We start from the raw sequence: 51,871 nt of genomic DNA on the forward strand, positions 1-51,871 counted from the left end.
TCGCCGATGGTAGTGTGGGGTCTCCCCATGTGAGAGTAGGTCATCGTCAAGCACCTATCCCAAACCCCCGACCCGCGTAAGCGGATCGGGGGTTTGTCTTTGCGCTGCCAAGCAGCCAGATCGTCGATATGAACTGCCACCACGGCTGACACCATGCCCACGACGCCGCCCCATCACCCCCTGCAAGACCTGCCGCTCGAGCAATTGCTGGCCTGTCATGACTGCGACCTGTTGCTGCGTCGGCCGGTGCTGGGCGTCGAGCAGAAAGCGCGCTGTCCTCGCTGTGGCTGCGAGCTGTTTGCTCAACGTGCGCAGGTGCAGCGACGTAGCCTGGCACTGGTGCTGACTGCACTGCTGCTGTTCATCCCGGCCAACTTCTTGCCGATCATGCAACTGGAGTTGCTCGGTCAGCGCCGTGAAGAAACCGTCTGGAGCGGGGTCCTCGGGCTGTATTACGGTGAGATGCAGGTCGTGGCACTGGTGGTATTTCTCTGCAGCATGGTGATCCCGCTGCTCAAGCTGCTCTGTCAGCTGGCGGTCCTGCTCTGTATCCAGTGGCGCATGGCGCGAGGCTGGGGGCGCGGGCTCTATCGCGCCTACCATCACCTGCGCGAGTGGGGCATGCTCGAGGTCTACCTGATTGGCATCCTCGTCTCCATCGTCAAGCTGGTCGATATGGCTGATTTGCGTGTCGGCGTGGGACTGTTCTGTTTCATCGCTCTGCTGCTGGCCCAGATATGGCTGGAGGTCAGCATGTCGCCACAACAGATCTGGGCGGCACTGGAGGATGAGCATGCGCGCCCTTGATGCCGGTCTTTGGGTCTGTCACGAGTGTCACCAGCTCAACCGTCCATCTCCCGGCCAGGCTCCGCGTTGTCGTCGCTGCGGCGCGGTCTTGCATGCCCGGCGCCCCAACAGCATCGCCCGCACCTGGGCCTTGCTGCTGACGGCGGCGCTGCTGTACATCCCGGCGAATCTGCTGCCAATCATGAACGTCAGTCTGTTCGGTCGCGACAGTCCGGCAACCATCATGGGCGGTGTGATTGAGCTGATCCATGCCGGGATGCTGCCGATCGCGGCAGTGGTCTTTGTCGCCAGCATTCTGGTGCCGAGCTTCAAGTTGCTGGGTATCGCGTTGCTGCTCTATTCCGTACAGCGTCATCAAGTGATGTCCGCACGTCAGCGCATCATCATGTACCGCTTCATCGAGTGGATTGGCCGCTGGTCGATGCTCGACATCTTCGTGATCGCCATCCTGGTGGCGTTGGTCCGCTTCGGCAATCTGGCCAGCATCGAAGCCGGAGCCGGGGCACTGGCCTTTGCCGCGGTGGTGATCCTCACCATGTTGGCCGCCATTACCTTCGATCCCCGGCTGATCTGGGACAACACCGACGGGAACCACCCCGATGACTGAGCTGCTCACCCCCGAGATCCGCAAGACCAGCCATTGGTCCGCCATCTGGATCCTGCCCCTGCTGGCTCTGCTCATTGGGCTGTGGCTGCTCTGGCGCGCCTTCAGTGAGGCCGGCGTGGAGATTCGCGTGCAGTTTGCCGACGGCGAGGGTATCCAGGTCAACAAGACCCAGGTGATGCACAAGGGCATCGCGGTTGGCCGGGTGATTGATCTGCATGTCAGCGAGAACCTGCAAGGCGTCGAGGCCACCGTTGAGATCAACCGCGAGGCCAGGGAGTACCTGAGTCGCGACACGCGCTTCTGGCTGGTCAAGCCGCGGGTGTCACTGGCCGGAGTCACCGGTCTGGAAACCCTGGTGTCCGGCATCTATATCGCGATTGACCCGGTCAAGGGTGACCTGCACCGCGAGTTCCAGGCGCTGCGTGAGCCGCCGCCGCTCTCCGATCGCTTGCCGGGCCTGCACTTCACCCTCAAGGCGGAGCGGCTGGGCTCGCTGGAGCAGGGCAGTCCGGTCTACTACCGGCAGATTCAGGTGGGGCAGGTGAAGAACTACCGGCTGGCCGAGGATCAGCGCACCGTCGAGCTGCAGATCTACATCGAGGAGCCCTATGCGCCTCTGGTCCGCAAGCACACCCGCTTCTGGAACGCCGGCGGGCTGACCTTCAGCGGCGGCTTGTCGGGCTTCAAGCTGCGCACCGAATCGCTGGTCAGTCTGGCCACCGGCGGCATTGCCTTTGCCACGCCCGAGCACCGTGCCGACAGCCCGCCCACCGATCCGGCCTTGCCCTTTCGCCTCTACGATGATTACGAAAGCGCCGAGGCTGGCCTCAAGGTGATGCTCAAGCTGCGGGATGTGGCCGGGCTGCAGGCGGGGCGGACCCCGGTGATGTACAACGGCGTGCAGGTCGGCACCCTGAAGAAGATCGACATGGGCCGCGACTTTGCCCAGCCGGTGGCCGAGCTGACCATGGACCCGCGCACCGAAGAACTGCTGCTGGCCAGCAGCGAGTTCTGGATGGTCAAGCCGTCGATTTCCCTGGCCGGCATCAGCGGCCTCGAGGCTCTGGTGCAGGGCAACTACCTGGCCGTGCGTTTTGGCAAGCAAGGTTCGCCCGGCCGCGAGTTCAATATTCTGGCCAAAGCGCCACCGCTCAATATCGATGCGCCGGGTGTACACCTGGTGCTGAGTGCGCCGCGACTGGGCTCCCTGGAGATCGGCAGCCCGCTGCTTTATCGGCAGATGCGGGTCGGTAGCGTGCAGAGCTACGAGCTGTCCCGTGATCGCCAGCAGGTGCTGATCGGTGTCCATATCGAAGCGCAGCATGCCGGGCTGATCAACGCTTCGACTCGCTTCTGGAATGCCAGTGGCGTGCGTCTCAAGGGCGGGTTGGGCGGTATCGATCTGCACAGCGAGTCGCTGCAGACCCTGCTGCTGGGCGGTATTGCGCTCGACACCCCGGATCCACAGGCCCGCCCGCTGGCCCCAGGGCAGCGCGTGCGCCTGTTCGATGATGAGCAGCAGGCGCTGTCCCGTGGGCAGGTGCTGGAGCTTAGTCTGCCCCGCGGTGATGGGCTGCAGGAGGGCACACCGCTGCGCTACCGCGGCCTGCAGATCGGCCATGTTGAGCAGGTCGAGCTGAGTGGCGATCTGGAACAGGTGCTGCTACGGGTACGGGTCGAGCAGGCCGGCGAGCGCATTGCCCGTGTCGGCAGTCGCTTCTGGGTGGTGCGCCCGCAGCTCGGGCTGGTGCGCAGCGAGCATCTGGATACGTTGATCAGCGGACCCTATCTGGAGGTTCAGCCGGCCGTTCGTCCGGGGCCTGTACAGACCCGCTTCACGGTCGAGGAGCAGGCGCCGAATGCAGTGCAGCGCGAGGCCGGTCTGCCGCTGGTCCTCAGCACACCGCGGCGTGGTTCTCTCAAGGCTGGAGTGGCGGTGACCTACCGGGAGATGCCGGTGGGCAAGGTCACCCGTGTCGAGCTGGGGCCGCGCGCTGACCGTGTCCTGGTCCACATCCTGATCGAGCCGCGTTATGCCCCGCTGGTGCGGGGCGGCAGTCGTTTCTGGAATGCCAGCGGGATTGGTGTCGAAGTCGGCCTGCTCAAGGGTGCGCAGATTCGCACCGAGTCGCTGGAGGCCCTGCTGGAAGGCGGAATCGCCTTTGCCACCCCCGAGGAGCCGCGCCCGGTGCAGCCTGGCCAGACCTTTGCGCTGTTCGAGCAGCCAGAAGAGGAGTGGTTGCAGTGGGCGCCACACATCACGCTGAAGCCTTGAACCGATGGTCGGGCGACTTTTCCGCCACGGCAATTCGCGCCACAATCGCGGCCCTGCCCATGTGGAGCCTGCGATGAAACCTGCTGACCTGTACGGATGTCACCGGTGATCGACGAGCCGCAGCGGCGTGCATGGCTGAGTGCCATGCAGGTCGATGTCTGGCTGCCGCGCCAGACGTTGCCATTTGCCGCCCCCTCGCGCCCTGAGCTTCTGGTGCTGCCTGCGCCTGTCCCTGTACGGCCAGCGGCTGCGCCGCGGCGTCCGGTCAGTGCCACCGTGCCGCCACCGAAGCGCCCCCTCAGCGCAGTCAGCACAGCGCCACCGGCGCAGCAGGCGGCGGCCTTGAAGGCTGCGCTGCAGGCGCCGCCATCGGCGACGGCCGAGACCCAGCGCGCGGCCGCCCCCGTAGCACCGGTCGAATCCCAGGACACGCCCCCCGTCACGCCCGCGCCGGCCGCGGCGCTGATCCCGCGCTTCAGCCTGCAACTGCTGCGGGCCGGTGCCTGCCTGCTGCTGGTCAGCCTGCCCACCGGTGAAGCCTTCGCTCGCCGTGATCCGGGCTATCTGCTGCTGCGTGATCTGTTGCGGGCGGCTGGACTGCCCGACAGCCCGCAGCCGCTGGGCGAGCCGATCCGCTGGCCGATGCTGCGCGGGCGCGTCAGTCATTTCGATCAGGGCGTTGAGGCGGCGCAGCGTTATGTCTGCACGGTGCTGCAGGCGCAGCAGGAAGCCACACTGACCCGCGGCCTCTGGCTGATCGGTGCCGCGGCCCGGCAGTTTGCCGGTGCGCCGCAGGTCGCCGATGGCCAGAGCGTGCGCCTGGATGGTCTGGGCACGGCCTGGGCGCTGCCTGATCTGGAGTCACTGCTGGAGCGTCCCGCCCTCAAGGGCGAGCTCTGGCACCATATGCGCCGTGAACGGCACCGCTGGATATTCCCCGATGAGTGATGCAATCCGCTTTCGCCCGATGACCGCCGCAGACCTCGATGCGGTCCTGAAGATCGAATATGCCGCTTTCAGCCATCCCTGGACGCGCGGCATCTTTACCGATGCGCTGCAATCCTACGAGTGCTGGCTGATGTTCGAGGGCGATCAGCAGGTCGGGCACGGGGTGATCAACCTGATCCTCGATGAAGCCCACCTGCTGAACATCACGATCAAGCCGCAGAGTCAGGGGCGGGGTCTTGGGCTGCGCCTGCTCGAGCACTTGATGCAGCGCGCCCGCGCGCGCGGGGGCAACGAGTGCTTTCTCGAGGTGCGCGCTTCCAACCAGTCGGCGTACCGGCTGTACGAGCGCTTTGGCTTCAACGAGATCGGCCGGCGCCGCGACTACTACCCGCTGGCTGGTGGGCGTGAGGATGCGCTGATCATGGCGTGTCCGCTGTTCGACTGACCCCGTGCGCTGGCCCGGTTGTTCACCGGGTGCCGCCGCGGCCGTGTCCTTTTTCGCAAGAGATGATCGTGATGCCTGAATCCATTGTGAGTACCCGTACCCTGGCAATGTGGCGGGGTTGTGGGGTGGGGCGATGAACCGCGCGGCTGGATGGGCCGCAGCGGGGCTGGTGGTGGCGGTGCTGTGTTGGGCCGGCAATGCGCTGGTTGCCCGCGCGGTGGTCGACAGCCTACCGCCGCTGGCCCTGGCGTTCGGGCGCTGGAGCCTGGCACTGCTGATCCTGCTGCCCTTTGTCGGACGCAGCCTCTGGCAGCAGCGTGCCCAGCTGCGGGCGGCTGGCTGGCGTCTCTGGGGGGTGAGTGCGCTGGGCATTACCGGCTACAACTCGCTGCTCTATCTGGCCGCGCAGAGCACCACGGCCATCAATATCACCCTGCTCAATACCTGCCTGCCGCTGGCCACCTTCATCGGCGCTGGCCTGCTGCTCAATGAATGGCCGGCCCGCCGGGCCTGGCTGGGCATGGGCGTAGCGCTGTGCGGTCTGCTGCTGCTGATCGGGCGCGGTGATCCGGCGACCTTCCTGGCCCTGGATTTCTACCCCGGCGATCTGCTGATGCTGCTGGCGGTGGCGGTCTGGGCGCTGTACTCGCTGCTGATGCGCCTGTGGTCCGGGCGGTTTGCCCTGGCGCCGCTGGCGCTGCTGGGCGTGACCATCCTCTATGGCTGGATCCTGCTGCTGCCGTTCTATCTGCTCGAATGGTGGCTGGTCGGTGGCTTTGTGCCCGGCGTGGCCAGTCTGGGGGCGATGGCCTACACGGCGCTGTTCGCCTCGCTGCTGGCTTATCTCGCCTGGAACAACGGTCTGCGGGTGCTGGGGGCGGCGCGTGCCTCGCTGTTCAGCTACCTGATGCCGGTGTTTGCCGCGCTGCTCGGCTGGCTGCTGCTGGATGAGGGGCTGGCGTTCTATCACTGGCTGGGCGGTGCGCTGATCTTTGGCGGTCTGCTGCTGGCGACCCGCAGCGCCGCTGCGCCGCGTCCTGCGCCTCGCTGAGCGGCGCGCCTGCGAAGTCCCTGACCTAGCGAGTGCTCGCTGCAGCGGGCGCGCGCATGGTCAGCCCGATGCCACTTAGCACCAGCGCCATGCCGGCTAGGTGATAGCCCTGCGGGTACTCGCCGAGCAGGGCGATCGACAGCAGGGCGGCGAACACCGGCTGCAGGTGGATGAACAGCGAGCCGACCGCCGGCCCCACCACGGCCAGCGCCCGGTTGAACAGCAGCACCCCGAGAAACGCCGCCACCACCCCCGCATACAGGATGCCGGCCAGAGAGCCGGCATGGACGCGAATATAACGGCCGCTGGCCAGCTCCCAGAGATACAGCGGTGCCATCAGCAGCAGGCCGATGACGATCAGCGTGGCGAGCAGCAGCATCGGATCGACCCCCGCCGGGCGCCACTGCAGGCCCACGGTGTACAGGCTCCAGGCCAGCACCGCGCCGAGCATCCACAGATCGCCGATGTTCAGCCCCAGTGACAGCAGGCTGGCCGGCTCACCGCGGCTGATCAGCAGCGCCACACCGCTCAGCGACACCAGCACCCCGCAGGCCTCCAGTCGTCCCAGCCGGCGCCCGAACAGCACAAAGGCCAGCGCCAGAGTGGCCACCGGAATGAAGGAGTTGAGCAGGGTGGCGCTGGTCGCCGTGGTGTACTGCACGGCGACGTAAGACAGCGTGTTGTAGCAGCCGATGCCGAACACGCCGAGAAACAGCAGCGGCTTCCAGGCCTGGCGCAGCAGCGGCCACTGGCTGCGCAGGTGGGGCAGTGCCAGCGGCAGCACGCAGAGCAGGGCAATCGCCCAGCGCCAGAATGCCAGACCGACCGGCGGCAGGTCCTCACGCAGGCCGCGGCTCATCACCATGTTGCCGGCCCAGAACAGCGAGGTCAGGGTCAGCAGCAGATAGGAATTGCGGGGAAGGCGCAGCATGGCGGGAACCTAGGTGGGGGAGAGCGTGCAGTATCGGAGCAGTCCTTCGTGCAGATAAAGCGCGGCGCCCGCACTGCACTGTTCGTGCCGAGTAAATAGTGGGCGGTTATCGGGCGCCGGATGCCGGGAAGTGCTCGACCAGCCAGTCGATGAACACCCTAAGGCGCGGCGCCAGATGCTGGTGATGGGCGTACAGCACATGCATCGGCAGCGCCGGTGGCCGGTAGGCACTCAGCAGCTCCACCAGGGTGCCGGCCTGCAGCTGGCGGGCGACGTGATAGCGCGGGACCTGGATAAGACCCAGGCCGGCTTCGCAGGCGGCCACGTAGGATTCACCATGATTGACCGCCAGCCGCGCCGGCAGCGTGAAGGCCTCCAGCCGGCCCTCGACCATAAACGCCAATGGCTGCACCCGCCCGGTGGTCGAGGACAGGTACTCGACGCACTGGTGGCCGACCAGCTCCGGCAGCCCGGTCGGGAGGCCGTGTTGCGCGAGATACGCGCGGCTGGCGCAGGTGACCTGTTCCAGCGCCGCCAGTGGCCGGGCGATCAGCGTCGAATCGCCCAGCTCACCGATCCGCACCACGCAATCGACCCCCTCGCGCACCAGATCGATCATCCGGTCCCGCAGGCCGATCTCCAGGGTGATATCCGGGTAGCGGGCGTGAAAATCCGGCAGTGCCGGGATCACCTGCAGGCGACCGAACGAGGCCGGCAGATCGACCTTCAGCCGGCCACGCGGGTGCTGGGCATGCTGGGAGAGCAGCCCCTCGGCGGCCTCGAGACTGGCAAGAATCGCCAGGCAGTGCCGGTAGTAGGTCTGCCCATCAAGGGTCGGATTGACCTGACGGGTGGTGCGCTGCAGCAGGCGGGTGCCCAGATGCGCCTCCAGCTGCTTGAGCAGCGCGGTGGCCGAGGCGCGGGAAATGCCCTGCTGCTCGGCCGCCCGGCTGAAGCTGCCCAGCTCGACGATGCGCACGAACAACTGCATGGCCTGAAAGCGATCCATGGGAAATACCGGGCTGATTGTTTGAAATGGCTGAACAGTGTTGTCGGTTCTGCACAGTTTATCAATCGCCGCCCGCTGCCTAAGGTGAGGCGTCCGGCTGAGGCCGGCCTGCTTCTCTCTCAGGATGTTCTCCATGATCCATAAAGACGTTTCCGTATCGGCGCTCACGGCCGGCTTTCTCGCGGTGCTGGTCTCCTATGCCGGGCCGCTGATCATCTTCTTCCAGGCGGCGCAGAGCGCCGGGGTCTCCACCGAGATGATGAGCTCCTGGGTCTGGGGGATCTCGGTGGGGGCGGCGCTGTCGGGCATCGTGCTCAGTCTGTGGCTGAAGATGCCGGTGGTCACCGCCTGGTCGGCGCCGGGGACCGCGCTGCTGGTGACCCTGTTCCCCGGACTCAGCCTCAACGAGGCGGTGGGGGCCTACCTGACGGCGGGGGTGATCATCCTCTTGATCGGGCTGAGCGGCTATTTCGACCGTATCGTGCAGGCCATTCCGCGCGGCATTGCCAGCGCGATGATGGCCGGCATTCTCTTCCAGTTCGGCGCCGGTGCCTTCAAGGCGGTGGAGATCATGCCGGCGCTGGCCTTTGGCATGCTGGCCGCGTACCTGCTGGTCAAGCGTCTGCTGCCGCGCTATGCGCTGGTCCTGCTGCTGCTGGTCGGTGTGCTGCTGTCGGTCTTGCTGGAGGACAGCAACCTCTCGGCGGTGACCCTGAGCCTGGCGCAGCCGCAGTTCATCAGCCCGCAGTGGACCTGGAGTTCGACCCTGAGTCTGGCGATTCCGCTGGTACTGGTCAGCATGACCGGCCAGTTCCTGCCCGGTATGGCGATTCTGCGCGGCGCCGGTTACCAGACCTCGGCCAAGCCGATCATCACCATCACCAGCCTGGCCTCGCTGGCGGTGGCCTTTGTCGGGGGGATCACCATCGTGATCGCCGCGATCACCGCGGCGCTGTGCACTGGCAAGGATGCCCATGAAGATCCGGCCAAGCGCTACATTGCCGGGGTCGCCAATGGCCTGTTCTACCTGATCGGCGGCTGCTTTGCCGGCACCATCATCCTGCTGTTCAGTGCCATGCCGACCACCTTTGTGGCGGTGCTGGCGGGTCTTGCGCTGATCGGCGCAATCACCAGCAACCTGATGGGCGCGGTCGAGGATGCCGAGCACCGTGAGGCGTCGGTGATCACCTTCCTGGCCACTGCCTCGGGGATGAGCTTCTTCGGTCTGGGCTCGGCATTCTGGGGCATCGTGATCGGCACGCTGGCTTATCTGCTGCTGCACAAGAGCGACTGGTTCGCCAAGCGCGCCTGACGGGCGGGTGGGGGCTGCCGGGCGCGGCCCCTCTGCCCTGTTATTCACGGGCACGCTGTGGGGCTCAGGGTGCCTCGTCCTCGTCGCTGCCTTCTACCGCCAGATCCAGCTCCTTGATCTTGCGGGTCAGGGTGTTGCGCCCCCAGCCGAGCAGCTGGGCGGCATCGCGACGCCGGCCGGCAGTGTGCTTGAGGGCGCTCTCGATCATCACCCGCTCGAAGGCGGGCAGCGCGCTGCCGAGCAGATCCGTCTGCCCGCGGGCCAGCGCCTGCTCGGCCCACAGACGCAGGCACTGCTCCCAGCTGCCACTGACCGGTAGTTCCGGGCTGTGCTGCAACAGCTCCGGCGGCAAATCATCAATGTGCACCTCGCGCCCGGAAGCCATTACCGTGATCCAGCGGCAGGTGTTCTCCAGCTGGCGCACGTTACCCGGCCACGGCAGGTTCTGCAGGTATTCCTCGGTCTGCACCTTGAGCAGCTTGGGCTCGACCGCCAGCTCCCGGGCGGCCTGGGCGAGGAAGTGGCGGGCGAGTGCCGGGATGTCCTCACGGCGGTCGGCCAGGCGCGGGATGTGGATGCGGATCACGTTAAGGCGATGGAACAGGTCCTCGCGGAACTTGCCCTCGCGCACCAGGTTTTCGAGATTCTGGTGGGTGGCAGCGATGATCCGCACATTGACCTTGACCGGGGTGTGCCCGCCGACCCGGTAGAACTCGCCGTCAGCCAGCACCCGCAGCAGGCGGGTCTGGGTATCGGCGGGCATGTCGCCGATCTCGTCGAGGAACAGGGTGCCGCCATCGGCCTGCTCGAAGCGCCCACGGCGCTGCGCAGCTGCACCGGTGAAGGCGCCTTTCTCGTGGCCGAACAGCTCGGATTCCATCAAATCCTTGGGGATCGCCGCCATGTTCAGGGCGATGAACGGCGCATGGGCGCGCGGGCTGTGGCGGTGCAGGGCGTGTGCCACCAGCTCCTTGCCGGTCCCCGATTCGCCGTTGATCAGCACGGTGATGTGGGAGTGGCTGAGCCGGCCGATGGCGCGGAACACCTCCTGCATGGCCGCCGCCTCGCCGATGATCTCCGGGGTGGCTGCCTGCTCGGCAGGGGCCGTCAGGGCATCCTGCTCGCGGGCGTGCAGGGCGGCGCGCTTGACCAGCGAGACGGCCTCATCGACATCGAACGGCTTGGGCAGATACTCAAAGGCCCCGCCCTGATAGGAGGCCACCGCGCTCTCCAGATCGGAGTGGGCGGTCATGATGATCACCGGCAGGCGCGGATAGCGCTCGCGCAGGCGGGCGAGCAGATCCAGACCGCTGGCGCCGGGCATGCGGATGTCGGAGAGGATCACCGTGGGCTGCTCGACGCTCAGGTGCCGGAGCAGGCTGTCGGCATTCTCGAAGCTCTGGCAGGCCAGCCCCGCCTGCTGCAGGGCTTTTTCCAGCACCCAGCGGATCGAGCGATCGTCGTCGACGATCCAGATGGTTTCCGGTCGGTTCATGGGGTCGGGGCTCCTTGTTCAAGCGGCAGAAACAGCGAGAAGACCGTGCAGCCGGGCTGGCTTTCGCACTCGATCAGCCCGTGATGCTGGTTGAGGATGTTCTGCGCGATGGCCAGGCCCAGGCCGGTGCCATCGGCGCGTCCGCTGACCATCGGGTAGAAGAGGGTGTCCTTGAGTGCCGGGTCGATGCCCGGCCCGTTGTCGATGATCTCCACCCGGCAGACCAGCCGGTGGCGCTGATGGCCGATTGTGAACTGGCGCAGCGCGCGGGTGCGCAGCACGATGCGCCCCGGCTCAGTCGGGTTGCGGCGCGTGGCGATGGCCTGCATGGCATTGCGCACAATATTGAGCACCGCCTGGATCAGCTGCTCGCGATCGGCCAGCAGTTCGGGAATGCTCGGGTCGTAGTCACGCTCAAGGGTCAGGCGCCCCTGGCTCTCGGCCTCGACCAGGCTGCAGACCCGCGCCAGCACTTCATGGATGTTCACCGGCGCCAGCTGCGGCAGCTTGTTGGAGCCGAGCAGGCGATCGACCAAATTTCGCAGCCGGTCGGCTTCCTCGATGATCACCTTGGTGTAGTCCTTGAGCGCCGGATCCGGCAGCTCGCGGGCCAGCAACTGCGCGGCACCGCGGATACCGCCGAGCGGATTCTTGATTTCATGGGCCAGACCGCGCACCAGCTGGCGGGTGGTTTCCTGCTTGGAGAGCTGCGCTTCCTCCTTGGTGATGCGCAGCAGGCGATCGCGCGGGTGCAGCTCGAGCAGCAACAAGGTGCCGTGGCTACCGAGGATCGGCGTGGCGGTGTAATCGACGGTCAGGCTGGTGGGGCTGCTGCACAGCAGCTGCGCCTCGCGCTTGGTGAACGGGTGGGCGCTGGCCACCGCCTGACGCAGGGCGGACAGGCCATCGGGCACTTCCTTGAACAGTTCGCTGACAAAGAGGCCGAGGCTGCGCTGGCCGCTGACCCCCAGCAGCATTTCAGCGGCCGGATTCATGTATTCCAGGCGCAGCTCGGCATCGAGCAGCACCACGGCGGTGGTCAGGTTGTCGAGCAGCAGGCGTTGCAGGTGATCGTGAGCCATGATCGGCGGGCGCTCCGTGAGGGTGCAGTGTTTCTGCAAGAAGCGCGCCAGACTGTCGTGCCCCAGCAGCGGGCGGCCTGCGCCACTTCCCGAGGCGAGGGATGCCGGCAGTATAGGCAGTGCACCGCGAGGACGCACCAAGACGGTGCTTGGCGCCCTGTCAGGGGGCGTGCCCGAAACGACAGAGGCCTCCCGAAGGAGGCCTCTGTACGCATCACGCTACGATCAGCAGCTGTAGTACAGCTCGTACTCCAGCGGGTGCACGAAGGTGCGCACCTTGATCTCTTCAGCGGATTTGAGCTCGATGAAGGCGTCGAGGAAGTCCTTGGTGAACACGCCGCCCTTGAGCAGGAACTCGTGGTCGGCTTCCAGCGCCTCCAGCGCTTCCTTCAGGCTGCCGCACACCTGCGGGATGTTGGCAGCTTCTTCCGGCGGCAGGTCGTAGAGGTTCTTGTCGGCGGCATCGCCCGGGTGGATCTTGTTCTGGATACCGTCAAGGCCCGCCATCAGCAGCGCGGCAAAGGCCAAGTACGGGTTGGCCGACGGATCCGGGAAGCGCGCCTCGATACGGCGGCCGCGCGGGCTGGCCACGTAGGGGATGCGGATCGACGCGGAGCGGTTACGCGCCGAGTAGGCCAGCATCACCGGCGCCTCGAAGCCCGGGACCAGACGCTTGTAGGAGTTAGTCGACGGGTTGGTCAGGGCGTTCAGCGCCTTGCCGTGCTTGATGATGCCGCCGATGAAGTACAGGGCGGTATCGGAGAGGCCAGCATAGCCTTCACCGGCGAAGGTGTTCTTGCCGTCTTTGGCGATCGACATGTGCACGTGCATGCCAGAGCCGTTGTCGCCGTACAGCGGCTTGGGCATGAAGGTCACAGTCTTGCCGTAGGCGGCGGCGACGTTCTGCACGCAGTACTTGAGGTTCTGCACCTCATCAGCCTTGGCAACCAGGGTGTTGAACTTGACACCGATCTCGTTCTGGCCGGCGGCCACCTCGTGGTGGTGCACTTCGACGACCTGACCCATCTCTTCCAGGGCGTTACACATGGCGGCACGGATTTCGTGATCCGGATCAGCCGGCGGGGTCGGCAGGTAGCCGCCCTTGACCGCGATGCGATGACCGTTGTTGCCCTGGCCGCCGTTCATGTCGGCGTCGCTGTTCCAGCTGGCCTGCTCGGAGAAGATCTTGAACATCGAGCCGGACATGTCCGACTTGTACTTCACGGAATCGAAGATGAAGAACTCCGGCTCCGGGCCGGCAAATACGGTGTCACCGATGCCGGTGGTCTTGAGGTATTCCTCGGCGCGCTTGGCGATGGCGCGCGGGTCGCGCTCGTAGCCCTGCATGGTCGAGGGCTCGATCACGTCGCAGACCAGGATCAGGGTCGGCTCCTCGGTGAACGGGTCCATCACCGCGGTGCTGTCGTCCGGCAGCAGGATCATGTCGGAGGCTTCGATGCCCTTCCAGCCCTCGATGGAGGAGCCATCGAACATCTTGCCGACTTCAAAGAAGTCCTCGTCGGCATCGCGCGCCGGCATGGTGATGTGGTGCTGACGACCCTTCGGGTCGGTGAAGCGCAGGTCAATCCACTTTGCGCCATGTTCTTCGATCAGTTGCAATGCCTTTGACATGCGGTCCTCCAGGGGTACTCGTGGGCGGTGATGATGCCCGGTGAAATCGGTTGGCTCCGGGCGCAACGCCCGCGGGACAGTTTCCCGGTAACCTGACCACTAGCATGAAGCAACTAGCGTGCCAGTGCCCGTCAGCATGCGCGCCCCGCGCCGTTTCGGGGCTCGGGCCGGGCCTGCCCCTGCGCGCCGCTCAGGATCATGCACCATGCACGTGCTTTCAAGTGCCAGCCTGAAACATTTTGGTGCAGACTGGCGGTGCCTGCGAAAACTGCTCAAGAGTTGAGCAGTTTTCCGTTATACTCCGCGTCCTTTTTTCCCGCCGCGCCGCTGCCACACCCCTGCATGAAACTTATCGTCAAGCCCTTCGCCGAGATCACCATCAAGAGCCGTCCGGTACGCCGGCAGTTCATCCGGCAGCTGGGCAAGAACATCCGCAGCGTGCTCAAGGATCTGGATCCGGCCATCGATGTGCAGGGCGAGTGGGACAACATCGAGGTAATCAGCCAGCAGGATGCGCCGGCGGTGCGCGAGGCGATCATCGAGCGTTTGTGCTGCACGCCGGGCATCGCCCACAGTCTTGAGGTCATCGAGTACCCGCTGGGCGACTTCGATGCGGTGTTCGAGCACTGTCGCGAGCACTTTGCCGAGCGGCTGGCCGGGCGCACCTTTGCCGTGCGCTGCAAGCGCTCCGGCAAGCACCCGTTCTCCTCGGTGGAGCTGGCCACCTATGTGGGCGGTCGTCTGCGCAGCGAGTGCGGGGCGGCCGGGATCGACCTCAAGCACCCGGAAATTGAGGTGCGCCTTGAGGTGCGCTTCGACCGCCTGCTGCTGATCCGCGCCCAGCACGAAGGGCTGGGCGGTTATCCGCTGGGGGTGCTAGAGCAGACCCTGGTGCTGATGAGCGGCGGTTTCGATTCCTCGGTGGCGGCCTGGCAGATCATGCGCCGCGGGCTGCTCAGCCACTTCTGCTTCTTCAACCTCGGCGGGCGTGCCCATGAGCTGGGTGTGATGGAAGTGGCCCATCACCTGTGGCAGAAGTACGGCCGCTCGCACCGTGTCATGTTCATCAGCGTGCCCTTCGAGGAAGTGGTCGCCGAGATCCTCGGCAAGGTCGATGACAGCCACATGGGCGTGGTGCTCAAGCGCATGATGCTGCGCGCCGCCAGCCGGCTGGCCGAGGAGCTGCAGATTTCGGCACTGGTCACCGGCGAGGCGATCTCCCAGGTGGCCAGCCAGACCCTCAGCAACCTGTCGGTGATCGATGCCGCCACCGAGGCCCTAGTACTGCGGCCGCTGATTGCCACCCACAAGCAGGACATCATCGCCACCGCTGAGCAGATCGGCACCGCCGCCTTTGCCCGGCACATGCCCGAATACTGCGGGGTGATCTCGGTCAACCCGACCACCCGCGCCAAGCGCCTGCGGGTCGACTATGAGGAAAGCCACTTCGACATGGCGGTGCTGGATCGCGCCCTGGCGCGGGCCACGCGCACCACGGTCGATCGGGTGCTCGACGAGCTGGGCCAGGCGGTCGAGGTCGAAAGCGTGAGCGCAGCATTGCCCGGGCAGATCGTTCTCGACATCCGCCACCCCGATGCGGCCGAGGATCAGCCACTGGTGCTGCCCGGCATCGAGGTGCAGTGCCTGCCGTTCTATGCCATCAACCAGCGTTTCCAGACGCTGGACACCAACCGTCAGTACCTTCTGTACTGCGAGCGCGGCGTGATGAGCCGCCTGCATGCCCACCATCTGCTCAGCGAGGGGCATGTCAATGTGCGCGTCTATCGCCCGGCCTGAGCACCCGGTGCGTCAGGCGGGCCTTCTGGGCGGCAGCATCCGCCACCGCCCCCCCGACGGCGCCCGGCGGGCCTCCCGTTAATCAGATTGTCGCCGGTCCTGCGCCATGCTGGCGCCCGGCATCCGTATTCAAGCGTCACCTATCGAGAAGACACCCCTGTGATCGAAAATCTGCGCAATATCGCCATCATCGCCCACGTTGACCACGGCAAGACCACCCTGGTCGACAAGCTCCTGCGCCTGTCCGGCACCCTTGACCGCAAGGAGCTGGAAAACGAGCGCGTGATGGACTCCAACGACCAGGAAAAGGAACGTGGCATCACCATCCTGGCCAAGAACACCGCGCTGAAGTGGAAGGACTACAGCATCAACATCGTCGACACCCCCGGCCACGCCGACTTCGGCGGTGAGGTCGAGCGCGTGATGTCGATGGTCGACTCCGTGCTGCTGGTGGTCGACGCCCAGGACGGCCCGATGCCGCAGACCCGCTTCGTGACCCAGAAGGCCTTCAAAGCCGGCCTGCGTCCGATCGTGGTGGTCAACAAGATCGACCGTCCGGGCGCGCGTCCGGACTGGGTGATCGACCAGATCTTCGACCTGTTCGACAACCTCGGCGCCACCGACGAGCAGCTCGACTTCCCGATCGTCTACGCCAGCGCCCTGAACGGCATCGCCGGTCTCGACCACGAGGCCATGGACGACAACATGGATGCGCTGTTCCAGGCGATCATCGACCACGTGCCGGCGCCGACCGTCGACACCGAAGGTCCGTTCCAGATGCAGATCTCGCAGCTGGACTACAACAGCTTCCTCGGCGTGATCGGCATTGGCCGCATCGCCCGTGGCAAGGTCAAGACCAACACCCCGGTCACCGCCATCGGTGCCGACGGCAAGAAGCGCAACGGCCGCATCCTGAAGATCATGGGCCACTCCGGCCTGCAGCGCGTCGAGGTGGAAGAAGCCACCGCTGGTGACATCGTCTGCGTCTCCGGCATGGACGAGCTGTACATCTCCGACACCCTGTGCGACCAGCAGAACGTCGAGGCGCTACCGCCGCTGACTGTCGACCAGCCGACCGTGAGCATGACCTTCCAGGTCAACGACTCGCCGTTCGCCGGCAAGGAAGGCAAGTTCGTCACCAGCCGCAACATCAAGGATCGTCTGGAGAAGGAACTGCTGCACAACGTGGCGCTGCGCGTCGAGCAGGGCGACTCCCCGGAGAAGTTCAAGGTCTCCGGCCGTGGTGAGCTGCACCTGTCGGTGCTGATCGAGACCATGCGCCGCGAAGGCTTCGAGCTGGCCGTCGGCCGTCCGGAAGTGGTGATCATCGAGAACGAGGCCGGCGAGAAGCAGGAGCCTTACGAGAGCGTCACCATCGACATCGAGGAGCAGCACCAGGGTCCGGTGATGGAGCAGATGGGCCTGCGCAAGGGCGATCTGACCAACATGATCCCCGATGGCAAGGGCCGTATCCGCCTGGAATACACCATCCCGGCGCGCGGTCTGATCGGCTTCCGTAACAACTTCCTGACCCTGACCTCGGGCACCGGCATCCTGACCTCGACCTTCAGCCACTACGGCCCGATCAAGGCCGGCGAAGTCACCAACCGTCTCAACGGCGTGCTGGTCTCGATGGCCACCGGCACCGCACTGACCTACTCGCTGGAAACCCTGCAGGCGCGCGGCAAGCTGTTCCTTGAGCCCGGCCAGGAGATCTATGAAGGCCAGCTGTGCGGCATCAACAGCCGTGACAACGACCTGGTGATCAACCCGACCAAGGGCAAAAAGCTCGACAACATGCGCGCGTCCGGCAAGGACGAGGTCATCGCCCTGGTGCCGCCGATCAAGTTCACCCTTGAGCAGGCGCTGGAGTTCATCGATGACGACGAACTGGTGGAAGTGACGCCGAAGTCGATTCGTCTGCGCAAGAAGATGCTCAACGAGAACGACCGCAAGCGTTACGAGCGCAGCAAGGTCTGATCCGCGCTGAGTAAGCGGTAACGAGAAGCCCCGCCCGGTCTGCGCCTGGCGGGGCTTTTTGCGCTCTGGGCTGGCTGCGGCTAACGCCCTGTCGGCAGCGGTGGGCGCAACGGTGTAGCATGCGCACGTGATCCAAAAAGACTTTCTCGGGATGGAGGAGTGGGGATGGACTTCCCGAACAGGCAGATCGCCACGCACCGTGCGCCGGTGCAGGACAGGGAGGCCGCGCTGCCGGATTCGCTGCTGGCCAGTGCGCTGGAGCAGTGCAGCTACGCGGCGTTGATCACCGATGCCACGCTGGATGGGGCGGGGCCTTCCATCTGCTATGTGAATGCCGCCTTCTGCCGGATGAGCGGTTACGCCCCAGAGGAGCTGCTCGGCCAGAGTCCGCGCCGGCTGCAGGGTCCCTTGACCAATCGTGACGTGCTCCAGCAGCTGCGCGCACAGCTACGCGCCGGGGAGAGCTTCCGGGGTTCCACCATCAACTACCGCAAGGACGGTACGCCCTACGCGGTGGAGTGGAATATTTCGCCGGTGCGCGATGCCCAGGGGCGAATCACGCATTTCATGGCTCTGCAGCAGATGCTGTGCGGCGACGCGGCGCGTCCCCTGCACCTGCTGGCCCGCGCGCTGGATGTGGCCGGGGATGCGGTGCTTATCGCCAATGCCCGCGGGGTGATCGAGTTCGTCAATCAGGGCTTCCAGCGCCTGACAGGCTACCCGGCAGACGAGGTGCAGGGCCGCACGCTGGTGCTGCTGCGCCCGGGACTGGATGTGCCGCGCTTCTGCCGCACCCTGTGGCAGAACATTGCCGGCGGGCAGACGTATCAGTGCGTGGTCACCCACCGGCACCGTGCCGGCCATGAGCTGCACTGCGAGGAGACCATCACGCCGATCTTTGATGCCAACGGGGTGGCCAGCCACTTCATCAGCATCACCCGCGATATCAGCGAACGGCTCAAACGCGAGCGAGAGCTGCAGCAGCAGGCAACCCGCGATGCGCTGACCGGGCTGTTCAACCGGCGCGGCGGTGAGCGGCATCTGGAGCGCGCCTATCAGGCGACTCAGGAGCTTGGCCAGATGCTCTGCGTGATGCTGGCCGATGTCGATCACTTCAAGCGCATCAACGATCGCTGGGGGCATGCCGCCGGTGATCGGGTGCTGCGTGAAGTGGCGGACCTGCTACAGGGCAATGTGCGCAGCAGTGACCGGGTGGTGCGCTGGGGCGGTGAGGAGTTTCTGCTGATTCTGCCCAGCTGCCCGCTGAAGGCGGCGCTGGCGCAGGCGGATCGGCTGCGTGAGCTGATCGGCCATAACGAGCGCTTTGAAATCGGCCCGATCACCCTGTCGATCGGCGTGGCCGAGCTGCAGGTGGGCGAGAGTCTGGCCAGCCTGATCGACCGCGCCGACAAGGCCCTGTACCGGGCCAAGAACAGCGGGCGCAATCAGGTGCGCCCGGGCTAGGTCAGCGGCTGGCCGGCTTGGGGCGGAAGGCGCAGAAGCCCGGTCGCGGGCCGATCTGCGGATGGTTGCGGCAGGTGTCCGGACGGTTGGCGTAGACCGTGCACAGGCGGGTCTTCTGATCCAGATACAGGCAGTCGCCGCTGCTGTGCTGCTCCAGGGTGAAAATGCCGGTCTTCTGATGAAAGCGCGCCACCACCCCCTCGCGGATCAGGCGCTTGGCAATGTTGCGCGGCGGCTCGCTTACCTCGAACTCATCAATCAGCCCCAGGCGCAGCAGGTCCTTGAGGCGCACCTCCACCGGCAGGCTGCAGCAGGTGGCGCGGCATTCACGGCACAGGCTGTTGCCGGTGAACTTGATCCAGGTGTCCAGGCGCTCGGGGTCGGCGCCGACGATCAGGTGAGGGTTGGGCATGGCAGGTGGGGTCATGGTCAGGACGGGGCGCGATGATAAGGGCTGCAGGGGCGGCGTGCAGCGCTTTTTCACGCCCGGCAGACGCTGCATGCCTGCAGCGCGGTGCGGCAACTCGGGTTAAAATGGCGCGCTTTCTCCCCAGCCCCCCGGAGCTTCGCCACCATGTCCCGTGTGACCCTCAGTCGCTACCTGATCGAAGAAACCCGCAGTAACCACACCCCGGCCGATCTGCGCTTCCTCATCGAGGTAGTGGCGCGTGCCTGCAAGGCCATCAGCCATCAGGTCTCCAAGGGCGCGCTGGGCGGTGTGCTCGGCAGTGCCGACAGCGAGAACGTGCAGGGCGAGGTGCAGAAGAAGCTCGATGTGCTGTCCAACGAAATCCTGCTGGAAGCCAACGAGTGGGGCGGTCACCTGGCGGGCATGGCGTCTGAAGAGATGGATCACGCCTACCAGATCCCCGGCCAGTACCCCAAGGGTGCTTACCTGCTGGTGTTCGATCCGCTGGATGGTTCCTCCAACATCGATGTGAACGTCTCGGTCGGCACCATCTTCTCGGTGCTGCGCTGCCCGGACGACTACGACGGCGATGGCCATCTGGGCGATGACGCCTTCCTGCAGTCGGGCACCCGGCAGGTGGCGGCTGGCTATGCGATCTACGGTCCGCAGACCATGCTGGTGCTGACCCTGGGTTATGGCGTCAAGGGCTTCACCCTGGATCGCGAGCTGGGCAGCTTCGTGCTGACCCACGAGGACATGCAGGTGCCGGCCAGCACCGCGGAATTTGCCATCAACATGTCCAACCAGCGCCACTGGGAAGCCCCGGTCAAGCGCTACGTCGATGAGCTGCTGGCCGGCAAGCAAGGTCCGCTGGGCAAGAACTACAACATGCGCTGGATTGCTTCGATGGTTGCCGATGTGCACCGCATCCTCACCCGGGGCGGGCTGTTCATGTACCCGCGCGATGGCCGCGACCCGTCGATGCCCGGCAAGCTGCGCCTGATGTACGAGGCCAACCCGATGGCGATGATCATCGAGCAGGCCGGTGGCGCGGCTACCGATGGCGTGCAGCGTATTCTCGACATCGAGCCGACCAGCCTGCACCAGCGGGTACCGGTGTTCCTCGGCTCCCGTGAGGAAGTCGAGCGCGTCACCTCCTACCATCGCGCCGACTGATGCCATCTGGCGGCCGCCCGGCCGCCGTCTGCGGCCCGCCGGTGCCTGGCGGGCACTTTGCCGAGGAGTTTCGTGATGTCGCTGCGCCCCCTTGCGCTGCTGGCCTGTGCGCTGCTGCTGAGCGCCTGCAGCAAGGTCACCCAGGAAAACTTTGCCCAGCTGCGGACCGGCATGAGCAAGGCCGAAGTCGAAGCCCTGCTCGGCGCCCCCAGCGAGTGTGCCGGCGCGCTGGGCTTTACCAGCTGCAACTGGGCCGACGAGCGCGCGCTGATCAGCGTGCAGTTCGGCAATGACAAGGTGCTGGTGTTCTCCGGCTCCGGGCTCAAGTAGTACCTGCCTGACCTTCGTGCGGTCTGGGCACGTCCAGCGGTGACCGAATGCCTGTGGAGGTGCTACAAGTGCAGTACTGTCCACCGGAGAGATCAGGATGAGAACCACGCTGTCGCTGCTGAGCCGTTATGCCGTTTTTGCCGGGTGTGCGCTGTTATTCCTGCTCAGCCTGCCCTGGCTGTCCGAGTGGTGGCTGCTGACCCTGCTGACCGGCGCACTGACCCTGCTTGGCATCCGTGACCTGCGCCAGTCGCGCCATGCGCTGCTGCGCAACTACCCGGTCATCGGTCATATCCGTTACCTGATCGAGCAGGTGCGCCCGGAAATCCGCCAGTACCTGGTCGAGGGCGACAACGAGCAGCTGCCGTTCTCTCGCGCGCAGCGCTCGCTGGTCTATGCCCGGGCCAAGAACGAGGGGGCCGACAAGCCGTTTGGTACCCTCAGTGATGTCAGCGAACCGGGCTTTGAGTTCATCGGCCACTCGATGCTACCGGCCGATCACGTCGATCCGGCGACCTTTCGCATCGAGATCGGCGGCCCGCAGTGCAGCCAGCCTTATTCGGCGTCGATCTTCAATATCTCGGCGATGAGCTTTGGCTCGCTGAGCGCCAACGCGATCCGCGCCCTCAACCAGGGCGCAGCGCAGGGCGGCTTTGCCCATGACACCGGTGAGGGCAGCATCAGCCCTTACCACCGCGAGCACCGCGGGGATCTGATCTGGGAGATCGGCAGCGGCTACTTTGGCTGCCGTGACGGCGCTGGGCAGTTCGATGAGCAGCGCTTTGCCGTGCAGGCCAACGACCCGCAGGTGAAGATGATCGAGATCAAGCTCAGTCAGGGTGCCAAGCCCGGGCATGGCGGCATCCTGCCCCGGCACAAGATCACCGCCGAGATCGCCGCTACCCGCGGCATTCCGATGGATCAGGACTGCATTTCACCGGCCCGGCACAGTGCCTTCTCCACTCCCATCGAGCTCTTGCAGTTCATCGCCCGGCTGCGCGAGCTGTGCGGCGGCAAGCCGGTCGGCTTCAAGTTCTGCCTGGGGCATCCGTGGGAGTTCATGGCCATCGTCAAGGCGATGCTGGCGACCGGCATCCTGCCGGACTTCATCGTGGTGGACGGCAAGGAGGGCGGCACCGGCGCCGCGCCGTTGGAGTTCACCGACCACATGGGCGTGCCGCTGCGCGAGGGGCTGCTGTTCGTGCACAACACGCTGGTCGGCGCCAACCTGCGCAGCCAGATCCGTATCGGCGCGAGTGGCAAGATCATCAGCGCCTTCGACATTGCCAGCGTGCTGGCGATCGGTGCCGACTGGGCCAACTCGGCGCGCGGCTTCATGTTTGCCATCGGCTGCATCCAGAGCCAGTCCTGCCATACCAACCGCTGCCCGACTGGTGTCGCCACCCAGGACCCGCTGCGCCAGCAGGCGCTGGTGGTGCCGGACAAGGCCGAGCGCGTCTACAACTTCCACCGCAACACCCTCAAGGCGCTGGCCGAGCTGGTGGCGGCGGCCGGGCTGCGCCATCCCGGCGAGCTGGGCCCGCAGCACCTGGCCCAGCGCATCCCCTCCAGCGCCATCAACCTGTTCTCCCAGCAGCACGCCTATCTGGCTCCGGGGGCGTTGCTGGAGAGCGCGGGCGCCGAGGATTTCTACACGCGGATGTGGCAGCTGGCGCAGGCGGAGAGTTTCGCCCCGGTGCGCGCCGTGACCGCCGCCGATGCCCGCCTCTGAGGAGTTGGCCATGCTCAGTCTGTATCCCGACATCAAGCCCTATGCCCGCCACAGCCTGGCGGTGGATGGGCAGCACACGCTGTACGTCGATGAAAGCGGCTCGCCGGACGGCCTGCCGGTGCTATTCGTGCACGGTGGCCCGGGGGCTGGCTGTGATGCGAGCAGCCGGCGCTGGTTCGATCCCAGCCTGTACCGCATCGTCACCTTCGATCAGCGCGGCTGCGGGCGCTCCACCCCGCATGCCAGCCTTGAGAACAACACCACGGCGCACCTGATCGCCGATATCGAGCAGATCCGCGCGCAGTTAGATATCGAGCGCTGGGTGCTGTTTGGCGGCTCCTGGGGCTCGACGCTGTCCTTGGCCTATGCCCAGGCCCATCCCGAGCGGGTGCTGGCGCTGATCCTGCGTGGCATCTTCCTTTGTCGCCCGCAGGAGATTCACTGGTTCTACCAGAGCGGTGCCAGCCGGCTGTTTCCCGATTACTGGGAGGACTACCTCGCGCCGATCCCGCCCGAGGAGCAGGACGATCTGCTTGGCGCCTATTACCGCCGCCTGACCGGCAGCGACCAGATTGCCCAGATGCAGGCTGCCAAGGCCTGGTCGGTGTGGGAGGGGCGCACGGCGACCCTGCGCCCCAATCACGAGGTGGTCGAGCGTTTTGCCGACCCGCATCGTGCACTGTCGATTGCCCGCATCGAGTGTCATTACTTCACGCATCAGGCCTTCCTCGCCCCCGACCAGCTGCTGCAGCACATGCCACGGATCGCCCATCTGCCTGGAGTGATCGTGCATGGCCGCTATGATGTGGTCTGCCCGCTGGACAACGCCTGGGCGCTGCACAAGGCCTGGCCGGGCAGCGAGCTGCTGATCATCCGCGATGCCGGACACGCCGCCGCCGAGGCCGGGATCACCGATGCGCTGATACGCGCCAGCGACCGCATCGCCCGTCAGCTGCTCGGCCTGCCGGAAGAGCAGGCCTGAGGGCCTCTGCCACGAGCGGGGAATTTATCGCCCGCTCACGGCTCTAACCCATCACTTGCTTCACACCCTGAAGCGCATTGCTCTGCAAGGAGAACGTCCATGAAACTGTCCCGCCGTCTGATCCTGTCCGCCACGGCCCTCACGCTGCTCGCCGGTTGCGCGCAGAGCCCCTACCAGCAACAGGGCGGTGCGCCCGCCGACAGCAACAAGACGGCTATTTATGGTGGGCTGGGTGCCTTGGCCGGCGCAGTAGCCGGCGCGGCCATCAACCATGACAACCGCGGCAAGGGCGCGCTGATTGGCGCGGCCGTGGCGGGTGCCGCGGGTGCGGGTTATGGCTACTACGTCGACAAGCAGGAAGCCCAGCTGCGCCAGCAGATGCAGGGCACCGGGGTGGAGATCCAGCGTCAGGGCGATGACCTGCAGCTGATCATGCCGGGCAACATCACCTTCGCCACCAACTCGGCCGACATCGCCAGCAACTTCTATGGCCCGCTGAGCAACCTGGCCAACTCCTTCAAGCAGTTCGACCAGAACAGCATCGAGATCGTCGGCCACACCGACAGCACCGGTGGCTATCAGTACAACGTCGGGCTGTCCCAGCGCCGTGCGCAGAGCGTGGCCAATTACCTGGTCTCCCAGGGCGTCAACCCGGCGCGTGTCACCACCCGTGGCGCTGGCCCGGATCAGCCGGTGGCCAGCAACAACACCGAAGCCGGTCGCCAGCAGAACCGCCGCGTGGAGGTCACCCTGCGTCCGCTGCCGGGCGCTCAGTACTGAGTCGGCCTTTGCCGGGACAAGGAGGGGACGCTGCGGCAGCGTCCCCTTTTTTGTGGCGTTGCGGCGGGTCTGGCGTTTCAGACATCCAGCAGCATCAGCAGCAGGCTGATGCTGAAGAACGACAGCGCTGTGGCGCTGACCAGGGCCGCGGTGCAGCGGTTCTCCAGGCCATACTGCTGACCGATCAGCGGGTAGATGCTCATCATCGGCGCACTGGCAAACAGCAGGGCGGTCAGCAGCTGGGTCTGGCTCAGCGAGGGGCTGAGGCTGAAGGCGATCCACACCGCCAGTGGATGCAGCAGCAGCTTGCCGACGGTGATCTGCCCCACATCCAGCCACAACCCGCCGGGCTTGAGGCCATGCAGCGTGGCGCCGATGACGAACAGCGCCAGCGGCGCCGAGGCGCGTGCCAGCAGCTCCAGGCTATGGGCCAGCACGCCGGGCAGCGGCAGTTGTAGCAATGACAGGCTCAGGCCCGCGGCAATGCCCAGCAGCATCGGATTGCCGGCCAGACGCCGGCCGATCTGAGCCGCGAGCTGCAGGCGCGAGCCGCCGCCCTCCTTGCCGATCTCGCAGAGAATCAGGGTCAGCGGCACCATGATCACCGACTCGACCATCATGCCCAGCGCCATGGCCAGCGCCGCCGGGGTGCCGACCACCATCACCGCCACCGGATAGCCGATAAAGCCGCTGTTGGAGCCGGACATGCCCAGCCCGTTGAGCGCCGCGCCAGCCAGACTGTCACCGCGCCCATAGCGCGAGAAGCCGGCGCCCAGCGCGAACACCGCCAGCGAGGCCAGGGCATAGGCCAGCAGGTAGTCGAGCTGCAGGATCTCGCTGATCGGCCGGCTGCCCAGCTCGCGCACCAGCAGGGCCGGCAGGGCGAAGCGGATGACGAAGTTGCCCATGCCGCGTGCCTGGTCGCGGCTGACCAGCCCGCGACGCGCCGAGACAAAGCCTAAAAGGATGATCAGAAAGATCGGCAGGGTGATGCCGAGCACATCGCGCATGGCAGGGGATCCATCAGCAGGGAGGCCGCCGCCGCGGCCCCGTTACGCGGCATTATCGACGGCCCCCGGGCCGTGCGGCACGGAGACCGGCGATAGTGGGCGCTGATCGAACAGGGCCGCGCCTCAGCGATCGGAGAAGCGCTGCACCACCTGCACCACCTGCTCGGCCCCCTGATGGATCTGCTGGATCGAGGCGCCAGCCTGATTGACCAGACTGACGCTCGACTCCACCTGACTCAGGCTGCCGGACATGCTTTCCACCACCCGGTTGGTTTCCTCGCGGATCGCCTCGATCAGCGAGGTGATGCCGCTGGTGGCCTGCGCGGTACTGACCGCCAGCTTGCGCACCTCACCGGCCACCACCGCAAAGCCCTGGCCGCTTTCACCGGCCCGCGCCGCTTCGATCGCCGCGTTGAGTGACAGCAGGTTGGTCTGCTGGGCGATGGTCTGGATGCTGTCCACGATCGTGGTGATCTGGCGGATCTGCCGATCGAGCTGGCCGACCTGCGCCGCCGCGGCCTGCACTTGACGGGCCAGCGCCTGCATGTCTTGGGTGGCGTGACGGATGATCGCCTCGCCCTCGCGGGACAGCTGCTCGGTTTCCTGGGCGGTCTGGTAGGCGATACGTGCCCCTTCGCGCTCGACCTCCTGACGCTTGACCTGCTCGCTGATGTCAGAAGCCAGCTTGATTACCCGCACCACCTGCCCCTGATCGTCGAGAATCGGGTTGTAGGTGGCATCCAGCAGCACCGTCTGCCCCGACTTGGTGACCCGTTCACACTGCCCGGCATAGAACTGCCCACTCTGCAGCTGCTCCCAGAAGCGCTGATAGTCGTGGCTGGAGCGGTAGGCCTGGGTGCAGAACTGGCTGTGGTTGCGGCCCTCGATCTCTTCCAGGCGATAGCCCATGGCGCGCAGAAAGTTGTCGTTGGCGGTAATGACCGTGCCATCCGGCTCGAACTCGATCACCGCCATCGAGCGGTCAAGGGCGCTGACCAGGCTGTTGGTGTGCATGGCATCGGCGGCACGGCGGGTGATGTCGTTGGCCAGCTTGAGGATCTTGCTGACCTGCCCCTGACGGTTGCGCACCGGGATGTAGGTGGCTTCCAGCCAGAGGATCGAGCCATCGCGGTGGCGGCGCTTGAACTTGCCACCGAACGACTCACCGCCCGCCAGCCGCTGCCAGAACTGCGCATACTCACTGCTCTGCACCACATCGGATGGGCAGAGCAGGCGGTGATGAGCGCCTTGCAGCTCGCTGCGCGGGTAGCCGACGGTGTCACAGAACAGGTCGTTGGCATCGATGATCTGCCCGTCCGGGCGGAACTCGATGGTGGCGACCGAGGCTTTGATGGCGGCGAATTCATCCTGACCGCGGGAGCTGCGTTGCAACCATTGACGCATCATCGTGCATCCTCATTGTTTTGGTACGGCAATACCCTGCCGCGTGGGTCGATTCCTGGCGCCCGCAGGCCCGCTCAGAACAGGCGGGCGAGCAGGGCGGTGACAGCGGTTTCCACTCTCAGGATACGCTCGCCCAGCTGCACCGGCGCAAGTCCTGCGCGCTGCAGCTGTTCCACCTCGTAGGGGATCCAGCCACCTTCCGGGCCGATCGCCAGGGTGAGCGGCGTGTTCAGCGCACGCGGGCAGGGCGGATAGTCGCCGGGGTGGGCAATCAGGCCCTGGGTGCCCTGCGCCAGCGCCGGCAGACGATCCTCGACGAACGGCTTGAAGTAGCGCTCGATGCGCACCTCGGGCAGCACGGTATCGCGGGCCTGCTCAAGGCCGAGGATCAGCTGTTCGCGGATGGCCTCGGGGCTGAGGAACGGGGTCTGCCAGAAGCTCTTCTCCACCCGGTAGCTGCCCATCAACACCAGGCGCGGCACGCCCATGCTGGCCACGGTCTGCAGCACGCGCTTGAGCATCTTCGGCCGTGGCAGGGCCAGCAGCAGGGTGATCGGCAGCTTGGCCGGCGGCGGCTGATCGAGCGGCTGCAGAACCAGTTCGGCGCAGGTTTCGTCCAGATGCACGATCTGCGCCAGGCCCATCCGCCCCTCCAGCAGACCGACCCGCAAGCTGTCACCGACGCCGGCGCGGTGCACCTCATGCAGGTGGCGCAGGCGCCGGCCTTGCAGCCGGGCACGGTCGCTGGCGATCAGGTCCGCAGCTTCGAGCAGCAACAGGTTCATGGCAGGGGCGCCGGCGGGCCGGGCTGCTCGGCCGGGGGCGGCGGACTGCGCCGCACCAGGCGACCAAACAGCAGGCCGGCCTCGAACAGCAGCCACATCGGCACGGCCAGCAGGGTCTGCGAGAACACATCCGGCGGGGTGAGCAGCATGCCGATCACAAAGCAGGCGAGGACTACGTAGGGTCGGCTGCGGCTGAGGGTTTCGACCGGGGCGATGCCGGTCCAGATCAGCAGGAAGGTGGCAATCGGGATCTCGAAGGCGACGCCAAAGGCGAAGAACAAGGTCAGCACGAAGTCCAGGTACTGGCCGATGTCGGTCATCATCGCCACGCCTTCAGGCGTCACGCTGGCGAAGAAGCCGAACATGATCGGGAAGACCACGAAGTAGGCGAAGGCCATGCCGGCATAGAAGAGCAGGATGCTGGCGACCAGCAGCGGGATGGCAATACGCTTCTCGTGCTGGTACAGCCCCGGCGCGATGAAGCCCCAGGCCTGCTGGAGGATCACCGGGATGGCCAGAAAGAGCGAGACCATCAGGGTCAGCTTGAACGGGGTGAGAAACGGCGAGGCGACCCCGGTGGCGATCATGGTTGCGCCTTCGGGCAGGTAGACTCGCAGCGGCGCGGCGACCAGCGCGTAGATGTCCTGGGAGAAGTAGAACAGTCCGGCAAACAGCAGCAGGACGATGACCACGCAGCGCAGCAGGCGGTTACGCAGTTCGGTGAGGTGGGCAACCAGGGGCATTTCCTGATCGCTGGCAGGGGTCTGATCGGTCATGGCGTGCGCGGCGGCTCACTGGGGGCGACGGGTTGGTCGGCAACGGCGTGGCTGGCGGCGCCGGTGGCGGACGGACCTGGCGAGGCCGGGCTGGGCGGCATGGAGCCGGGCGGGACAGCCTCTGCCTGGGCGCCGTCCGGCATGGCAGTGCCTGGCGGCGCCGCGCTCGGCGTGGCCGGCGGGTTGCTCGCCTGGGTTGCCTGCTGCTGGCGCTCCAGGGCGAGGATGTTCTCGTTGTGCAGCTGGCGGCGGATCTCGTCGGCGCCGATCTCGCGCTCCACCTCGCTCCTGATCGCCGCAAAGCTGCGCCGGATCCGGCCGATCCACAGGCCGGCGGTGCGCGCCGCACCCGGCAGGCGCTCGGGACCCAGCACCAGCAGCGCCACCAGGGCGACCAGCAGCAGTTCGCTAAAGCCTATGTCGAACATGATTGCGCCACGCTCCGCGAGAGGCTCAGGGCTTTCGCGCCGGATCGTCGACCTTGCGCGATTCGCCCTGCAGGGTCTGGGTCTTGTCCTCAACCGTGGGCTTGCCGGCGTCTTCCTCGGTGTTCACCGACTTGCGAAAGCCCTTGATGGCATCACCCAGGTCCGAGCCCAGCGACTTGAGCCGCTTGGTGCCGAACAGCATGACCACGATGAGCAGGATGATCAGAAGTTGCCAGATGCTGATGCCGCCGAATCCCATGATGGAATCTCCGAGTAGGTTGAAATCAGGAGTGCGAACGGGCGGCCTTTTCGGCGTGCCCGGAGAGGCCGAAGCGGCGGTCCAGCTCGTCGAGCACCGCCTGCGGGTGCTGGCCGAGGGCGGCGAGCATCACCAGCGAGTGGAACCACAGGTCGGCGGTCTCATAGATCAGCTCGCTGCAGTCGCCGCTCACGGCAGCGTCCTTGGCGGCGAGGATGGTTTCCACCGACTCCTCACCGACTTTCTCGAGGATCTTGTTCAGGCCCTTGTGGTACAGGCTGGCGACATAGGAGCTGTCGGCTGCGGCGCCCTTGCGCGCTTCCAGCACTGCGGCCAGGCGGGCGAGGGTGTCGTGGCTGGTGGCTTCACTCATGGCTGTGACCCTTTTCATAGATGGCGTGCGGATCCTTGAGCACCGCATCGACGGTCTGCCAGGCGCCGTTTTCGTAGACCCGGTAGAAGCAGCTCTCACGCCCGGTGTGGCAGGCAATGCCACCGAGCTGCTCGACTTGCAGGACGATCACGTCGGCGTCGCAGTCCAGGCGCAGCTCGTGCAGCTTCTGCACGTGGCCGGATTCCTCGCCCTTGCGCCACAGCTTGCCGCGCGAGCGCGACCAGTAGATGGCGCGGCCCTCGTCAACGGTCAGTTGCAGGGATTCGCGGTTCATCCAGGCCATCATCAGGATGCGCCCGGTCTTGTGGTCCTGGGCAATCGCCGGGACCAGTCCGTCGGCGTTCCAGTGAATTTCGTCCAGCCAGTTGCTCATCGGTCGTTCTTCATTGTCAGGGGGCGCTGCGCAGTGTGCCAGCGCCGGGCGTTGGTGGCTATCGGCGCAGGATCAGGTACAGACCGCCGGCCAGCATGCTCCAGGCCGGCCAAGTCTGCGGATCAGGATGCACGCCCAGACTGGCCGCGCCCAGTAGCAGCACGGCACCCAGCAGGCGCTCCGGCCAAGGATGACGTTTTGCCGCAGGCTGCGCGCCGCCCTGGGCGATGCGCTCCAGGGCGCGCTCGGCCTTGCGGGTCAGCTGCGGCACCTGCTCGGCCTGCTGGTGCAGGTTGCGCAAGAGGCGCAGCGGGCTGATCCGCTCGCGCATCCAGCGCTCGAGAAACGGCTTGGCGGTGACCCACAGATCCAGATCGGGGTAGAGCTGGCGGCCCAGCCCTTCGATGTTCAGCAGGGTCTTTTGCAGCAGCACCAATTGCGGCTGCACCTCCATGTTGAAGCGCCGCGCGGTCTGGAACAGACGCAGCAACACCTGGCCGAAGGAGATGTCCTTGAGGGGCTTCTCGAAGATCGGCTCACAGACGGTGCGGATCGCTGCCTCGAAGTCATTGAGCGGGGTATCCGGCGGCACCCAGCCGGAGTCGATGTGCAGCTGGGCGACCTTGCGGTAGTCGCGCTTGAAGAAGGCCAGCAGGTTGCGGGCCAGGTAGTCCTGATCCTCGGCGGTCAGGCTGCCGATGATCCCGCAGTCGATGCCGATGTACTGCGGATCATGGGGCGTGCGAGTGCTGACGAACACGTTGCCGGGGTGCATGTCGGCATGGAAGAAGCTGTCGCGAAACACCTGGGTGAAGAAGATTTCCACCCCGCGCTCGGCGAGCTTCCTGAGATCGGTGCCCTGATCGCGCAGCGCCGCCAGGTCGGTGACCGGAATGCCGTAGATGCGCTCCATGACCATCACCTGCGGGCGGCACCAGTCCCAGTAGACCTGCGGGACGTAGAGCAGCGTCGAGCCCTCGAAGTTGCGCCGCAGCTGGGTGGCGTTGGCCGCCTCGCGCAGCAGATCCAGCTCGTCGAGGATGGTCTTCTGGTAGTCGCTGACCACCTCGACCGGGCGCAGGCGGCGGGCATCGCGGGACAGCCGCTCGGCCAGCCGCGCCAAGAGGAACAGCCAGGCCATGTCCTGACGGATCACCGGCTCAAGCCCCGGACGTACCACCTTGACCACCACATCCTCGCCGCTTTTCAGCTGCGCGGCGTGTACCTGGGCCACCGAGGCACTGGCCAGCGGCTGCGGGTCGAAGCGGGTGAACAGGCGGGCGAGCGGTGCGCCGAGCTGCTGCTCGATCAGCGCGATCGCCTGCGCGGCGGGGAAGGGCGGGACCCGGTCCTGCAGGCGGGCCAGCTCGTCGGCGATATCGCCGGGCAAGAGATCACGCCGGGTGGAGAGGATCTGCCCGAACTTGATGAACACCGGGCCGAGTTCCTCAAGGCTGCGGCGCAGGCGCTCGCCGCGCGGCATCTCCAGCGTGCGGCGCGGCAGCCAGCGCCAGGGCAGCAGGCGCAGCAGCAGGCGCAGGCCCCAGGGCAGCGGCAGGGCGAGCAGCAGATCGTCGAGCCGGTAGCGGACGATGACGCGCTGGATGCGAAACAGGCGGCGCAGGGCAAGCAGCTTCATGGGCTCAGTCGGTGTCCGGCAGGCGGCGGGCAAGGCGCGCACAGCGGGCCTCGAGGCGCTCAAGATCGAGTTTCAGGGCATCGAGTTCGGCAAAGCGTGCCTCGGCCTCGCGCTGGCCGATCAGGCTGTGCAGCTCCTCGCTGAGCCAGTCGGCCAGATCCTCGCCAAGCCTTGTGCGGGTTTCGCGCTGCCAGCGCCACAGCTGCTGCAGCGGACGCGCCAGCGCCAGCGCACCGAGCGGGCCGAGCCGCTCGGCCAGGGCGCCTTCCCAGTCCAGCTCCAGATCCTGGAGGATGGCCGCCAGTTCCAGCAGGGCGCTGCTCTGACCCTCAAGCTGGACATCCGGGGCGTGCAGCACGCGGGTCTTGTCGCGGCTGGCGAGTAGCTGCAGCAGGCGGCTGGCCGGTGCCTTCAGGGTGCAGGTGGCGGGTGCGGCCCAGTGGGCCGCCAGGCGCAGGCCATCGGCCCCGGGCAACAGATACAGCGCGCCGCGTGGTGCGCTGTAGTGCAGCGCGACCACGTGGCCCTGCAGGCGGGCCAGACGGGGCAGGGCGGTGCTGTCCAGACGCAGGGCCTGTGTCAGGACGGCCTCGGCGGCAGCCAGCACGGCGTGCGGCAGCAGCGGCGCTTCCATCAGGGCTTGATACCGCGATGCAGGGCGACAATACCGCCGGTCATGTTGTGGTAGGTGACCTGCTCGAAGCCGGCATCCGCCATCATGCCCTTGAGGGTTTCCTGATCGGGGTGCATGCGGATCGACTCCGCCAGGTAGCGGTAGCTGTCGGCATCGTTGGTGATCAGCTTGCCGGCCAGCGGCATGAAGGCGAACGAGTAGGCGTCATAGGCCTTGGCCAGCAGCGGGTTGCCGGGCTTGGAAAACTCCAGGACCAGCAGCCGGCCGCCGGGCTTGAGTACTCGCAGCATCGAGCGCAGGGCGTCTTCCTTGTGGGTGACGTTGCGCAGACCGAAGGCGATGGTCACCACATCGAAGTGGTTGTCGGGGAAGGGCAGCTTTTCGGCATCCGCCTGGACGAAGCTGATATTGCCGGCCACGCCGCAGTCGAGCAGCTTGTCGCGACCGACCTTGAGCATCGAGTCGTTGATATCGGCCAGCACCACCTCGCCGCTCGGGCCGACCAGACGCGAGAAGGCGCGGGCCAGATCGCCGGTGCCACCGGCAATGTCCAGCACCCGGTTGCCGGGACGCACACCGGACAGCTCGAGGGTGAAGCGCTTCCACAAGCGATGCAGACCACCGGAGAGCACGTCGTTCATCAGGTCATACTTGGCGGCCACCGAGTGGAATACTTCGGCGACCTTCTGCGCCTTCTGGCTCTGCGGCACGCTCTGGTAACCGAAGTGGGTGGTGGGCTCGGCAGAATCGGGCTTGCGCGGGTCGCTCATGTCGCTGTCACCTGAAAAAATGTGCCGGCCATTCTAATCGCCAGCCCGGGCTTTGTCTTGACGCGCGCGGCCGCGGGGGCCGCTTAGAGCAGCAGGCGCACCACCGATTCATCCGGATCGCGCGACTTGCCGGCGGCGGCCAGGGCGGCGAGATACTCGGCCCACAGCGCGTCCTGGGTGGTGGCCAGCTGGTAGAGGTAATCCCAGCTGTACAGGCCGCTGTCGTGGCCGTCATCAAAGATCAGCTTGAGCGCGTACTGCCCGGCCGGCTCGACCCCGACCAGCGCGACCGCCTGCTTGCCGTGCTGCAGCACCGGCCGGCCGTGGCCGCGCACCTCGGCCGAGGGAGAATGCACGCGCAGGAACTCGGCGCTGAGCTGATAATGCGCGTCACCATACTGCAGTTCGAGGGTGCGAGAGGCCTTGTGCAGCCGGATAGCGGTCGGGATGGACATGGGAAAACGGGCTCGGCGAGGGATCAAAACACGGGGCGGGGAGTGCCCGGGGCAGGCCGCGAAGACGGGCGCCGCCCCCGCTCGGGGTGCGGCGCCGCCAGGCGTTACAGGATGTAGCGCGACAGGTCTTCGTCCTCGGCCAGCTCGCCCAGCTGGGTGTTGACGTAAGCGGCATCAATGACGATGGCGCTTTCACCGCGCTCCAGCGCCAGATCGGCGGCGGCAAAGGAGACCTCCTCCAGCAGGCGCTCGAGCAGGGTGTGCAGGCGGCGCGCACCGATGTTCTCGGTCTTCTCGTTGACCTGCCAGGCGACCTCGGCGAGGCGCTGGATACCATCAGCGGCGAACTGGATGTTCAGCCCCTCGGTCTTCATCAGCGCACTGTACTGCTCGGTCAGCGAGGCATGCGGCTCGCTGAGGATGCGCTGGAAGTCCTGTGGGCTCAGCGCCTTGAGCTCGACGCGGATCGGCAGACGGCCCTGCAGCTCCGGCACCAGATCGCTCGGCTTACTCAGATGGAAGGCGCCGGAGGCGATGAACAGAATGTGGTCGGTCTTGACCATGCCGAGCTTGGTGTTGACCGTGCAGCCCTCGATCAGCGGCAGCAGGTCACGCTGCACGCCCTCGCGGGACACATCGGCGCCACCAACGTTACCGCGCTTGGCGATCTTGTCGATCTCGTCGATGAACACGATGCCGTTCTGCTCGACCGCTTCCAGGGCGCGGGCCTTGAGATCCTCCTCGTTGACCAGCCGCGCGGCTTCCTCGTCGCGGATCATCTTCAGCGCATCGGCGACCTTGAGCTTGCGGGTCTTCTTCTTGCCCTTGGCGAGACCGGCGAACAGATTCTGCAGCTGGCTGGTCATCTCCTCCATGCCCGGCGGAGTCATAATCTCCACGCCGGCCGGCAGATCGGCGACTTCGATGTCGATTTCCTTGTCGTCCAGCTGGCCCTCGCGCAGGCGCTTGCGGAACAGCTGGCGGGTGCTGGAGTCCTCGCGCGGCGCCGGCTCATCGCCAAAGCCGGTGCGCGCCGGTGGCAGCAGGGCGTCGAGGATGCGCTCCTCGGCAGCGTCCTCGGCGCGAAAACGCATCTTCTCGACTTCCTGCTCGCGCAGCATCTTCAGTGCGGCATCGGCCAGATCACGGATGATCGACTCGACATCGCGGCCAACGTAGCCGACTTCGGTGAACTTGGTCGCTTCGACCTTGATGAACGGCGCGTTGGCCAGCTTGGCCAGGCGGCGGGCGATTTCGGTCTTGCCGACGCCGGTCGGGCCGATCATCAGGATGTTCTTCGGGGTGACTTCCTGGCGCAGCTCAGCGGGCAGCTGCATGCGCCGCCAGCGGTTGCGCAGGGCGATGGCCACGGCGCGTTTGGCGTCGTCCTGGCCGATGATGTGGCGGTTGAGTTCGGAGACGATCTCGCGGGGTGTCATGGACATGTCGGGCTAACTCCGGGCGACCCCGCGCTTACTGCGCGCAGTCCTGTTCTTCGAGGGTCAGGTTCTGGTTGGTGAACACGCAGATGGAGCCGGCGATGTTCAGCGCCGTTTCGGTGATTTCGCGGGCCGAGAGGTTCGGGTCGCCCTTTTGCAGCAGCGCCAGCGCCGCGGCCTGGGCGAAGCCGCCCCCCGAACCCATGGCGATCAGCCCGTGTTCGGGCTCCACCACATCGCCGTTGCCGGTGATGATCAGCGAGGCGTCCTTGTTAGCCACCGCCAGCATGGCCTCCAGACGGCTGAGGCTGCGGTCGGTACGCCAGTCCTTGGCCAGCTCGACGGCGGCGCGGATCAAATGGCCCTGGTGTTTTTCCAGCTGGCCTTCAAAGCGCTCGAACAGGGTGAAGGCATCGGCGGTGGCACCGGCAAAACCGGCCAGCACCTGGCCGTGATAGAGGCGGCGGACCTTCTTGGCGTTGCCTTTCATCACGGTGTTGCCGAGGGACACCTGGCCGTCACCGCCCATGACGACTTTGCCGTTGCGGCGTACTGAAACGATGGTGGTCAAGGGGGCGATCTCCTGCTGGGAACGAATAAAAGCAATGATGCAGGACGATATGGGGAATGTGGCGCAGCTTTTCAACCGCCGCCCGACCAAGGTCGCAGGCGGCGGTGGGCGCTTAGCGGCGCTGCTGGACCACGCCGTTCAGGCCATTGGTCCCCAGCTGGCGCTGGGCGCTGTCGGCCTGCTGGCGGTTGCCGAACGGGCCGACCACCACGCGGTGCCAGGTCCGGCCATTGACCTGCCCGGATTCGATGCGGGCATCCTGACCGATCAAGAGCAGCCGTGCGCGGGTACTTTCCGCCTGCTCGCGGGTACTGAACGCGCCGGCCTGCACCACAAAGCGCTGATTGCTGCTGGCGGGGGCGGCCGCTGGGGCGGGCGGCGGTGCCGCTGGGCGTGCCGGTGGCGGAGCCGGGGGTGGTGGTGCCGGGCGCGCGGGCGGCGGGCTGACCGGGACCGGTGGCGGGCGCACCGCTGCCACGCTCGGCGCGGGGCTTGCCGGCGGGGCGGTTGTGATGCTCGGCGCCGGTGCGGGTGTCACCGGCAGCGGTGCGGCGGCCGGGGCGGCTGGCGCGGCCGCGGGCAGTGGTGGCGGGGTGCGGCCTTCGAGCAGCGCCTGGGCACGTGCGGCATCCAGCGCGCGCAACTGTTCGGGTGTCGGTGCCGGCGTGCTGGGCGGTTGCTGGCGCTGCGGCGGGTTGTTGACCTGCGACTCCTGCAGCAGCTTGTAGAAATCGTAGCGGGCCGCAGGCGGCTCGCTGGCGGTCTGCGCCGCCGGGGCACTTGCGCGCTTGGCCGCGCTCGGCTCCTCGCGGCCCGGCTCCAGCTGATAGAGGAAGGACGCGAAGGCGGTGATCACCGAGCCGATCCCCAGCCAAGCCCAGGGCGGCAGCGTGCGGCGTTGCGGCGCCGCCGGCTGGGGTCGGCTGGCGCCCCGCGGGCGTGACTTGTGCTTGCGGTTCGCCATGGGCTTACATGCGCTCCAGCGGGCTCAGGCCGAGCAGTTCCAGACCCTGCTTGAGGGTGCGACCGGTCAGCGCAGCGAGGCGCAGGCGGCTCTGCTGCACGGCGGCCTCTTCGGCGGCGAGGATCGGGCAATGCTCGTAGAAGCTGGAGAACAGCCCGGCCAGCTCGTACAGGTAGCTGCACAGCACATGGGGCGTGCCCTTGGCGGCCACGGCGTTGACCACCTCGGCGAACTGAGCGAGCTTGGCGGCCAGCGCCTGCTCGTGTTCGGCTTGGATGGTGATCCGTCCTGGGAGTGCGTCGCTGATCTGTTTGTTCAGTTTGCGGAATATGCTGTGGATTCGGGTAAGTGCGTACAGGAGATAGGGTGCAGTGTTGCCTTCAAAGCTGAGCATCTGCTCGTAGTTGAATATGTAGTCACTGGTGCGGTGCTTGGATAGATCTGCGTACTTAACTGCTCCAATACCTACCGCTTTTGCAATTTCCTTAATGTCACTTTTTCCCATGACGGCAGGTGGAGGGGACTTTTCACGAGAGTGTTCGTGACCAAGTTGCCCGTTTTGAACAACCGTTTTGGGGTTTTTGGTTCTAAGTACTGCTTCTGCCTTTGCCTCGGCCTCGTCGAGCAGGTCGATCAGCTTGACGGTGCCGCCGTCGCGGGTCTTGAACGGCCGGCCATCGGCGCCGTTCATGGTGCCGAAGCCCATGTGCTCCAGCTCCATGCCGGCGTGGACGAAGCCGGCGCGGCGCGCCACCTCGAAGGCCATCTGGAAGTGCAGGGCCTGGCGCTGGTCGACGAAGTACAGCACCCGGTCGGCCTTGAGGGTCTGGCTGCGATAGCGCATCGCCGCCAGGTCGGTGGTGGCGTACAGGTAGCCGCCATCGGCCTTCTGCACGATCACCGGCAGCGGCTTGCCCTCGGCGTTCTGGTACTCGTCCATGAACACGCACTGCGCGCCATCGCTCTCGCTGAGCAGACCTTTGGCCTCCAGCGCGGCAACGATCTGCGGCAGATCGGCGTTGTAGGCGCTTTCGCCGCGCACATCCGCCGGGCCGAGCTGCACGCCCAGACGGTCATAGACCTCCTGGCAGTGGGAGAGGGAAATCTCGTTGAAGCGCTGCCACAGGCGCCGGCATTCGGGATCGCCAGCCTGCAGCTTGACCACCAGGCCGCGGGCGCGGTCGGCGAAGCCTGCGGATTCGTCAAAGCGTTTCTTGGCGGCGCGGTAAAAATGTTCCAGATCGCCGAGGTCCGCGGCGCTGTCCACTGGCTGATCCTGCAGGAAGGCCAGCAGCATGCCGAACTGGGTGCCCCAGTCGCCGACATGGTTCTGGCGGATCACCTCATCGCCGAGAAAGTCCAGTGTGCGGGCCACGGCGTCACCGATGATGGTCGAGCGCAGGTGACCGACGTGCATTTCCTTGGCGAGGTTTGGCGAGGACAGATCGACCACCACGCGCTGCGGCGCTTCCGCTTTGGTGACCCCGAGTTTGGAATCAGCCAGCGCCGCTTCCAGACGCTCGGCCAGGGCGTCGCTGTTCTGGAAGAAGTTGAGAAAACCGGGGCCGGCAATCTCCACCTTGCTCACCGACGGATCGGCGGGCAGCGCGGCGATCAGCTGCTCGGCCAGCTCGCGCGGCTTGCGCCCAGCGGGCTTGGCCAGCATCAGGGCGATGTTGCTGGCGAAGTCGCCGTGGCTCTTGTCCTTGGTGTTTTCCACCTGGATCGCCGGCGTCAGTCCCTCGGGCAGCACCCCCTCGGCGGTCAGGCGGGTCAGGGCTTGCTGGATCAGGTGGCGAATGCTGTCTTTCATCGGTGAGCTCTTGGCGGGCACTGCGTGAAAAACCGCAGATTATCCGCGCCGGGCGGGCCCCGCTTCAAGGGCTGTGGTGATCAAGCGGCGCGCTTGAGCCCATCCGCTGCGCGTACGCACCGGCTGGGTGAGCTATTTGCCGATCACCGCGCGGTCGATCACAGCACCGGCGTGTAGGGCGTTGGATCGACGATCGGCGCTTGCCCGAGCAGCAGGTCGCAGAGGAGCTGGCAGGAAGCCGGGGCCAGTACCAGGCCGTTGCGAAAATGCCCGCAGTTCAGCCACAGCCCGGGGATCGACGCGACCTTGCCAATGAACGGAATGCCCTCGGGGGAGCCCGGCCGTAACCCCGCCCAGTGACCGACCACCTCAGCCTCTGCCAGCGCCGGCAGCAGCGTGGCGGCCGAGGCGCGCAGGCTGTCCAGCGCCTCGGGGGTGGGGGTCTTGTCGAAGCCGGCGTGCTCCAGGGTGCTGCCGATCAGCACATGGCCGTCGCGGCGCGGAATGGCGTAGCGCCCGCCGGCCAGCACCATGGCCGGCAGGAAATTCGGAGCGCACTTGAACAGGATCATCTGGCCCTTGACCGGCACCACCGGCAGGGCAAGGTCTAGCTGTGCCAGCAGCTCCCCGCTCCAGGCGCCGGCAGCGATCACCACTGCGTCGGCGCGCAGCTCGCCCTGGGGGGTGCGCACACCGACCAGACGGCCCTGCTCCAGCACAAAGTCCTCGACCGGGCAGTGCTCTAGCAGTTGTACGTTGTCCAAACGCTGCAGCGCGGCGCGCAGTGCCTTGACCAGCCGCGGATTGCGCACGTTGGCGACATCGGCCAGATGCAGGGCGCGCGCAAAGCCGCCTCCCAGCGCGGGCAGGCGCTCTGCCACCTCGCGGATCGGTACCGGCTGCAGGGGGCGGTGCTGTGCACGGGCCCAGTCCAGCGCCTCGGCCTCATCGTCGAGATCCAGCCAGTACAGGCCGGTGACCTGCACCTCGGGGTCGATGCCGCCTTCCTCGATCAGCTGCTTGCCGAGTGTGGGGTAATAGTCCTGCGACCAGTGCGCCAGCGCTGTCACGGCCGGGCTGTAGCGCCACGGATAGAGCGGCGAGACGATGCCGCCGCCCGCCCAGGACGACTCGCTGCCCAGCGCACCGCGCTCGACCAGGGTCACCCGGCAGCCGGCGCGCGCGAGCAGGCGGGCAGACTGCAGGCCGATGGCACCACCACCGACGATAAGGATATTGCGCATGGACAGACCTCTGCGGGGATCGACTCAGGGGGCTGCAGAGTCTAGCGCGCTTGTCGCGGCATCGGCGGTCGATGGCGCAGAAGAGGGCGCTTCATCCGGCAGTGGGCAGAGGCGCTGACGGAGGGCGCTTGGCAGCCGGCGCCGCTGGATCAGCTGGACCTCGGCGCGGGCTTGCTGGTGCAGGTCGTGGGCGCTGGCCTGCAGCTGCCAGAGGGTCAGCCAGTGGTCGGGAGGGTGGGGGGCGAGTGTGAGCGGCGTGGTGCTGCCCGGTGTGTCTGGCTGATCAGATGCCGGGGGCTCCGACGGTGCGGGGTCGGGATCGGCTCGCAGGCAGAGCGGGGCGGCGAGGGTGATCTGATGGTCAGGCTGGTCATCGCCGTCCAGATCCAGAGTCAGCGCTTGTGGCGGCTGGCCCGGCCAGTCTGTGGCGAGCTGCTGCATCAGGGCCAGCCAGGCGGCGCTCTCGGCCTGCTGGTGCTGCTGCAGATGCTGGACGATCCGCGTCTGGGTGTCGCTGGTGCGCAGGCTGGCGCTGACCGCCAGTGCCATGACCGGCAGCAGCGGCAGGATCAGCAGCATCAGGGTACCGCGCTGCTGGCGCGCGTTCATGGGGCCTGGCGGCGCAGGGCGACGTGCGGCAGCAGCACGCTCAGGCTGTGCAGCTCGCGCAGGCGCGCCCCCGTGCGCTCATCGACCGGGTAGCTGCTGCCGCCCATCTGGTAGCGGCGCTGGCTGCCCGGCAGCGACTCGCGCTGCGCCGCGCGCGCCAACACATGCAGGCGTACGACCACCACCGCCAGCAGCTGATCCGCCGTGCAGCCCTGCAGCGGGCAGCGCACGAACGGGCCTTCGGCGCGGCCATCGCCGCGATAGCGAGCCTGTGAGCGGCCGGCCAGTGGCTGTGGCGCACGCTGATAATCGACGGGTGACCCCTCGGCATCGCGCTGGTCCAGCCCCAGCTCCACCACCAGTTGCTCGATGCCATCGACCAGCGGTTGCAGGTTCCATTCGCTGCCCTCGTTGCCGATGCGCTCGGCGCGCATCAGGGTGTGATCCTGACGCACGAAGTACAGTCGCTCCAGATAGCGATGCAGTGGCGCGGGCGTCTGGCAATCGCGCTGCAGAGCGTCGAAACCGCTGGCGGCGAGCCGGTAATGCCCCCGGGGCTGGCGATGGCAGAGGGCGACCTGCAGGTGCAGGCGTGCATTGCCGACGCCGCTGCTGGGCTGCGCCTCGACATGCCGCACCAGCAGGATATCGCTGCCGGCCTTGTGCTGGCGCAGCAGACTCTCGCAACCGGCCGGCACGGCGGCAAAGCTCTGCAGCGGCATGCGCAGGCGGTTGTCCTGCTCATCGGCGGACCACTGAGCAAACGGCAGGCAGGGCGTGGGCGGCTGGAGGCGCTGTGGGTAGCCGGTCAATGGCTGACGTGCGTAGGGGTTGTCATGCTCGGGCAGAAAACTCGCCCAGAAACCGGCCTGCCGGCTGCTGGAGGCCAGGCTGTGCAGGGCAAAGCGAGCGCTTTCACTGACCAGCGCGCTGCGCTCCAGGGCGGCCTGGTTGCGACGCACCTCGAGCAGCAGTTGCAGCGCCGCCGCGCCCAATAGCAGGCCGAGGGTGGTGGCCAGCAGCAGCTCGAGGAGGCTCAGGCCATGCTGGCGCCTTTGCAGTGGGTGAGGGCGGCGCATTCAGGTTGGCCCCGGCAGGCGCCGGCTGATCACCCGCCGGCAGCGATCAGCGCTGCAATGCGCCGGTCCATCGTACTGGCCAAGGCCGCAACTCAGACTGACGGCAGGGGCCTCCAGCGCCAGCCCGCTCTGCCAAGCGATGCTGATCCGGTAAGCGCCCTCCGCCAGCCGCTCGATGCAGCCCCGTGCGCCATTCAGGCCGGCCAGCGGCTGCCAGTGATTGTCCTGCTGCTGCAGGACAGCATGGCCCTGTAGCCGCCGGCACCAGTCATATAAGTCGTGAGAAGCCGCGCTGATGCCGGGGGCCGGGCAGTCGCCGCTGCCAAGGCCTGCGGTCGGCGTCAGGTAGGCGGATAGGGGCGATGAGGTGGCAAGCAAACGCTGCTGTAGGTCATCCAGCAGACGCAGGGCGTGGGCGTGCTGGCTGGACTCCAGCTCAGCCTGGCGGGCGTGCGCCTGCAGCAGCGCCAGGCCGACGATGCTCAGGGTCATCAGACTGCTGGCCACCAACAGCTCGATCAAGGCCACGCCCCGCTGGCGGTGTGGCTTACCACCGATCGGGTGGCGTGCGCTGGCCATCACTGCCAAGGCTCAGGGGGGCATCGGCAAACTGGGCACTGCCGGGGCGAGGGGTGAAGTACAGCGTGTAGGCGGGCGGTGTGCTGCTCAGGCTCAGGCGGTAGGCATAGAGCGGCTGCAGGGCATCCGGCAGCTGGTAGCCGCTGGCCTCGAGCTGCTCCTGGGAGGCATAGCGGCCCTGGGTGAGCAGAAACTGCTGCTGGCGGCTGGCGATTTCCAGCATCTGGGCCTGGGCGCTCAGGCGGTGACTGCGTACCCGGTGCTCCTGATAGCTCGGCCAGCCGAGGACGGCCAGCAGGCTGGTCACGGTCAGGACCACGACCAGCTCGATCAGGGTGAAACCATCCATCCGCTGCAGCATCGCGATTTGCCCTCCCGGCAAAAGTTCCCTCTGCCGGTGCAGTGTGCCTGCGATGCGCGTGGTGAAACGGGGCGTGGTCGAGCAACCGGTCGCGATCCAGGTCGCAGTTTTGCGGTTTGCGCGGGCCGTCGACTGGCCGCTGTGCCGGCAGCCACTAGGCTGCCCAGAGGCCAGAATGCCTCACGGGAGTCTGATGATGGGATTCAAGGGACAGTGCGCCGGGTTTACCTTGCTGGAGACCCTGCTGGTGATGGCGGTGCTGGGGCTGCTGGTGACGCTGGGCGCGCCCCAGCTGCAGCACCTCTGGCACACCCAGCAGATGTACAGCGCCTTCTGGCAACTGCAGCAGGATCTGAATCTAGCCCGTCACGCGGCGGTCAGCGAGCGGCGTCCGGTGCTGCTGGGGGCGCATGCCGAGGGCTGGCAGGCCGGCTGGGTGATGTTCGTCGATCACAATCGCAACGGCCGCTGGGATGACGGCGAGCGCCAGCTCGGCCACGGTGCAGCGCTGCGTGGTGTGCTGCTGCGCGGGAATGCGCCGGTCAGCCAGTATGTGCGCTTCATGCCGCATGGCGGCACGGAACTGCTGGGCGGTGGCTTTCAGGCCGGCACCCTGACCCTCTGCCATGCCAGCGGCCGGCAGCCGATCCGCCGGCTGGTAATCAGCGCCAGTGGCCGCCTGCGCAGCGAGCAGGGCGAGGCCGGCCACTGCTGAGGCTCAGTCGCGGGCGATCAGGCGCAGCTCGCGGGGCATTGAGAAGGTGATGTTCTCCTCGCGGCCTGCCAGTTCCTGCACATCGCTCACCCCCCATTCGCGCAGCTGGCGGATCACCGCCTGCACCAGCACTTCCGGAGCTGAGGCACCGGCGGTGATGCCGATGCGCTGCACACCGTCCAGCCAGGGGCGCTGCAGGTCCTCGGCGCCATCGATCAGGTAAGCCCGGCAGCCCATGCGCTCGGCCAGCTCGCGCAGGCGGTTGGAGTTGGAGCTGTTCGGGCTGCCGACCACCAGCAGCAGGTCGCAGCCTTCGGCCAGCTGTTTGACCGCGTCCTGGCGGTTTTGCGTGGCGTAGCAGATGTCGCTCTTGCGCGGACCCTGAATGGCCGGGAAGCGCGCGCGCAGGGCGTCGATCACCCGCGCGGTGTCATCCATCGACAGGGTGGTCTGAGTCACGTAGGAGAGCGCCTGCGGGTTGCGCACCTCAAGGCGCGCGACATCTGCTTCGTCTTCGACCAGATAGATCGCCCCACCGTTGCCGGTGTGGTACTGGCCCATGGTGCCTTCCACCTCGGGGTGGCCGGCATGGCCGATCAGGATGCACTCCTGGCCATCCTGGCTGTAACGGGCCACCTCCAGATGCACCTTGGTGACCAGCGGGCAGGTGGCGTCGAAGACCTTGAGGCCGCGCCGCTCGGCTTCCTCGCGTACCGCCAGCGAGACACCGTGGGCGCTGAAGATGACGATGCTGCCATCGGGCACCTGGTCGAGCTCCTCGACAAACACCGCGCCACGCTGGCGCAGGTCCTCGACGACGAACTTGTTGTGCACCACTTCATGGCGGACGTGGATCGGTGGGCCGAACACCTCAAGGGCGCGGTTGACGATCTCGATGGCACGGTCGACGCCGGCGCAGAAGCCGCGGGGATTGGCGAGGGTGATTTGCATGGCTGTTCTCGACACGCGCAAGAAAATGAAACATCAGCGGAAGGCCTGGCGGCCCTCCGCGCGGGCGGTGGATAACGCGGATGCGGTTATCCACCAGCGCCGAAATCGCCAATCAGGCCGGCTGCACGTCGACGATATCCACCTCGAAGGTCAGCAGCTTGCCGGCCAGCGGGTGGTTGAAGTCGATGGTCACCTGGGCGTCATCGAAGGCCTTGACCACCCCGGGCAGTTCGGTGTTGGCCGCATCGTTGAAGATGATCAGCAGGCCTTCGGACAGCTCCATGCCTTCGAAATTGCTGCGTGGCATCACCTGTACGTTCTGCGGGTTGGGCTGGCCGAAGCCCTGCTCGGGAGCAATCGCCAGCGCGCGCTTGTCACCGGCCTTCAGGCCATAGAGGGCCTGCTCGAAGCCCGGCAGCAGGTTGCCATCGCCCACGGTGAAGGTGGCCGGTGCCTTGCCTTCGGTGCTGTCGACCACCTCGCCCGATTCCAGCTTGATGGCGAAGTGCAGGGTTACCTGACGGTCAGGGCCGATACGCTGTGCTTCAGTCATTGCGCTCTCCGCTTTGCTCGGTTTTCTCGGATTTGAACATGTCCACCGCCAGCAGCAGCGCCCCGACACTGATCGCGCAGTCGGCGATGTTGAAGGCCGGGAAGTACCAGCGATGCTGCCAGTGGACCAGGATGAAATCGATCACATGGCCATAAGCCACGCGATCGAACAGGTTGCCCAGCGCACCGCCCAGCACCAGTGCCAGCCCGAGGGCCAGCCAGCTCTGGCCGCGGCGCGGCAGACGCTTGAGCCAGACCAGCAGCACGGCGCTGACACCGACCGCGACCAGGGCGAAGAACCAGCGCTGCCAGCCGCCGTGCTCGGCGAGGAAGCTGAACGCGGCGCCGGTGTTGTAGGTCAGCGTCCAGGCGAAGTAGCCGGGAATCACCTCGATCTGCTGATAGAGGCTGAGCCAGCCCTCAAAGTGCAGCTTGCTGAGCTGATCGAGGACAAAGACCAGCACGCTCAGCCACAGCCAGGGCAGGGCAGAGGGGCGGGCGCTCATCTCACGCCCCCGCAGGGCAGGCCGTGACGGCGATCAGGCATAGTGACGCACCTCGCCTTCGCCCTCGACGTTGTCCACGCAGCGCCCGCACAGCTCGGGGTGTTCGGCGTGGCTGCCGACATCCTCGCGCAGGTGCCAGCAACGCGCGCACTTGGCGTGTGCCGACTTGACCACCCGCAGCTTGAGGCCGGGCAGCTCGCTGTCCACCGCATCGGCAGGCGCTGTGCTGAGTGGCGCCAGGGTGGCGGCGGAGGTGATCAGCACAAAGCGCAGCTCATCACCGAGGCGCGCCAGCTTGTCGGTCAGCGCCTCTTCGGCGTACAGGGTGATTTCGGCCTGCAGGCTGCCGCCGAGGGTCTTGGCGTTGCGCTGGTTCTCCAGTTCCTTGTTGACCGCGGCCTTGACCGCCATCGCTTCGGCCCAGAATTCGCGGCCCAGCGGTTCGGCGGCATCCAGTTCGAACAGGCCGTCGTACCAGGTGTTGAGGAACACCGATTCGTTGCGCTCGCCCGGCAGGTACTGCCAGATTTCCTCGGCGGTGAAGGCGAGGATCGGCGCGATCCAGCGCACCAGCGCCTCGGCGATGTGGAACAGCGCGCTCTGGCAGGAGCGCCGCGCCACGCTGTCGGCGGCGGTGGTGTACTGGCGGTCCTTGATGATGTCGAGGTAGAAGCCGCCCAGCTCCTGCACGCAGAAGTTGTGCACCCGCGAGTAGACGTTCCAGAAGCGGTACTGCTCGTAGGCCTCGGTCAGTTCGTTCTGCAGCTGCGCGGCGGCGTCTACCGCCCAGCGGTCCAGCGCCAGCATCTCGCTGGGCGGCAGCAGGTCGGTGGCCGGGTTGAAGCCGCTGAGGTTGGAGAGCAGGAAGCGCATGGTGTTACGGATCCGCCGGTAGGCGTCGGCGCTGCGCTGCAGGATCTGCTTGGAGACCGCCATCTCGCCGGAGTAATCGGTGGCCGAGACCCACAGGCGCAGGATGTCGGCGCCCATGCTGTCGGTGACTTCCTGCGGCATGATCACGTTGCCCAGCGACTTGGACATCTTGCGGCCGTTCTCATCGACCACAAAACCGTGGGTCAGCAAGCCGCGGTACGGCGCGTGGCCGTCGATCGCCGCACCGGTCAGCAAGGAGGAGTGGAACCAGCCGCGGTGCTGGTCGGAGCCTTCCAGGTACAGGTCGGCGCGCGGACCCTGCTCGTGACCCATCGGGTGCGAGCCGCGCATCACGTGCCAGTGGGTGGTGCCGGAGTCGAACCACACATCCAGGGTGTCGCTGATCTTCTCGTAGTCGACTGCTTCGGCGCCGAGCAGCTCGGCGGCGTCCAGCTTGAACCAAGCCTCGATGCCTTCCTGCTCGACACGCTGGGCGACCAGCTCCATCAGCTCGGCCGTGCGCGGGTGCAGCTCGCCGCTTTCCTTGTGCAGGAAGAACGGGATCGGCACACCCCAGTTGCGCTGGCGCGAGATGCACCAGTCCGGGCGATTGGCGATCATCGCGTGCAGGCGCGGCTTGCCCCAGCCGGGGAAAAATTCGGTCTGCTCGATGGCGGCCAGCGCGCGCTCGCGCAGGGTGGCGCCCTGCTCAGGCTGCGTGTCCATGCCGACGAACCACTGCGCGGTGGCGCGGTAGATCAGTGGGGTCTTGTGCCGCCAGCAGTGCATGTAGCTGTGCTGGATGCCTTCGTGCTTGAGCAGCGCACCGGCGGCTTCCAGCGCGGTGACGATCTGCGCATTGGCTTTCCAGATGAATTGGCCGCCGAACAGCGGCAGATCCTTCACATAGACGCCGTTGCTCTGCACCGGGTTGAGGATCTCGTCGTTCTGCATGCCGTGCTGCTTGCAGGAGCGGAAGTCGTCCTCGCCATAGGCCGGCGCCGAGTGGACGATGCCGGTACCGGCGCCCAGTTCGACGTACTCGGCCAGGTACACCGGCGACAGGCGGCGGTAGCTGTAGGGGCTGTCCAGACCTTCGGCGCTGTCATGCAGTGGGTGACGGAAGCGGATCAGCTCCAGCGCCGCGCCCTTGGTGGTGGCGAGCACTTCACCTTCCAGGCCATAGCGCTGCAGGCAGGACTCGACCAGCTCGGCGGCCAGCACCAGCAGGCGCGCGCCGGTGTCGACCAGCGCGTAGTCGAATTCGGGGTGGACGTTGAGCGCCTGGTTGGCCGGGATGGTCCAGGGTGTGGTGGTCCAGATCACGATGGCCGCTGGTTTGGTCAGCAACTCCAGGCCGAAGGCGGCGGCCAGCTTGTCAGCGTCCTCGATGGCGAAGGCCACATCAATGGCGTCGGACTTCTTGTCCTGATACTCCACCTCGGCCTCGGCCAGCGCCGAGCCGCAGTCGAAGCACCAGTTGACCGGCTTGAGGCCCTTGAACACGAAGCCAGCCTTGACCATCTCGGCCAGCGCGCGAATCTCGCCGGCTTCGTTGGCAAAGCTCATGGTCTTGTAGGGATTATCCCAGTCGCCCAGCACGCCGAGGCGGATGAAGTCGGCCTTCTGGCCCTCGACCTGCTCGCCGGCGTAGTCGCGGCACAGTTCGCGGGTCTTGTCGGCCGGCAGGTTCTTGCCGTGGGTGACTTCAACCTTGTGCTCGATCGGCAGGCCATGGCAGTCCCAGCCCGGCACATAGGGCGCATCAAAACCCGCCAGGGTGCGCGAGCGGATGATGATGTCCTTGAGGATCTTGTTGACCGCGTGACCAATGTGGATGTTGCCGTTGGCGTAGGGCGGGCCATCGTGCAGGACGAACTTCGGCCGGTTCTCGCCCAGGGCGCGCAGCTTGGCGTACAGGTCGATGTCCTGCCAGTACTGGAGGGTTTGCGGCTCGCGCTGCGGCAGCCCGGCTTTCATCGGGAATGCCGTGTCCGGCAGATTCAGGGTCGCTTTGTAGTCGGTCATCTCGGGTTCTCTAACGGTTGACCCTGCCAGTGGGCACGGGCGGCGGCGATGTCGGCAGTGATCGCCGTCTTCAGTGCCTCCAGGGAGGCGAATCGTTGTTCGTCGCGCAGCTTGCGGTGGAACTGCACGCACAGGCGGCGACCGTAAAGATCGCCGGCAAAATCCAGTAGGTGAACTTCCAGATGGGCGCGGCCATCGCCTTTTACGCTCGGGCGGGTGCCGATGTTGGCCACCCCTGGCCAGTGCCGCCCGGCCAGTTCGACGCTGACCAGATACACGCCCTGCAGCGCCGGGAGCAGGCGATTGAGCTGTACGTTGGCGGTCGGTGCGCCCAGGGTGCGGCCGAGCTTCTGTCCGTGCAGGATGCGACCCTGAATGGCGTAGGGGCGTCCGAGCAGCACCTTGGCGGCGGCAAAGTCGCCCGCGGCCAGGCATTCGCGCACCCGCGTGCTGCTGATGCGCCGGCCATCCAGCAGGATGGTGCTGGCCGACTCGACGCTGAAACCGGCCTGGCGACCGGCCTCGACCAGCAGGCGAAAGTCGCCGCGCCGGTCGCAGCCAAAGCGAAAGTCATCGCCGACTTCCAGATGCGCCACGCCCAGCCCCTCGATCAGCACCTGCTGGATGAACTGATCGGCCGACAGCTCGCGCAGGCGAGGGTTGAAGCTCAGGCACAGCACCCGGTCGATGCCCAAGGCCCGCAGCAGTTCGAGCTTCTCGCGCAGGCTGCTGAGCCGCGCCGGCGCTTGCGCCGGGGTGAAGAACTCGCGAGGTTGCGGCTCGAACAGCACCACACAGCTGGGCAGGCCCGCCTGTTGCGCGCGCTCGCGCAGGCGCGCCAGCACGCCCTGGTGGCCGCGATGTACACCGTCGAAATTGCCAATGGTGGCAACACAGCCCCGGTGACAGGGCCGCAGGTTATGGAGACCTCGGACCAGTTGCATAGCACGCATCTTGCTCGAAAGGGCGCCGATTATACCCATGCGCAGGCAGCAGGCGTAGGGCTGTTTGGCCCGGCCTCAGCGGCGCAGGTGGCGCAGCCGCAGGCCCAGCAGCAGCAGGGTGGCGACGAAAACCGCGATCCCCGCGCCGACCAGCACAGCCAGCTGCTGGGCGCGTTGCTGCCAGTCCCAGGCGAACCACTCGGCTGAGGGCGCATTCAGCCAGAAGATCAGCGCGGCCATCGCCGCACAGGCCAGCCCCAGACGCAGACTGAACAGTGCCCAACCGGCCGCCGGGGTGTAGATGCCCAGCCGGTACAGACCCCAGAACAGCAGCGCGGTGTTGAGCATCGAGGACAGCGAGGTGGCCAGCGCCAGGCCGGCGTGTTCGAGCGGCCAGATCAGCAGCAGGTTGAGCGCCATGTTGGCGATCATGCACTGAATGGCGATGCGCACCGGGGTCTTCATGTCCTGACGGGCAAAGTAGCCGGGCGCCAGTACCTTGATCAGCATGAAGGTCAGCACCCCCAGCGCGTAAGCCTCCAGCGCCTTGGCCGCCTGCAGCACATCGCGCTCGGTCATCGCGCCGTAGTGGAACAGGCTGGCAATCAGCGGCTCGGACAGGATCGCCAACGCCAGCGCCGCCGGCACGCCGACCAGCAGCACCATGCGCAGTGCCCAGTCGAGGGTCGCCGAGAAGGCCTTGGGGTCATCGCTGGCATGCTGGCGCGACAGGCTGGGCAGGATCACCGTGCCGATGGCGATGCCGAAGGCGCCCAGCGGCAGCTCGGAGAGGCGGTCGGCGTAATACAGCCAGGACACGCTGCCGGTCTGCAGGAAGGAGGCCAGCACCGTGTCCAGCAGCAGGTTGATCTGGCTGACCGACACCCCGAACAGCGCCGGGACCATCAGGGTCAGGATGCGCTTGACCCCCTCATCGCCCCGCCGTACACGCGGCACCGGCAGCAGGCGCATGCGGGCCAGGAAGGGCAGCTGGAACAGCAGCTGGGCGAGACCGGCGATGAATACGCCCCAGGCCAGTGCCATGACCGGCTGCTCCAGGTAGGGGCTGAGCAGCACGGCCGAGCCGATCATGCAGACATTCAGTAGCACCGGGGTGAACGCTGGTACCGCAAAGCGTCCATAACTGTTGAGGATCGCCCCGCAGAAGGCGGTCAGCGAGATCAGCAGCAGGTAGGGAAAGGTGATGCGCAGCAGGTCACCGGCCAGCGCGAGCTTTTCGGTATCACCATGAAAGCCCGGCGCGAACAGCATGACCAGATACGGCGAGGCGATCACGCCAAGGGCCGTGAGCGCGGTCAGCACCAGCCCGAGCGTGCCGGCGACGTGGTCGACCAGCTGCTTGACCTCGGCCAGTGAGCGCCGCGTGCGGTACTCCGACAGCACCGGCACGAAGGCCTGGGCGAAGGCGCCCTCGGCAAACAGGCGACGCAGGAAGTTGGGAATCTTGAAGGCCACGAAAAAGGCATCGGCCGCGGATCCTGAGCCAAAGTAGCCGGCCACCACCATATCGCGCACCATGCCCAGCACCCGCGAGAGCAGGGTCATCACGCTGACGACTGCACTGGAACGCAACAGACCGCCTTTGCTCGACTCGCCAGACATGCTTTAATCCCCGCCCCTGAAAGGCCGGCGAGTGTAAGCCAGTGCCCACCTGGCCGGCCAGCGATCCCCCCATGCTGCATCAGCGCTTGACAACCGGAGTCGGTGTCGGCAAGATTCGCGGCCTTATTTATTTGGTATTCCCAGTTTCCGAGGAGCTCGACGGTGGCCAACTCCCCCTCCGCCAAAAAACGTGCCAGACAGGCTGAGAAGCGTCGCAGCCACAATGCCAGCCTGCGCTCGATGGTGCGTACCTACATCAAGAACGTAGTCAAGGCCATCGACGCCAAAGACGTCGCCAAGGCCCAGGCTGCTTACACTGCAGCTGTCCCGGTCATCGACCGTATGGCTGACAAGGGCATCATCCACAAGAACAAGGCTGCTCGTCACAAGAGCCGTCTGAACGCGCACATCAAGGCGCTGGTTCAGGCTTAATCCTGTTCTGTGCAAAAGACCGGCTTCGGCCGGTTTTTTGTTGCCTGCAGGAAAGGGACGAGCGGTTGCTGTATGTCTGTACAAGTCATTTGACTTGTCCGGGCATTGGCGTAAACTGCGCGCCAAGCCAAACAAGCTGCTGATTCTGGGGCCGATCAGGATTCGACGCCGGTAACAAAACTTGAGGGGCATGCCGAGTGGGTAACAGAACTCGTAAATCCACTGTTACAACTTTATAGTTGCCAACGACGACAACTACGCTCTGGCGGCTTAATGCCCCAGCAGTCTCTAGGGGATGCCTGTAAACCCAAAAAGACTGTCAGATAGAACAGGATCGTCGCCAAGTTCGCTGTAGACGTAACGACTAAAACTTATACAGCTCGCCCAAAGCACCCTGCCCGTCGGGCGGCAATGGGTTAACTCAATAGACTGGGATAAGCATGTAGAACCGATAGCGGAGAGCTGGCGGACGGGGGTTCAAATCCCCCCGGCTCCACCATCACAAGCGCAGAGCCCCGGATTCCGGGGCTTTGTGCTATCTGGACCTGCCATTTTCGGCAGGTGCGCCACTGACAGGTCACACCGACGTGGGGCATCGACAGGTGCCCAGTATGAAACCTGCCCCTTCCTACCTGACCCGGAACCGCCACGGAACCTTCTACTTCCGCATGGTGATCCCTGCCCCGTTGCGCCCGCTGGTCAACGGCAAGCGAGAGGTCCGGCGCTCCCTGAAAACTGATAGCCAAAGGCTGGCACTCAAGCGTGCCCGGTTGCATGCTGTGCGGTTCGAATCAGTCTTTGACAGGGTGTTGGCTGTGGTTTCGCGAGACGATGATGTAGAGCTGTCCCTTAAGTATGCGGATGACCTGGACCTGCTGGAGCTGCAGACCTCGGGAGGCTACGGCAGCCCGCCAGAGTCGAAAGCAGAGCCGGAGCCAGCGCTTACCGATGCCGAGCTAGAGGAGCGCCAGCGCCAGCACTGCATTGCCGAGCTACTGGAAGGCAGGTACGACCGCCCAATTCGGCCAGAGCTTGACCCGCTCGCACAGAAGCTGCTGGAGCTTTCGCGCTCCTACCAGCCGACCGAGCTGCGGCAGGTGTTGCCCAGACTACGGGATGAACTGGTGAAGGCCAGCCTTGTACCTGCTGGGGCTGTAGCCGTAGCGGAGCAAGCGGCAGCTGCGAAGCCCAGCTATGACCCGGAGATGGCGGGGTGGACGCTGTACCAGGTGTGGGAGCACAGGTTGGCAGGCTTAAGGGCTGACCCATCCCAAGAGGGCGGGGAAGCGGATCATGCCGGCTCTTGGGAGCGGGCGGAGCGCGCTGCCCGTGCCGCCACAGTGAACCGCCCCGGCTTTCCCGGAGGCTCCAACCTTTGAGAGGATGGAGCCATGAAGAAATCCACCAAGTACTCCCC

51 protein-coding genes, 1 other RNA gene and 1 pseudogene are annotated in these 51,871 nt (G+C 66.2%); 19 read left to right on the forward strand and 34 right to left on the reverse strand.

The genetic code is table 11. The features are described from left to right. Nucleotides 1-153: 153 nt before the first annotated feature. The 6 genes from MXC11_RS08555 (at nucleotide 154) to MXC11_RS08580 (ending at nucleotide 6,133) form a co-directional block, all read left to right on the forward strand. Complete coding sequence (locus tag MXC11_RS08555) at nucleotides 154-807, forward strand: paraquat-inducible protein A (RefSeq protein WP_250008315.1); 654 nt, start codon at nucleotides 154-156, stop codon at nucleotides 805-807. After that, the gene (locus tag MXC11_RS08560) at nucleotides 794-1,414 is read left to right on the forward strand and encodes a paraquat-inducible protein A (RefSeq protein WP_250008320.1); all 621 of its coding nucleotides are present in this window, start codon (nucleotides 794-796) and stop codon (nucleotides 1,412-1,414) included. The genes MXC11_RS08555 and MXC11_RS08560 overlap by 14 nt, the downstream gene beginning before the upstream one ends. Then, entirely contained in the window at nucleotides 1,407-3,689 is a 2,283-nt protein-coding gene (locus MXC11_RS08565) for a PqiB family protein (RefSeq protein ID WP_250008331.1), read from the forward strand. The genes MXC11_RS08560 and MXC11_RS08565 overlap by 8 nt, the downstream gene beginning before the upstream one ends. Nucleotides 3,690-3,794: 105 nt before the next feature. Continuing rightward, nucleotides 3,795-4,637, forward strand: coding sequence for a protein TonB (locus tag MXC11_RS08570; RefSeq protein WP_250008340.1), 843 nt, complete (start codon nucleotides 3,795-3,797; stop codon nucleotides 4,635-4,637). Further along, a complete protein-coding gene (gene rimI / locus MXC11_RS08575) occupies nucleotides 4,630-5,082 on the forward strand; it encodes a ribosomal protein S18-alanine N-acetyltransferase (RefSeq protein WP_250008350.1) in 453 nt (150 codons plus the stop codon). The genes MXC11_RS08570 and rimI overlap by 8 nt, the downstream gene beginning before the upstream one ends. A gap of 133 nt (nucleotides 5,083-5,215) precedes the next feature. Then, nucleotides 5,216-6,133: a DMT family transporter gene (locus MXC11_RS08580; RefSeq protein WP_250008353.1), complete on the forward strand. Its 918-nt coding sequence runs from the start codon at nucleotides 5,216-5,218 to the stop codon at nucleotides 6,131-6,133. 25 nt (nucleotides 6,134-6,158) lie between these two features. Here MXC11_RS08580 and MXC11_RS08585 read toward each other — a convergent pair whose 3' ends face one another. Together MXC11_RS08585 and MXC11_RS08590 are read right to left on the reverse strand one after the other, a co-directional pair. Further along, complete coding sequence (locus tag MXC11_RS08585; protein ID WP_250008366.1) at nucleotides 6,159-7,064, reverse strand: DMT family transporter; 906 nt, start codon at nucleotides 7,062-7,064, stop codon at nucleotides 6,159-6,161. A 106-nt stretch (nucleotides 7,065-7,170) separates the two neighbouring features. Next, nucleotides 7,171-8,073 carry a LysR family transcriptional regulator gene (locus MXC11_RS08590; protein ID WP_250008373.1) on the reverse strand — a complete coding sequence of 301 codons (903 nt, stop codon included), beginning with the start codon at nucleotides 8,071-8,073 and terminating at the stop codon, nucleotides 7,171-7,173. A gap of 133 nt (nucleotides 8,074-8,206) precedes the next feature. Between MXC11_RS08590 and MXC11_RS08595 the strand changes: the two genes are divergently transcribed. Next, nucleotides 8,207-9,385: a benzoate/H(+) symporter BenE family transporter gene (locus MXC11_RS08595; protein ID WP_284060456.1), complete on the forward strand. Its 1,179-nt coding sequence runs from the start codon at nucleotides 8,207-8,209 to the stop codon at nucleotides 9,383-9,385. Between the two features lie 64 nt (nucleotides 9,386-9,449). Here MXC11_RS08595 and ntrC read toward each other — a convergent pair whose 3' ends face one another. From ntrC to glnA, 3 genes are all read right to left on the reverse strand, one after another. Next, a complete protein-coding gene (ntrC, locus tag MXC11_RS08600) occupies nucleotides 9,450-10,880 on the reverse strand; it encodes a nitrogen regulation protein NR(I) (protein WP_250008381.1) in 1,431 nt (476 codons plus the stop codon). Then, entirely contained in the window at nucleotides 10,877-11,962 is a 1,086-nt protein-coding gene (gene glnL / locus MXC11_RS08605; RefSeq protein WP_250008385.1) for a nitrogen regulation protein NR(II), read from the reverse strand. The genes ntrC and glnL overlap by 4 nt, the downstream gene beginning before the upstream one ends. A gap of 225 nt (nucleotides 11,963-12,187) precedes the next feature. After that, a complete protein-coding gene (glnA, locus tag MXC11_RS08610; RefSeq protein WP_250008399.1) occupies nucleotides 12,188-13,594 on the reverse strand; it encodes a type I glutamate--ammonia ligase in 1,407 nt (468 codons plus the stop codon). A 342-nt stretch (nucleotides 13,595-13,936) separates the two neighbouring features. On the opposite strand from glnA, the gene thiI reads away from it, so the two are divergent. The 3 genes from thiI (at nucleotide 13,937) to MXC11_RS08625 (ending at nucleotide 18,835) form a co-directional block, all read left to right on the forward strand. Continuing rightward, nucleotides 13,937-15,391: a tRNA uracil 4-sulfurtransferase ThiI gene (gene thiI, locus MXC11_RS08615; RefSeq protein ID WP_250008408.1), complete on the forward strand. Its 1,455-nt coding sequence runs from the start codon at nucleotides 13,937-13,939 to the stop codon at nucleotides 15,389-15,391. A gap of 159 nt (nucleotides 15,392-15,550) precedes the next feature. Next, the gene (typA, locus tag MXC11_RS08620; RefSeq protein ID WP_250008422.1) at nucleotides 15,551-17,371 is read left to right on the forward strand and encodes a translational GTPase TypA; all 1,821 of its coding nucleotides are present in this window, start codon (nucleotides 15,551-15,553) and stop codon (nucleotides 17,369-17,371) included. A 165-nt stretch (nucleotides 17,372-17,536) separates the two neighbouring features. Further along, nucleotides 17,537-18,835, forward strand: coding sequence for a sensor domain-containing diguanylate cyclase (locus tag MXC11_RS08625; RefSeq protein WP_250008430.1), 1,299 nt, complete (start codon nucleotides 17,537-17,539; stop codon nucleotides 18,833-18,835). Between the two features lies 1 nt (nucleotide 18,836). Here the strand turns inward: MXC11_RS08625 and MXC11_RS08630 are convergent, their stop codons facing one another. Beyond that, nucleotides 18,837-19,247 (reverse strand): YkgJ family cysteine cluster protein, encoded by a 411-nt coding sequence (locus MXC11_RS08630; protein WP_250008437.1) that lies wholly within the window; start codon nucleotides 19,245-19,247, stop codon nucleotides 18,837-18,839. Between the two features lie 162 nt (nucleotides 19,248-19,409). Between MXC11_RS08630 and MXC11_RS08635 the strand changes: the two genes are divergently transcribed. The 5 genes from MXC11_RS08635 (at nucleotide 19,410) to MXC11_RS08655 (ending at nucleotide 24,244) form a co-directional block, all read left to right on the forward strand. Then, nucleotides 19,410-20,420, forward strand: coding sequence for a class 1 fructose-bisphosphatase (locus MXC11_RS08635; RefSeq protein ID WP_250008445.1), 1,011 nt, complete (start codon nucleotides 19,410-19,412; stop codon nucleotides 20,418-20,420). 75 nt (nucleotides 20,421-20,495) lie between these two features. After that, nucleotides 20,496-20,750, forward strand: coding sequence for an outer membrane protein assembly factor BamE domain-containing protein (bamE, locus tag MXC11_RS08640; protein ID WP_250008452.1), 255 nt, complete (start codon nucleotides 20,496-20,498; stop codon nucleotides 20,748-20,750). A gap of 97 nt (nucleotides 20,751-20,847) precedes the next feature. Continuing rightward, nucleotides 20,848-22,482, forward strand: coding sequence for an FMN-binding glutamate synthase family protein (locus tag MXC11_RS08645; protein ID WP_250008458.1), 1,635 nt, complete (start codon nucleotides 20,848-20,850; stop codon nucleotides 22,480-22,482). A gap of 10 nt (nucleotides 22,483-22,492) precedes the next feature. Next, a complete protein-coding gene (gene pip / locus MXC11_RS08650; protein ID WP_250008465.1) occupies nucleotides 22,493-23,464 on the forward strand; it encodes a prolyl aminopeptidase in 972 nt (323 codons plus the stop codon). Nucleotides 23,465-23,563: 99 nt separating this feature from the next. Beyond that, complete coding sequence (locus MXC11_RS08655; protein ID WP_250008472.1) at nucleotides 23,564-24,244, forward strand: OmpA family protein; 681 nt, start codon at nucleotides 23,564-23,566, stop codon at nucleotides 24,242-24,244. A gap of 77 nt (nucleotides 24,245-24,321) precedes the next feature. Here MXC11_RS08655 and MXC11_RS08660 read toward each other — a convergent pair whose 3' ends face one another. From MXC11_RS08660 to MXC11_RS08760, 22 genes and pseudogenes are all read right to left on the reverse strand, one after another. Further along, nucleotides 24,322-25,254, reverse strand: a complete 933-nt coding sequence (locus MXC11_RS08660) for an AEC family transporter (protein ID WP_250008480.1) — start codon at nucleotides 25,252-25,254, stop codon at nucleotides 24,322-24,324. 123 nt (nucleotides 25,255-25,377) lie between these two features. Then, nucleotides 25,378-25,800 carry a methyl-accepting chemotaxis protein gene (locus tag MXC11_RS12255; protein WP_462938114.1) on the reverse strand — a complete coding sequence of 141 codons (423 nt, stop codon included), beginning with the start codon at nucleotides 25,798-25,800 and terminating at the stop codon, nucleotides 25,378-25,380. 111 nt (nucleotides 25,801-25,911) lie between these two features. Further along, nucleotides 25,912-26,661, reverse strand: a pseudogene (locus MXC11_RS12260) (PAS domain-containing protein); the annotation flags it as partial. Nucleotides 26,662-26,732: 71 nt separating this feature from the next. Then, on the reverse strand, nucleotides 26,733-27,443 hold the full coding sequence (locus MXC11_RS08670; RefSeq protein WP_250008493.1) for a 16S rRNA (uracil(1498)-N(3))-methyltransferase: 711 nt from the start codon (nucleotides 27,441-27,443) through the stop codon (nucleotides 26,733-26,735). Further along, nucleotides 27,440-28,219, reverse strand: coding sequence for a twin-arginine translocase subunit TatC (tatC, locus tag MXC11_RS08675; RefSeq protein WP_250008510.1), 780 nt, complete (start codon nucleotides 28,217-28,219; stop codon nucleotides 27,440-27,442). The genes MXC11_RS08670 and tatC overlap by 4 nt, the downstream gene beginning before the upstream one ends. Next, on the reverse strand, nucleotides 28,216-28,647 hold the full coding sequence (tatB, locus tag MXC11_RS08680) for a Sec-independent protein translocase protein TatB (RefSeq protein WP_250008534.1): 432 nt from the start codon (nucleotides 28,645-28,647) through the stop codon (nucleotides 28,216-28,218). The genes tatC and tatB overlap by 4 nt, the downstream gene beginning before the upstream one ends. Nucleotides 28,648-28,672: 25 nt before the next feature. Beyond that, entirely contained in the window at nucleotides 28,673-28,906 is a 234-nt protein-coding gene (gene tatA, locus MXC11_RS08685; RefSeq protein WP_250008541.1) for a twin-arginine translocase TatA/TatE family subunit, read from the reverse strand. A gap of 25 nt (nucleotides 28,907-28,931) precedes the next feature. Then, nucleotides 28,932-29,279 (reverse strand): phosphoribosyl-ATP diphosphatase, encoded by a 348-nt coding sequence (locus MXC11_RS08690; RefSeq protein ID WP_250008548.1) that lies wholly within the window; start codon nucleotides 29,277-29,279, stop codon nucleotides 28,932-28,934. Next, nucleotides 29,272-29,673, reverse strand: coding sequence for a phosphoribosyl-AMP cyclohydrolase (gene hisI / locus MXC11_RS08695; RefSeq protein ID WP_250008557.1), 402 nt, complete (start codon nucleotides 29,671-29,673; stop codon nucleotides 29,272-29,274). Before hisI ends, MXC11_RS08690 begins: the two co-directional genes overlap by 8 nt. 58 nt (nucleotides 29,674-29,731) lie before the next feature. Further along, the gene (gene ubiB / locus MXC11_RS08700) at nucleotides 29,732-31,312 is read right to left on the reverse strand and encodes a ubiquinone biosynthesis regulatory protein kinase UbiB (protein WP_250008574.1); all 1,581 of its coding nucleotides are present in this window, start codon (nucleotides 31,310-31,312) and stop codon (nucleotides 29,732-29,734) included. Nucleotides 31,313-31,316: 4 nt separating this feature from the next. Continuing rightward, a complete protein-coding gene (locus MXC11_RS08705) occupies nucleotides 31,317-31,934 on the reverse strand; it encodes a ubiquinone biosynthesis accessory factor UbiJ (protein ID WP_250008712.1) in 618 nt (205 codons plus the stop codon). A gap of 11 nt (nucleotides 31,935-31,945) precedes the next feature. Further along, nucleotides 31,946-32,716 (reverse strand): bifunctional demethylmenaquinone methyltransferase/2-methoxy-6-polyprenyl-1,4-benzoquinol methylase UbiE, encoded by a 771-nt coding sequence (ubiE, locus tag MXC11_RS08710; protein WP_250008579.1) that lies wholly within the window; start codon nucleotides 32,714-32,716, stop codon nucleotides 31,946-31,948. Nucleotides 32,717-32,799: 83 nt separating this feature from the next. Continuing rightward, nucleotides 32,800-33,171, reverse strand: coding sequence for a gamma-butyrobetaine hydroxylase family protein (locus MXC11_RS08715; RefSeq protein ID WP_250008585.1), 372 nt, complete (start codon nucleotides 33,169-33,171; stop codon nucleotides 32,800-32,802). A 104-nt stretch (nucleotides 33,172-33,275) separates the two neighbouring features. Beyond that, on the reverse strand, nucleotides 33,276-34,616 hold the full coding sequence (gene hslU / locus MXC11_RS08720) for an HslU--HslV peptidase ATPase subunit (protein ID WP_250008592.1): 1,341 nt from the start codon (nucleotides 34,614-34,616) through the stop codon (nucleotides 33,276-33,278). Between the two features lie 28 nt (nucleotides 34,617-34,644). Next, nucleotides 34,645-35,181, reverse strand: coding sequence for an ATP-dependent protease subunit HslV (gene hslV / locus MXC11_RS08725; protein ID WP_250008597.1), 537 nt, complete (start codon nucleotides 35,179-35,181; stop codon nucleotides 34,645-34,647). Nucleotides 35,182-35,293: 112 nt separating this feature from the next. Further along, nucleotides 35,294-36,145, reverse strand: a complete 852-nt coding sequence (locus MXC11_RS08730) for an SPOR domain-containing protein (protein WP_250008608.1) — start codon at nucleotides 36,143-36,145, stop codon at nucleotides 35,294-35,296. Between the two features lie 4 nt (nucleotides 36,146-36,149). Then, a complete protein-coding gene (gene argS / locus MXC11_RS08735) occupies nucleotides 36,150-37,958 on the reverse strand; it encodes an arginine--tRNA ligase (RefSeq protein WP_250008613.1) in 1,809 nt (602 codons plus the stop codon). 158 nt (nucleotides 37,959-38,116) lie between these two features. Further along, nucleotides 38,117-39,202: a glycine oxidase ThiO gene (gene thiO / locus MXC11_RS08740; protein ID WP_250008620.1), complete on the reverse strand. Its 1,086-nt coding sequence runs from the start codon at nucleotides 39,200-39,202 to the stop codon at nucleotides 38,117-38,119. A 24-nt stretch (nucleotides 39,203-39,226) separates the two neighbouring features. Beyond that, the gene (locus tag MXC11_RS08745; RefSeq protein WP_250008628.1) at nucleotides 39,227-39,811 is read right to left on the reverse strand and encodes a hypothetical protein; all 585 of its coding nucleotides are present in this window, start codon (nucleotides 39,809-39,811) and stop codon (nucleotides 39,227-39,229) included. Continuing rightward, nucleotides 39,808-40,890, reverse strand: a complete 1,083-nt coding sequence (locus tag MXC11_RS08750; protein WP_250008631.1) for a PilW family protein — start codon at nucleotides 40,888-40,890, stop codon at nucleotides 39,808-39,810. Before MXC11_RS08750 ends, MXC11_RS08745 begins: the two co-directional genes overlap by 4 nt. Further along, nucleotides 40,891-41,469, reverse strand: a complete 579-nt coding sequence (locus MXC11_RS08755) for a PilV family protein (RefSeq protein WP_250008637.1) — start codon at nucleotides 41,467-41,469, stop codon at nucleotides 40,891-40,893. Next, nucleotides 41,438-41,830: a type IV pilin protein gene (locus MXC11_RS08760; protein WP_250008643.1), complete on the reverse strand. Its 393-nt coding sequence runs from the start codon at nucleotides 41,828-41,830 to the stop codon at nucleotides 41,438-41,440. Before MXC11_RS08760 ends, MXC11_RS08755 begins: the two co-directional genes overlap by 32 nt. A 193-nt stretch (nucleotides 41,831-42,023) precedes the next feature. Between MXC11_RS08760 and MXC11_RS08765 the strand changes: the two genes are divergently transcribed. Further along, nucleotides 42,024-42,545: a GspH/FimT family pseudopilin gene (locus tag MXC11_RS08765; RefSeq protein ID WP_250008653.1), complete on the forward strand. Its 522-nt coding sequence runs from the start codon at nucleotides 42,024-42,026 to the stop codon at nucleotides 42,543-42,545. A gap of 3 nt (nucleotides 42,546-42,548) precedes the next feature. Here the strand turns inward: MXC11_RS08765 and ispH are convergent, their stop codons facing one another. The 6 genes from ispH to murJ all read right to left on the reverse strand — a co-directional run bounded on the left by ispH (nucleotide 42,549) and on the right by murJ (nucleotide 50,022). Further along, nucleotides 42,549-43,496, reverse strand: coding sequence for a 4-hydroxy-3-methylbut-2-enyl diphosphate reductase (ispH, locus tag MXC11_RS08770; protein WP_250008659.1), 948 nt, complete (start codon nucleotides 43,494-43,496; stop codon nucleotides 42,549-42,551). Nucleotides 43,497-43,608: 112 nt separating this feature from the next. Beyond that, nucleotides 43,609-44,049, reverse strand: coding sequence for an FKBP-type peptidyl-prolyl cis-trans isomerase (locus MXC11_RS08775; protein ID WP_250008666.1), 441 nt, complete (start codon nucleotides 44,047-44,049; stop codon nucleotides 43,609-43,611). Beyond that, complete coding sequence (lspA, locus tag MXC11_RS08780; RefSeq protein WP_250008676.1) at nucleotides 44,042-44,554, reverse strand: signal peptidase II; 513 nt, start codon at nucleotides 44,552-44,554, stop codon at nucleotides 44,042-44,044. Before lspA ends, MXC11_RS08775 begins: the two co-directional genes overlap by 8 nt. A gap of 33 nt (nucleotides 44,555-44,587) precedes the next feature. After that, nucleotides 44,588-47,455, reverse strand: coding sequence for an isoleucine--tRNA ligase (gene ileS, locus MXC11_RS08785; RefSeq protein ID WP_250008683.1), 2,868 nt, complete (start codon nucleotides 47,453-47,455; stop codon nucleotides 44,588-44,590). Continuing rightward, complete coding sequence (gene ribF, locus MXC11_RS08790) at nucleotides 47,452-48,399, reverse strand: bifunctional riboflavin kinase/FAD synthetase (protein ID WP_250008691.1); 948 nt, start codon at nucleotides 48,397-48,399, stop codon at nucleotides 47,452-47,454. The genes ileS and ribF overlap by 4 nt, the downstream gene beginning before the upstream one ends. A gap of 75 nt (nucleotides 48,400-48,474) precedes the next feature. Further along, complete coding sequence (gene murJ, locus MXC11_RS08795; protein WP_250008692.1) at nucleotides 48,475-50,022, reverse strand: murein biosynthesis integral membrane protein MurJ; 1,548 nt, start codon at nucleotides 50,020-50,022, stop codon at nucleotides 48,475-48,477. A 162-nt stretch (nucleotides 50,023-50,184) separates the two neighbouring features. Here murJ and rpsT point away from each other — a divergent pair, with 162 nt between their 5' ends. The 3 genes from rpsT (at nucleotide 50,185) to MXC11_RS08810 (ending at nucleotide 51,833) form a co-directional block, all read left to right on the forward strand. Further along, the gene (gene rpsT, locus MXC11_RS08800; RefSeq protein WP_250008698.1) at nucleotides 50,185-50,454 is read left to right on the forward strand and encodes a 30S ribosomal protein S20; all 270 of its coding nucleotides are present in this window, start codon (nucleotides 50,185-50,187) and stop codon (nucleotides 50,452-50,454) included. Between the two features lie 147 nt (nucleotides 50,455-50,601). Continuing rightward, nucleotides 50,602-50,953: a transfer-messenger RNA gene (gene ssrA, locus MXC11_RS08805) on the forward strand. A gap of 112 nt (nucleotides 50,954-51,065) precedes the next feature. Then, entirely contained in the window at nucleotides 51,066-51,833 is a 768-nt protein-coding gene (locus MXC11_RS08810) for a DUF6538 domain-containing protein (RefSeq protein ID WP_250008705.1), read from the forward strand. The last annotated feature ends 38 nt before the right edge of the window (nucleotides 51,834-51,871 follow it).

The sequence above is a fragment of the Pseudomonas eutrophicaquae genome (assembly GCF_023544715.1).
Lineage (GTDB): Bacteria > Pseudomonadota > Gammaproteobacteria > Pseudomonadales > Pseudomonadaceae > Geopseudomonas.

Coding starts and splice junctions, on each gene's coding strand:
- MXC11_RS08555 (WP_250008315.1), top strand. CDS start 154: ATGCCCACGACGCCGCCCCATCACCCCCTGCAAGACCTGCCGCTCGAG.
- MXC11_RS08560 (WP_250008320.1), top strand. CDS start 794: ATGCGCGCCCTTGATGCCGGTCTTTGGGTCTGTCACGAGTGTCACCAG.
- MXC11_RS08565 (WP_250008331.1), top strand. CDS start 1,407: ATGACTGAGCTGCTCACCCCCGAGATCCGCAAGACCAGCCATTGGTCC.
- rimI (WP_250008350.1), top strand. CDS start 4,630: ATGAGTGATGCAATCCGCTTTCGCCCGATGACCGCCGCAGACCTCGAT.
- MXC11_RS08580 (WP_250008353.1), top strand. CDS start 5,216: ATGAACCGCGCGGCTGGATGGGCCGCAGCGGGGCTGGTGGTGGCGGTG.
- MXC11_RS08585 (WP_250008366.1), bottom strand. CDS start 7,064: ATGCTGCGCCTTCCCCGCAATTCCTATCTGCTGCTGACCCTGACCTCG.
- MXC11_RS08590 (WP_250008373.1), bottom strand. CDS start 8,073: ATGGATCGCTTTCAGGCCATGCAGTTGTTCGTGCGCATCGTCGAGCTG.
- MXC11_RS08595 (WP_284060456.1), top strand. CDS start 8,207: ATGATCCATAAAGACGTTTCCGTATCGGCGCTCACGGCCGGCTTTCTC.
- ntrC (WP_250008381.1), bottom strand. CDS start 10,880: ATGAACCGACCGGAAACCATCTGGATCGTCGACGACGATCGCTCGATC.
- glnL (WP_250008385.1), bottom strand. CDS start 11,962: ATGGCTCACGATCACCTGCAACGCCTGCTGCTCGACAACCTGACCACC.
- glnA (WP_250008399.1), bottom strand. CDS start 13,594: ATGTCAAAGGCATTGCAACTGATCGAAGAACATGGCGCAAAGTGGATT.
- thiI (WP_250008408.1), top strand. CDS start 13,937: ATGAAACTTATCGTCAAGCCCTTCGCCGAGATCACCATCAAGAGCCGT.
- MXC11_RS08625 (WP_250008430.1), top strand. CDS start 17,537: ATGGACTTCCCGAACAGGCAGATCGCCACGCACCGTGCGCCGGTGCAG.
- MXC11_RS08630 (WP_250008437.1), bottom strand. CDS start 19,247: ATGCCCAACCCTCACCTGATCGTCGGCGCCGACCCCGAGCGCCTGGAC.
- MXC11_RS08635 (WP_250008445.1), top strand. CDS start 19,410: ATGTCCCGTGTGACCCTCAGTCGCTACCTGATCGAAGAAACCCGCAGT.
- bamE (WP_250008452.1), top strand. CDS start 20,496: ATGTCGCTGCGCCCCCTTGCGCTGCTGGCCTGTGCGCTGCTGCTGAGC.
- MXC11_RS08645 (WP_250008458.1), top strand. CDS start 20,848: ATGAGAACCACGCTGTCGCTGCTGAGCCGTTATGCCGTTTTTGCCGGG.
- pip (WP_250008465.1), top strand. CDS start 22,493: ATGCTCAGTCTGTATCCCGACATCAAGCCCTATGCCCGCCACAGCCTG.
- MXC11_RS08655 (WP_250008472.1), top strand. CDS start 23,564: ATGAAACTGTCCCGCCGTCTGATCCTGTCCGCCACGGCCCTCACGCTG.
- MXC11_RS08660 (WP_250008480.1), bottom strand. CDS start 25,254: ATGCGCGATGTGCTCGGCATCACCCTGCCGATCTTTCTGATCATCCTT.
- MXC11_RS12255 (WP_462938114.1), bottom strand. CDS start 25,800: ATGCAGGCGCTGGCCCGTCAAGTGCAGGCCGCGGCGGCGCAGGTCGGC.
- MXC11_RS08670 (WP_250008493.1), bottom strand. CDS start 27,443: ATGAACCTGTTGCTGCTCGAAGCTGCGGACCTGATCGCCAGCGACCGT.
- tatC (WP_250008510.1), bottom strand. CDS start 28,219: ATGACCGATCAGACCCCTGCCAGCGATCAGGAAATGCCCCTGGTTGCC.
- tatB (WP_250008534.1), bottom strand. CDS start 28,647: ATGTTCGACATAGGCTTTAGCGAACTGCTGCTGGTCGCCCTGGTGGCG.
- tatA (WP_250008541.1), bottom strand. CDS start 28,906: ATGGGATTCGGCGGCATCAGCATCTGGCAACTTCTGATCATCCTGCTC.
- MXC11_RS08690 (WP_250008548.1), bottom strand. CDS start 29,279: ATGAGTGAAGCCACCAGCCACGACACCCTCGCCCGCCTGGCCGCAGTG.
- hisI (WP_250008557.1), bottom strand. CDS start 29,673: ATGAGCAACTGGCTGGACGAAATTCACTGGAACGCCGACGGACTGGTC.
- ubiB (WP_250008574.1), bottom strand. CDS start 31,312: ATGAAGCTGCTTGCCCTGCGCCGCCTGTTTCGCATCCAGCGCGTCATC.
- ubiE (WP_250008579.1), bottom strand. CDS start 32,716: ATGAGCGACCCGCGCAAGCCCGATTCTGCCGAGCCCACCACCCACTTC.
- MXC11_RS08715 (WP_250008585.1), bottom strand. CDS start 33,171: ATGTCCATCCCGACCGCTATCCGGCTGCACAAGGCCTCTCGCACCCTC.
- hslU (WP_250008592.1), bottom strand. CDS start 34,616: ATGTCCATGACACCCCGCGAGATCGTCTCCGAACTCAACCGCCACATC.
- MXC11_RS08730 (WP_250008608.1), bottom strand. CDS start 36,145: ATGGCGAACCGCAAGCACAAGTCACGCCCGCGGGGCGCCAGCCGACCC.
- argS (WP_250008613.1), bottom strand. CDS start 37,958: ATGAAAGACAGCATTCGCCACCTGATCCAGCAAGCCCTGACCCGCCTG.
- thiO (WP_250008620.1), bottom strand. CDS start 39,202: ATGCGCAATATCCTTATCGTCGGTGGTGGTGCCATCGGCCTGCAGTCT.
- MXC11_RS08745 (WP_250008628.1), bottom strand. CDS start 39,811: ATGAACGCGCGCCAGCAGCGCGGTACCCTGATGCTGCTGATCCTGCCG.
- MXC11_RS08750 (WP_250008631.1), bottom strand. CDS start 40,890: ATGCGCCGCCCTCACCCACTGCAAAGGCGCCAGCATGGCCTGAGCCTC.
- MXC11_RS08755 (WP_250008637.1), bottom strand. CDS start 41,469: ATGGCCAGCGCACGCCACCCGATCGGTGGTAAGCCACACCGCCAGCGG.
- MXC11_RS08760 (WP_250008643.1), bottom strand. CDS start 41,830: ATGCTGCAGCGGATGGATGGTTTCACCCTGATCGAGCTGGTCGTGGTC.
- MXC11_RS08765 (WP_250008653.1), top strand. CDS start 42,024: ATGATGGGATTCAAGGGACAGTGCGCCGGGTTTACCTTGCTGGAGACC.
- ispH (WP_250008659.1), bottom strand. CDS start 43,496: ATGCAAATCACCCTCGCCAATCCCCGCGGCTTCTGCGCCGGCGTCGAC.
- MXC11_RS08775 (WP_250008666.1), bottom strand. CDS start 44,049: ATGACTGAAGCACAGCGTATCGGCCCTGACCGTCAGGTAACCCTGCAC.
- lspA (WP_250008676.1), bottom strand. CDS start 44,554: ATGAGCGCCCGCCCCTCTGCCCTGCCCTGGCTGTGGCTGAGCGTGCTG.
- ileS (WP_250008683.1), bottom strand. CDS start 47,455: ATGACCGACTACAAAGCGACCCTGAATCTGCCGGACACGGCATTCCCG.
- ribF (WP_250008691.1), bottom strand. CDS start 48,399: ATGCAACTGGTCCGAGGTCTCCATAACCTGCGGCCCTGTCACCGGGGC.
- murJ (WP_250008692.1), bottom strand. CDS start 50,022: ATGTCTGGCGAGTCGAGCAAAGGCGGTCTGTTGCGTTCCAGTGCAGTC.
- MXC11_RS08810 (WP_250008705.1), top strand. CDS start 51,066: ATGAAACCTGCCCCTTCCTACCTGACCCGGAACCGCCACGGAACCTTC.